Origin of the sequence: Noviherbaspirillum album, from assembly GCF_035916955.1 — a bacterium.
Taxonomy (GTDB): domain Bacteria; phylum Pseudomonadota; class Gammaproteobacteria; order Burkholderiales; family Burkholderiaceae_D; genus Noviherbaspirillum; species Noviherbaspirillum album.
Genome location: NZ_JAWIIV010000020.1, coordinates 57672 through 114569, shown reverse-complemented (window position 1 = coordinate 114569; position 56898 = coordinate 57672). Strand labels below are relative to the sequence as shown.

Annotated in this window: 51 protein-coding genes and 1 pseudogene (2 of these 52 running past the window's edge); 32 read left to right on the top strand and 20 right to left on the bottom strand. The window is 62.0% G+C overall.

Translation table 11 applies throughout. The annotated features are described in order from the left end of the window. Positions 1–324 carry the start of an IclR family transcriptional regulator gene (locus tag RY831_RS21230; RefSeq protein WP_326508371.1) on the bottom strand. 483 nt of this gene lie to the left of the window's left edge, so only the first 324 of its 807 coding nucleotides appear in the window; it begins with the start codon at positions 322–324; the stop codon falls past the left edge of the window. Positions 325–632: 308 nt separating this feature from the next. On the opposite strand from RY831_RS21230, the gene RY831_RS21225 reads away from it, so the two are divergent. Beyond that, positions 633–2558 (top strand): glucokinase, encoded by a 1926-nt coding sequence (locus RY831_RS21225; RefSeq protein ID WP_326508370.1) that lies wholly within the window; start codon positions 633–635, stop codon positions 2556–2558. Between the two features lie 379 nt (positions 2559–2937). On the opposite strand, the pseudogene RY831_RS21220 reads toward RY831_RS21225, so the two are convergent. Continuing rightward, positions 2938–4529, bottom strand: a pseudogene (locus RY831_RS21220) (tripartite tricarboxylate transporter permease). An 11-nt stretch (positions 4530–4540) separates the two neighbouring features. Further along, positions 4541–5002: a tripartite tricarboxylate transporter TctB family protein gene (locus tag RY831_RS21215; protein WP_326508369.1), complete on the bottom strand. Its 462-nt coding sequence runs from the start codon at positions 5000–5002 to the stop codon at positions 4541–4543. 279 nt (positions 5003–5281) lie between these two features. Between RY831_RS21215 and RY831_RS21210 the strand changes: the two genes are divergently transcribed. Together RY831_RS21210 and RY831_RS21205 are read left to right on the top strand one after the other, a co-directional pair. Further along, positions 5282–5950: a response regulator transcription factor gene (locus RY831_RS21210; protein WP_326508368.1), complete on the top strand. Its 669-nt coding sequence runs from the start codon at positions 5282–5284 to the stop codon at positions 5948–5950. Further along, positions 5947–7335 (top strand): sensor histidine kinase, encoded by a 1389-nt coding sequence (locus tag RY831_RS21205; protein ID WP_326508367.1) that lies wholly within the window; start codon positions 5947–5949, stop codon positions 7333–7335. The genes RY831_RS21210 and RY831_RS21205 overlap by 4 nt, the downstream gene beginning before the upstream one ends. Before the next feature lie 148 nt (positions 7336–7483). Here RY831_RS21205 and RY831_RS21200 read toward each other — a convergent pair whose 3' ends face one another. After that, positions 7484–7852 (bottom strand): hypothetical protein, encoded by a 369-nt coding sequence (locus RY831_RS21200; protein ID WP_326508366.1) that lies wholly within the window; start codon positions 7850–7852, stop codon positions 7484–7486. 474 nt (positions 7853–8326) lie between these two features. Between RY831_RS21200 and RY831_RS21195 the strand changes: the two genes are divergently transcribed. The 6 genes from RY831_RS21195 to RY831_RS21170 all read left to right on the top strand — a co-directional run bounded on the left by RY831_RS21195 (position 8327) and on the right by RY831_RS21170 (position 14408). Beyond that, entirely contained in the window at positions 8327–9244 is a 918-nt protein-coding gene (locus tag RY831_RS21195) for a LysR family transcriptional regulator (protein WP_326508365.1), read from the top strand. Between the two features lie 188 nt (positions 9245–9432). Further along, a complete protein-coding gene (locus RY831_RS21190) occupies positions 9433–10449 on the top strand; it encodes a porin (RefSeq protein WP_326508364.1) in 1017 nt (338 codons plus the stop codon). Positions 10450–10646: 197 nt separating this feature from the next. Then, positions 10647–11603 carry a hydroxymethylglutaryl-CoA lyase gene (locus tag RY831_RS21185; RefSeq protein WP_326508363.1) on the top strand — a complete coding sequence of 319 codons (957 nt, stop codon included), beginning with the start codon at positions 10647–10649 and terminating at the stop codon, positions 11601–11603. Beyond that, entirely contained in the window at positions 11600–12820 is a 1221-nt protein-coding gene (locus RY831_RS21180) for a CaiB/BaiF CoA transferase family protein (RefSeq protein ID WP_326508362.1), read from the top strand. Before RY831_RS21185 ends, RY831_RS21180 begins: the two co-directional genes overlap by 4 nt. Positions 12821–12850: 30 nt before the next feature. Next, complete coding sequence (locus RY831_RS21175; RefSeq protein ID WP_326508361.1) at positions 12851–13357, top strand: gamma carbonic anhydrase family protein; 507 nt, start codon at positions 12851–12853, stop codon at positions 13355–13357. 73 nt (positions 13358–13430) lie between these two features. Next, entirely contained in the window at positions 13431–14408 is a 978-nt protein-coding gene (locus RY831_RS21170; RefSeq protein ID WP_326508360.1) for a tripartite tricarboxylate transporter substrate binding protein, read from the top strand. A 36-nt stretch (positions 14409–14444) separates the two neighbouring features. On the opposite strand, the gene RY831_RS21165 is transcribed toward RY831_RS21170, so the two are convergent. Next, on the bottom strand, positions 14445–15668 hold the full coding sequence (locus tag RY831_RS21165) for an MFS transporter (RefSeq protein WP_326508359.1): 1224 nt from the start codon (positions 15666–15668) through the stop codon (positions 14445–14447). Positions 15669–15940: 272 nt separating this feature from the next. On the opposite strand from RY831_RS21165, the gene RY831_RS21160 reads away from it, so the two are divergent. Beyond that, on the top strand, positions 15941–16111 hold the full coding sequence (locus RY831_RS21160; protein ID WP_151637889.1) for a CsbD family protein: 171 nt from the start codon (positions 15941–15943) through the stop codon (positions 16109–16111). A 146-nt stretch (positions 16112–16257) separates the two neighbouring features. Here RY831_RS21160 and RY831_RS21155 read toward each other — a convergent pair whose 3' ends face one another. Then, positions 16258–17655: an NTP/NDP exchange transporter gene (locus RY831_RS21155; RefSeq protein WP_326508358.1), complete on the bottom strand. Its 1398-nt coding sequence runs from the start codon at positions 17653–17655 to the stop codon at positions 16258–16260. A 265-nt stretch (positions 17656–17920) separates the two neighbouring features. Here RY831_RS21155 and RY831_RS21150 point away from each other — a divergent pair, with 265 nt between their 5' ends. Beyond that, the gene (locus RY831_RS21150) at positions 17921–18274 is read left to right on the top strand and encodes a hypothetical protein (protein WP_326508357.1); all 354 of its coding nucleotides are present in this window, start codon (positions 17921–17923) and stop codon (positions 18272–18274) included. Between the two features lie 210 nt (positions 18275–18484). Here the strand turns inward: RY831_RS21150 and RY831_RS21145 are convergent, their stop codons facing one another. Next, the gene (locus RY831_RS21145; RefSeq protein ID WP_326508356.1) at positions 18485–21808 is read right to left on the bottom strand and encodes a hypothetical protein; all 3324 of its coding nucleotides are present in this window, start codon (positions 21806–21808) and stop codon (positions 18485–18487) included. Positions 21809–22469: 661 nt separating this feature from the next. Between RY831_RS21145 and RY831_RS21140 the strand changes: the two genes are divergently transcribed. The 3 genes from RY831_RS21140 (at position 22470) to RY831_RS21130 (ending at position 24150) form a co-directional block, all read left to right on the top strand. Further along, positions 22470–22667 carry a hypothetical protein gene (locus tag RY831_RS21140; RefSeq protein WP_326508355.1) on the top strand — a complete coding sequence of 66 codons (198 nt, stop codon included), beginning with the start codon at positions 22470–22472 and terminating at the stop codon, positions 22665–22667. Beyond that, positions 22664–22843, top strand: coding sequence for a hypothetical protein (locus RY831_RS21135; RefSeq protein ID WP_326508354.1), 180 nt, complete (start codon positions 22664–22666; stop codon positions 22841–22843). The genes RY831_RS21140 and RY831_RS21135 overlap by 4 nt, the downstream gene beginning before the upstream one ends. A gap of 233 nt (positions 22844–23076) precedes the next feature. Further along, complete coding sequence (locus RY831_RS21130; RefSeq protein ID WP_326508353.1) at positions 23077–24150, top strand: tartrate dehydrogenase; 1074 nt, start codon at positions 23077–23079, stop codon at positions 24148–24150. Between the two features lie 63 nt (positions 24151–24213). Here RY831_RS21130 and soxR read toward each other — a convergent pair whose 3' ends face one another. Further along, entirely contained in the window at positions 24214–24768 is a 555-nt protein-coding gene (soxR, locus tag RY831_RS21125) for a redox-sensitive transcriptional activator SoxR (protein ID WP_326508352.1), read from the bottom strand. 105 nt (positions 24769–24873) lie between these two features. Here soxR and RY831_RS21120 point away from each other — a divergent pair, with 105 nt between their 5' ends. Continuing rightward, positions 24874–25302 (top strand): RidA family protein, encoded by a 429-nt coding sequence (locus RY831_RS21120; protein WP_326508351.1) that lies wholly within the window; start codon positions 24874–24876, stop codon positions 25300–25302. A gap of 36 nt (positions 25303–25338) precedes the next feature. Here RY831_RS21120 and RY831_RS21115 read toward each other — a convergent pair whose 3' ends face one another. Then, positions 25339–26790 carry a hypothetical protein gene (locus tag RY831_RS21115; RefSeq protein ID WP_326508350.1) on the bottom strand — a complete coding sequence of 484 codons (1452 nt, stop codon included), beginning with the start codon at positions 26788–26790 and terminating at the stop codon, positions 25339–25341. Positions 26791–27441: 651 nt separating this feature from the next. On the opposite strand from RY831_RS21115, the gene glgX reads away from it, so the two are divergent. Then, positions 27442–29676: a glycogen debranching protein GlgX gene (glgX, locus tag RY831_RS21110; protein ID WP_326508349.1), complete on the top strand. Its 2235-nt coding sequence runs from the start codon at positions 27442–27444 to the stop codon at positions 29674–29676. A 76-nt stretch (positions 29677–29752) separates the two neighbouring features. Here the strand turns inward: glgX and RY831_RS21105 are convergent, their stop codons facing one another. The 4 genes from RY831_RS21105 to RY831_RS21090 all read right to left on the bottom strand — a co-directional run bounded on the left by RY831_RS21105 (position 29753) and on the right by RY831_RS21090 (position 35513). Continuing rightward, positions 29753–30133 (bottom strand): hypothetical protein, encoded by a 381-nt coding sequence (locus RY831_RS21105; RefSeq protein WP_326508348.1) that lies wholly within the window; start codon positions 30131–30133, stop codon positions 29753–29755. 23 nt (positions 30134–30156) lie between these two features. Then, positions 30157–31377: a tetratricopeptide repeat protein gene (locus RY831_RS21100; RefSeq protein WP_326508347.1), complete on the bottom strand. Its 1221-nt coding sequence runs from the start codon at positions 31375–31377 to the stop codon at positions 30157–30159. Between the two features lie 116 nt (positions 31378–31493). Then, complete coding sequence (locus RY831_RS21095) at positions 31494–34343, bottom strand: sensor domain-containing protein (protein WP_326508346.1); 2850 nt, start codon at positions 34341–34343, stop codon at positions 31494–31496. A 231-nt stretch (positions 34344–34574) separates the two neighbouring features. Further along, on the bottom strand, positions 34575–35513 hold the full coding sequence (locus RY831_RS21090) for a 2-hydroxyacid dehydrogenase (RefSeq protein WP_326508345.1): 939 nt from the start codon (positions 35511–35513) through the stop codon (positions 34575–34577). A 272-nt stretch (positions 35514–35785) separates the two neighbouring features. On the opposite strand from RY831_RS21090, the gene RY831_RS21085 reads away from it, so the two are divergent. Both RY831_RS21085 and RY831_RS21080 read left to right on the top strand, forming a co-directional pair. Beyond that, positions 35786–36292 carry an acyl-CoA thioesterase gene (locus RY831_RS21085; RefSeq protein WP_326508344.1) on the top strand — a complete coding sequence of 169 codons (507 nt, stop codon included), beginning with the start codon at positions 35786–35788 and terminating at the stop codon, positions 36290–36292. Positions 36293–36299: 7 nt separating this feature from the next. After that, a complete protein-coding gene (locus RY831_RS21080; protein WP_326508343.1) occupies positions 36300–37766 on the top strand; it encodes a hypothetical protein in 1467 nt (488 codons plus the stop codon). 458 nt (positions 37767–38224) lie between these two features. Here RY831_RS21080 and RY831_RS21075 read toward each other — a convergent pair whose 3' ends face one another. Beyond that, positions 38225–38770, bottom strand: coding sequence for a hypothetical protein (locus RY831_RS21075; RefSeq protein WP_326508342.1), 546 nt, complete (start codon positions 38768–38770; stop codon positions 38225–38227). Positions 38771–38801: 31 nt separating this feature from the next. Here RY831_RS21075 and RY831_RS21070 point away from each other — a divergent pair, with 31 nt between their 5' ends. From RY831_RS21070 to ftsH, 11 genes are all read left to right on the top strand, one after another. Continuing rightward, a complete protein-coding gene (locus RY831_RS21070) occupies positions 38802–39446 on the top strand; it encodes a hypothetical protein (RefSeq protein ID WP_326508341.1) in 645 nt (214 codons plus the stop codon). 95 nt (positions 39447–39541) lie between these two features. Continuing rightward, complete coding sequence (locus RY831_RS21065) at positions 39542–40576, top strand: ATP-binding protein (RefSeq protein ID WP_326508340.1); 1035 nt, start codon at positions 39542–39544, stop codon at positions 40574–40576. Continuing rightward, positions 40573–41079, top strand: coding sequence for a siphovirus Gp157 family protein (locus tag RY831_RS21060; RefSeq protein ID WP_326508339.1), 507 nt, complete (start codon positions 40573–40575; stop codon positions 41077–41079). The genes RY831_RS21065 and RY831_RS21060 overlap by 4 nt, the downstream gene beginning before the upstream one ends. 21 nt (positions 41080–41100) lie before the next feature. Next, on the top strand, positions 41101–41589 hold the full coding sequence (gene ssb / locus RY831_RS21055) for a single-stranded DNA-binding protein (RefSeq protein ID WP_326508338.1): 489 nt from the start codon (positions 41101–41103) through the stop codon (positions 41587–41589). A gap of 118 nt (positions 41590–41707) precedes the next feature. Continuing rightward, positions 41708–43996: an ATP-dependent DNA helicase gene (locus RY831_RS21050; RefSeq protein WP_326508337.1), complete on the top strand. Its 2289-nt coding sequence runs from the start codon at positions 41708–41710 to the stop codon at positions 43994–43996. A gap of 385 nt (positions 43997–44381) precedes the next feature. Further along, entirely contained in the window at positions 44382–45152 is a 771-nt protein-coding gene (locus RY831_RS21045) for a hypothetical protein (RefSeq protein WP_326508336.1), read from the top strand. 33 nt (positions 45153–45185) lie between these two features. Further along, positions 45186–45791 carry a hypothetical protein gene (locus RY831_RS21040; protein ID WP_326508335.1) on the top strand — a complete coding sequence of 202 codons (606 nt, stop codon included), beginning with the start codon at positions 45186–45188 and terminating at the stop codon, positions 45789–45791. An 18-nt stretch (positions 45792–45809) separates the two neighbouring features. Then, positions 45810–46238 carry a hypothetical protein gene (locus RY831_RS21035; protein WP_326508334.1) on the top strand — a complete coding sequence of 143 codons (429 nt, stop codon included), beginning with the start codon at positions 45810–45812 and terminating at the stop codon, positions 46236–46238. Positions 46239–46246: 8 nt separating this feature from the next. Further along, positions 46247–46603, top strand: coding sequence for a hypothetical protein (locus RY831_RS21030; protein WP_326508333.1), 357 nt, complete (start codon positions 46247–46249; stop codon positions 46601–46603). Positions 46604–46664: 61 nt separating this feature from the next. Further along, positions 46665–47231 (top strand): tetratricopeptide repeat protein, encoded by a 567-nt coding sequence (locus tag RY831_RS21025; RefSeq protein WP_326508332.1) that lies wholly within the window; start codon positions 46665–46667, stop codon positions 47229–47231. A 114-nt stretch (positions 47232–47345) separates the two neighbouring features. Next, a complete protein-coding gene (gene ftsH, locus RY831_RS21020; RefSeq protein ID WP_326508331.1) occupies positions 47346–49343 on the top strand; it encodes an ATP-dependent zinc metalloprotease FtsH in 1998 nt (665 codons plus the stop codon). 262 nt (positions 49344–49605) lie between these two features. Here the strand turns inward: ftsH and RY831_RS21015 are convergent, their stop codons facing one another. From RY831_RS21015 to RY831_RS21005, 3 genes are all read right to left on the bottom strand, one after another. After that, positions 49606–49743, bottom strand: a complete 138-nt coding sequence (locus RY831_RS21015; RefSeq protein ID WP_326508330.1) for a hypothetical protein — start codon at positions 49741–49743, stop codon at positions 49606–49608. A 348-nt stretch (positions 49744–50091) separates the two neighbouring features. Next, entirely contained in the window at positions 50092–50382 is a 291-nt protein-coding gene (locus RY831_RS21010; protein ID WP_326508329.1) for a hypothetical protein, read from the bottom strand. 717 nt (positions 50383–51099) lie between these two features. After that, positions 51100–52023, bottom strand: coding sequence for a LysR family transcriptional regulator (locus RY831_RS21005; RefSeq protein WP_326508328.1), 924 nt, complete (start codon positions 52021–52023; stop codon positions 51100–51102). A 113-nt stretch (positions 52024–52136) separates the two neighbouring features. Between RY831_RS21005 and RY831_RS21000 the strand changes: the two genes are divergently transcribed. The 3 genes from RY831_RS21000 to RY831_RS20990 all read left to right on the top strand — a co-directional run bounded on the left by RY831_RS21000 (position 52137) and on the right by RY831_RS20990 (position 55007). Then, positions 52137–52886 carry a 3-oxoacyl-ACP reductase family protein gene (locus tag RY831_RS21000; RefSeq protein ID WP_326508327.1) on the top strand — a complete coding sequence of 250 codons (750 nt, stop codon included), beginning with the start codon at positions 52137–52139 and terminating at the stop codon, positions 52884–52886. After that, a complete protein-coding gene (locus RY831_RS20995) occupies positions 52886–53524 on the top strand; it encodes an NADPH-dependent F420 reductase (RefSeq protein WP_326508378.1) in 639 nt (212 codons plus the stop codon). Before RY831_RS21000 ends, RY831_RS20995 begins: the two co-directional genes overlap by 1 nt. 412 nt (positions 53525–53936) lie before the next feature. Next, positions 53937–55007, top strand: a complete 1071-nt coding sequence (locus RY831_RS20990) for an MFS transporter (protein WP_326508326.1) — start codon at positions 53937–53939, stop codon at positions 55005–55007. A 39-nt stretch (positions 55008–55046) separates the two neighbouring features. Here RY831_RS20990 and RY831_RS20985 read toward each other — a convergent pair whose 3' ends face one another. From RY831_RS20985 to RY831_RS20975, 3 genes are all read right to left on the bottom strand, one after another. Beyond that, a complete protein-coding gene (locus RY831_RS20985) occupies positions 55047–55343 on the bottom strand; it encodes a hypothetical protein (protein ID WP_326508325.1) in 297 nt (98 codons plus the stop codon). A 293-nt stretch (positions 55344–55636) separates the two neighbouring features. Beyond that, positions 55637–56071 carry a bacteriohemerythrin gene (locus RY831_RS20980; protein WP_326508324.1) on the bottom strand — a complete coding sequence of 145 codons (435 nt, stop codon included), beginning with the start codon at positions 56069–56071 and terminating at the stop codon, positions 55637–55639. Positions 56072–56397: 326 nt separating this feature from the next. Next, positions 56398–56898, bottom strand: the 3' portion of a protein-coding gene (locus RY831_RS20975; RefSeq protein ID WP_326508323.1) for an ATP-binding protein. 1227 nt of this gene lie beyond the right edge of the window; 501 of the gene's 1728 nt are visible here — the last part of the coding sequence; the start codon falls outside the window, past its right edge; the stop codon is at positions 56398–56400.

The following is a 56898-nucleotide window of genomic DNA, read 5'->3' as shown; positions in this document are numbered from 1 at the left end:
ATGCAGCGACTTGATGGCCAGCCCCGCCAGCCGCAAGGGCTTGGGACCGAGCACGTAGGCGCCGTTGTCGAGCCGATTGACATAACCGAAGGCATCGAGGGACTGCATCAGGCGCAGGATGGTGCTCTTGTAGAGCCCGGTTATCTGGCTGAGTTGCGCCAGCGTCAATACCGGTGCCTCTTCGGTAAAACTGTCGAGGATGGCAAGCGCCCGATTGACGGCGGCGACGCCGACCTCGTCCGTTCCGGACAGGTCTGGCGCATCGGCTCCGGTGCGTGCCTTTGATGCCAGGGTCTTTGATGCCGGGGTCTTGATCGCGGCCATGAGATTGCCTTGTGGTCCAGGAGGTGAATTCCACTGTGTTCTGGCAAGCGGAACGTATTGCGGAATTTTAGAACGATGCGGCAAAGAGGTCAAACCGGAAGAATTCTTGATTTCTTTGGTCGCATGATGCGGCTTCGCAGGCGGAAAGCCGTTGGAGACGTCTGGGGCGGCCCGCGCCTTCGCGGTTAAATCACGTTAAGATGTGGCATGACAATGCCGTGCCGCATGATCCGACCAAGTAGCACCGCAGCACCGCAGCACCGCAGCACATGACGCGCCATGTTGCCGTACAAACCAAATCAAACTTTATGTCTTCCACAACCATGATGCCTCCGCAGGATGCGCAGCTTGCCTCTTTCCTGGATGGTCCGCGCCTTCTGGGCGATGTGGGCGGCACGAATGCCCGCTTCGCGCTGCAGTTAGCACCGGGGACGATAGACATGATCCGGGTGTACCGCTGCGCGGATTTCCCGGAATTCGCCGATGCCGTCGAAGCCTATCTTGCCGAATGCGGCCGGCCGGCCATCCGGCATGCGGCCATCGACATCGCCAATCCGGTTCAGGGCGACGAAGTGAAAATGACCAATCATTCCTGGTCGTTCTCGATCGAGGCCACGCGCCGGCGGCTCAAGCTCGATACCCTGCTGATCGTCAATGATTTCACGGCGCTTGCGATGGCGCTGCCCCGGCTTGGCCCGTCCCAGATCCGGCAGGTTGGCGGCGGCAAGGCCCGACCCGCCAGCGTGATCGGTCTGGTGGGCGCCGGAACCGGCCTCGGCGTGGGAGGAGTGATTGCCAGCGATGGCCGCTGGATTGCGCTCAACAGCGAGGGCGGACATGTATCCTTTGCGCCGGCCGATGAGCGCGAAGCCGCCATTCTCCAGTATTGCTGGAAAACCTATGCGCATGTTTCCGCCGAGCGGCTGGTGTCCGGTCCCGGCATCGAACTCATCTATCAGGCGCTGGCCGACCGCGACGGCAGACATGATGCGGAGCCGCTGGTCGCACCCGAGATCGTCACCCGTGCGCTTGCCGGAACCGATGCGCTGTGCATGGAAGCGCTCGAATGCTTTTGCGCCATGCTCGGCACGGTGGCAGCCAACATTGCGGTCACGCTTGGTACGCTGGGCGGCATCTATATCGGCGGCGGCATCGTACCCCGGCTCGGCGATTACTTCGCGCGCTCGCCGTTCCGCGCCCGGTTTGAAAGCAAGGGCCGCTTCACCGGTTACGTGTCGCAGATCCCGACCTTCGTCATCACCGCGCCGTACCCCGCGTTCACAGGCGTATCCGTCCTCCTGGCCGAGCATCTGGGCGACGGCGGCAACGCCGTCCCCATCCTCGAGCGCATCCGCAAGCTCAAGCCGCAGCTGTCGCCGGCCGAGCAGAAGGTGGCCGGCCTGATACTTTCGCATCCGCGCAGCGTGATGAACGATCCGATTGCCGATATCGCGCGCAAGGCCGATGTCAGCCAGCCTACCGTCATCCGCTTCTGCCGCACGCTTGGATGCCAGGGCCTGGCCGACTTCAAATTGAAGCTGGCGTCCGGCGTTTCCGGCAACGTGCCGGTCACGCACAGCCAGGTTCATGCGGTCGACTCGCCGGTTGAAGTCGGCGTCAAGGTGGCCGACAACACCATCTCGGCACTGGTCGAGGTGCGCGATACGCTCAATGCCGAGGCGCTGTCGCGTGCGATCGATATGCTGGCGCAGGCGCCTCGGATCGAGTTCTACGGTTTTGGAAGCTGCGGCCTGGTGGCGGCCGATGCGCAGCAAAAATTTGCGCGGCTGGGCATGACGGCATCCGCGTGCAGCGATCCCCAGCTGCAGGAAGTCTCGGCGTCGATGCTGAGATCCGGCGACGTTGTCGTGGTGATCTCAAACTCGGGGAGCCTGCAGCATCTGGCGCCGGCGGTGGAGGCCGCCATCGGCGCAGGCGCGCGCGTGATCGCGCTGGCACCCGGCAACTCCCAATTGGCCAAGCGCGCTCATCTGATTCTCGCTGCGGAGCATGACGAAAGCGGCAGCAATCACATACCGATGGTCTCGCGCATCCTGCTGCTGCTGCTGGTCGACATGCTGGTCGTTGGTGTATCCCTGAAACGCTCAAGTCTTTCTTATACGGACCTGCCGCGCCAGGCCAGGCCGGGTATCCTGGCGCATACGCTCGACAACAAGGGTGCGGCGATACGCGGCGGCGAAGGCGAGAACGCCGCCGAACCGGCTGACGCCTGACGCCTGACGGCCGGCATCCGCTACGGAGGCAAGACGAATCAGGACTCGCAAAACCCGGCCTCCGTGCTGCCGTAGTGAGCGCCCGGTGCGGCGCAACGGGGGATTGCGCGCTTACCGTTCAGAACCCCGGCCGCCTGAGCGGCCTGTTATGACAGCTCGACAGGTTCTTCGGCGATCCGGCGATCCGGCGTTCCGGCACCCGCGGTCTGTATATGGCTTGCTGAACTTGCGTGGGGCGCCGATGCAAGGTCAAAGTCAGAGCGAAAAAGTCAGAGCGAAAAAAGCCTGTGATGAAGCTTGCGCTTCATCACAGGCCGATTCCGGAAACTTCGGTCCTGGACACGCCGCGCCGGTTATCCGGGCGGGGCATGCAGTTTACTTACTCGACAAATGCCTCTTCCCGCTTCTTTCGCAACGCGGGCATCAGCACCACGGCCATGGCCAGCGCCGCCAGGATCAGCATCGTCGCGCTGATCGGGCGCTGCAGGAACACCATCGGATCGCTGCGCGACAACAGCAGTGCGCGGCGCAGATACTCTTCCATCATCGGGCCGATGATGAAGCCCAGCAGCATCGGCGCAGGCTCGGCCCCGATTTTCGAGCAGAAATAGCCGAAGACGCCGAAGCCCGCCATCATGAACACATCGAACTCGGAGTTGTTCAGGCTGAACACACCGATCGCGCAGAACACCAGGATGCCGGGGAACAGGAAGTGGTAAGGCACCATGATCATGCGCACCCACAGGCCGATCATCGGCAGGTTCAGCACCACCAGCATGAAGTTGCCGATCCACATCGAGGCAATCAGNAAGGCACCATGATCATGCGCACCCACAGGCCGATCATCGGCAGGTTCAGCACCACCAGCATGAAGTTGCCGATCCACATCGAGGCAATCAGGCCCCAGAACAGCGCCGGCTGTTCCGTCATCACCGCTGGTCCGGGCTGGATGCCCTGGATGATCATGGCGCCGATCATCAGCGCCATCACCGGGTTCGACGGAATACCCAGCGTGAGCATCGGGATGAAGGAAGTCTGCGCGCCGGCATTGTTGGCCGACTCGGGTGCCGCCACGCCTTCGATGGCGCCCTTGCCGAACTGGGCCGAGTTCTTGGAGACCTTCTTCTCGATCGAGTAAGCCGCGAACGACGACAGCATCGCGCCGCCGCCGGGCAGAATGCCCAGTACGGAGCCCAGCGCCGTGCCGCGCAATACCGGCGCGATCATGCGCTTGAAGTCTTCCTTGTCAGGCATCAGGCGGCCCACTTTCATGGAAAGCACCGACCTGTTTTCCTCATGTTCGAGGTTGGCGATGATTTCGCCCAGGCCGAACATGCCCATGGCCACCACCACGAAGTTGATGCCGTCGGCCATCTGCGGCAGGTCGAAGGTGTAGCGCGGCGTGCCCGAGTTGACGTCGGTACCGATCAGGCCGAGCAGCAGGCCGACGATGATCATGCCGAAGGCGCGCAGCAGCGAACCGTGGGCCAGCACCACTGACGCGACCAGGCCCAGCACCATCAGCGAGAAGTATTCGGCGGGACCGAACTTCAGCGCCAGTTCCGCCAGCGGCGGCGCGAACAGCGCCAGCAGCACGGTGGCGACCGAGCCGGCGAAGAAGGAGCCCAGCGCGGCGGTCGCCAGCGCTTTGCCGGCCTGGCCGTTGCGAGCCATCTGGTAGCCGTCGATGGCGGTCACCACCGAGGAGGATTCGCCGGGAAGATTGACCAGGATGGCCGTGGTGGAACCGCCGTACTGGGCGCCGTAATAGATACCGGCCAGCATGATGAGCGACGAGATCGGGGGCAGCGAGAAGGTCGCCGGCAGCAGCATGGCGATGGTGGCCACCGGACCGAGTCCGGGCAGCACGCCGATGGCGGTGCCGAGGAATACGCCCGCCAGGCAATAGAACAGGTTGGTGAGCGAGAACGCGGTATCAAAACCGAGCGCAAGGGATTGCAAGATTTCCATGTCGGCGTCTCTTAAATGTTGAACCAGGAACCGAAGATCGGCATGGGCAATCCGAGACCGATCACGAAGACCAGGGTGCTGAATGCCGCCAGGCCGGCTGCTACCGTCAGGAAGGGGATCAACCTGAACTTCCGGCTGGCATAGCCGCTGACCATGACCAGCACGATCACGGCAATGAACAAGCCGGCGCCGCGCATCAGGAACGCGAACAGAGCGACTGAGGAAATGACCAGCGCGAGGTTCTTGAGGGATACGCCTTCGATCGGCTCACCACGGCGGAACAACGACCGCCCAAGTGAAATGCCGCCTAGCACCGCAAGCAGAGTGCCGAGCACTGTTGGAAAATAGGCAGGCCCCATTCTTCCGGCGCTGCCCATTGCATAGTCGTTGCCGATGATGACGGCGGCGAGGCCGAGCGCAAGGAAAATGACACCCGACCAGAAATCCTGGGGGTTACGTATGAACGAAGGCAAGTGCGTCTCCTTTTCTCTTTATGATGCCTTGGCCCCAATGTGGTCAAGGGTGGCTTTTTAACGGAGCTTGCACTTTAATTATCACGCCTGTCAGGAAGCTGAACGGAGCCTGACAAAAAGCTGACAATCCGGCGCGGGGTGGCCGACGGCGGGGTGCCCGAAGATTTACGCAGCCATACCCACTGCCAGTCTTTTCCAATACTATGGAGCCCAATGGGCGAGACGCCTGCTCGGTCGCGCCCTCTGTCATACCGGTTCAATCAATCCCTTACTGGAAAAATGCACGTTCTACTGGTGGAAGACGATGTTGTCCTGGCCGACGGCATCTCCCGTATTCTCAAAGGCCATGGCATGGTCGTCGATGTGACATCGAGCGGCACGGAGGCGGATGAACTCCTCAAGCGCAGGGAGGTGGCCGTACTTGTGCTCGATATCGGCCTGCCCGGCATCGACGGCTTCGAGGTGATCCGGCGCCTGCGTGCGCGGGGCAGCAACATGCCCGTGCTGCTGCTGACGGCGCGCGATGCGGTCGAGGATCGGGTGCGGGGCCTGGAAACCGGGGCGGACGATTATCTCGTCAAGCCGTTTGCCGCTCCGGAGCTTGCGGCACGCATCCGGGCGCTGGTGCGGCGCAGCGGAGTGCGCCCGGCCGAACTGACCATGATGGGCCTGTCGCTCGACACCCATGCCAAGCGGGCCCGGGTCAATGGCCAGGTCGTGGAATTGTCGGCTCGGGAATGGGCCGTCCTCGAATACCTGATGCAGCAGTCCGCGCGAGTCGTGTCCAAGGAACAGATACTGGATGCGATCCTGCCGTGGGGAGAAGGCCTGACCTTGAATGCCGTCGAGGTATATGTCTCCCGCATTCGCATGAAGATCGCAGGCGCCGGCATCGTCATCCGGACGATACGCGGTTTCGGTTACATGCTGGAAGCGAGCAAGGAGTGACGGCAAGCATCCGCTCGGATCTGTTGAAATGGTTGATCACGCCGCTGGTCGTCATCAATTTCATCGGTGCGCTGCTGATCTACATGCTGGCCTGGGGACCGGCGCAGAATGCGCTCGATGACAACCTTGCCGAAGCGGCATACGACCTGCAGGCGCATCTCAGGCTCGAAGGCGATCGCATCAAGCTCAGCCTGAGCGACCAGGCCGAACGCATCCTGCGCGTTAACCGGACCGATGAAGTCTTTTACGTGGTCAGGGACATTTCCGGCGATCACATTGCCGGAGATGTCGACTTTCCCGCGTTTGCTCCCTACACCGCCAGCCAGAGGCCGGTGGCGTTCATGTCCAATATCAGACACCTGCATATCCGCGCCGTGGCCTTGCGGACGGAACTCGGCGGACATCTCGTATGGATAGGTGTCGCGGAGACCCTGACCAAGAGGCGGCAGATCCAGTCGCGTATTCTGCTTGCGCTGCTGGGACTGGAAACCCTGCTGGTGGTCGCCTCGCTGGCCATCGTCTGGTTCGCCGTATCGGAGGGGCTGTTTCCCTTGCATCATGTGCGCAATATCCTGGACAAGCGTAGCGCCGACGACGTGTCCGCGCTTGACGAGAAAGACATGCCAGCGGAATTGCGGCCGCTGATGGGCGCCATCAACGGGCTTCTTGGCCGGGTTCATAAATTCGGAGGGGAACGCCAGTCCTTCCTTGCCGATATTGCGCATCAGCTGAGAACCCCGCTGGCGGGATTCAAGACACAGCTTGAGGGTCTGATTGCACGGCATCGTCATGATGCCGACGTGTCGCGGTCCGCCGGGCTCATGATGGCGTCTGCCGATCGCATGATCCGCCAGACCAACCAGCTGCTGTCGCTGGCCCGCGCCGAACCCAGTCAATTCGAACAGCGACGGATGGAGCGGGTGGAACTCCACAAGCTGATGGCGGAATCGATTCAGCATTTCGTGCAGGAAGCGGACAAGAAGGCAATCGATATCGGCTTCGAGTTGCAGCCGGCCCATGTGATGGGCGACCGCTTTCTGCTGCGCGACATGATAGACAATCTGGTCGATAACGCGATCCGCTACAGCGGTCCGTCTGCAGTGATCACGGTGGGATGCGCGCGCGACGGCGATGCCGTACGCGTGGTCGTTGAAGATAACGGGCCGGGCATTCCGGAGGCGGACCGGGAAAACGTGTTCAGCCGTTTCTTCCGACTCAGCGACAAGGAACACGGCAGCGGCTTGGGACTGGCGATCGTCAGGGATATTGCAAAAGACCACCGGGCCGAAATTGCCCTTGAGTCGGGCGCCGGCGGGAAGGGCACGCGTGTCACGGTCAAGTTTCCGGCACTAAAGAATTGCAGTCATGAATCTGTATCCGAATGACTTATCCAGTAACAAGACATTCAAATTGGAACGTCACGAATTGATACAAATTCGCTCATGAACTTCTGAGCCCGGTGTCTTCTAAAGTCACAAGCGGCTGCACAACACGATGATTGATGTTGCAGCTTGTCTGGAATGCTTATGAAGTTCAACGACGGAGGCAGTATATGAAGAAGCTTTTGATTGCATTAGTGGTTTCCGCATTAGGCAGCAGCATGGCGATTGCACAAAGTTCGTCGACTGGCACCGGCTCTGGCTCGACCGGAACTTCCAGCGGCAGCAGCATGACTGGCGCCACCGACTCGTCCGGGACATCCGGCACATCCGGTACTTCCGGTTCGTCCAGCAAGAAGTCCAGCGACAAGGCCAAGGCACAAAAATCCACTTCGGGCACCAGCGGCTCAAGCGGCTCAAGCGGCAGCTCTGGAAACCTCAGCGGCCCCAACTCCGGCAGCAGCGCGGCAGGCACCAGTGCCGGTTCGACCGGCGGCACGAGCGCCGGCTCGATGGGCAGCACCGGTGGTGAAGGCGGCGGAAGCAAGTAAGCTTGCCTCAGTAAAGTTCAGTAAGGAATAGCCGGGCCCAGCGTGCCCGGCTTTTTTCGTCTGCGATTGCTGCGGATAGCATCGCCAGACTGTGCCGGCAAGGCGCAATGCTTACGATCCATCGCAAGCGCAGCATCGTCCTTCCTTCGCAATCAAAGTCCCTGTTCCATCCTCTTGGCTTGCTGAAGCTTGCGCTTGCGAATTGCGCAACCGCGTGCAAGTCATGAGTCACGATTCGCGGCTCCCGATTTACAGCTTACTACCCGTCAAGTGATCAATTCGGCGATCGTTCGGCGAAATCGAGCCGAGACCTTGAAGCCGGAAAAGAGAGCATGTCTTAATTCGCAAAGTAATATACTGCCTGCAACTCTTGCCAGAACTGGAAGAAACAATGAATTCGCAAGGTGGAATGATTGATGTCAGGAAAATGTGAAGGAAGCTTGCCGATGAAAAGCATCAAGAAACGAATGTGGCAAGTCGACTTCGTTTCCCTTCGCTTGTTTGTCGCCGTATGCGAAGAGGCCAACATTGCGCACGCCGCCGAGCGTGAATCCATAGCGGCGTCGGCCATCAGCAAGCGCATCGCCGATCTTGAATATTCCATCGGTACGCCGCTGCTGCTGCGCCATCGCGCGGGCGTGTCGCCGACTCCCGCAGGCGAATCCTTGCTGCAGCATGCGCGTATCGTACTGCGCAATGTCGAAAGAATGCAGGCTGAACTCAGCGAATACGCGATCGGTGTGCGCGGCCATATTCACATCTACGCAAGCGTTTCCGCGGTGGTGGAATTCCTGCCCGACGATATCAGCGCGTTCCTCGCCATGCACGACGGCATCAAGGTCGACATGGAAGAGCGGGTGAGCGGCGAGATCGTAAGGACCATCGAGGAAAATGCAACCGCCATCGGGGTATGCTGGGACTTCGCCGATACGCGCGACCTGCAGGTACTGCCGTACAAGAGCGATCATCTGACCGCCTTGGTGCATCCGGATCATCCGCTGGCCGGGCGCGACTCGGTGTCATTTGAAGAAACACTGGAATTCGATCAGGTCGGGCAGCATCCGGACAGCATGATGAACCTGTTCCTGCGCCGGCTGGCCGCCAAGTCGGGCAAGTCGGTCATCAACCGCATCCACGTCGCCACATTCGAGGCCGCATGCAGGATCGTGCGGGCCAATCTCGGTATGAGCATCATTCCGGCCGAAGCGCTGCAGCCCTATCATGCACAGCTAGGGCTCAAGATCATTCCGCTCACCGATCCGTGGGCGTTTCGCCGCTTCGTGATCTGCATGCGCGACTATGAAGCATTGCCTTTGCCCTCACGCCTGTTCGTCGATTTCCTGCGCACCGACAGCAAGACCTGATCCCTTGAATCGCGTCGCCGTAACTGCCGGCGTCCCCGCGAGCCATCGTCATCGGCGATGGTATCCATGCCCAATTATTGGCTTTTAAGCTATTCCTCCCCGATATGATCGTCGGTGCTTCGACTTGGCACGGGGCCGCCGCAGCAAGGCCCGTGCATTTTCAGTTCAAGACAATCAAGGGAGACGAAATGAAAAAGACCTTTTGCATGTTTGCCGTACTTGGCGCCACTGGAAGTGCACTTGCGCAGACGCAGGTGAGTATCTACGGTATTGCGGATATAGGCATAGCCCAGGCCGATACCAGCGCCGCCTCGGCGACATGGCGGATGGACAGCGGCAACCAGTCGGGCAGCAGGCTCGGGTTCCGCGGCACGGAAGACCTCGGCAACGGCCTGTCCGCCATCTTCACGCTGGAAAATGGATATAGCCTTGATGCCGGTACGCTCGGCCAGGGCGGGCGCCTGTTCGGCAGGCAAGGCTTCGTCGGCCTGAACAGCACTCGTCTCGGCATGCTCAAGCTTGGCCGGCAGTACACGCCCATGCATCTGGCCCAGGACGCCGTTGATCCGTTCAACGTCAACTTGGCAGGCAACATGCAGAACATCTTCACCGCCAACGGTTTGAACCCTGCGGGCTCGACCATCGGCATGCAGGATGTCCGGATGGACAATACGGTCAACTATACGGCGCCTAGGCTTGGCGGTTTCTCGGCGGAGATCGCCTATGGACTTGGAGAGATCGCAGGCACGTCGTCGGCCGGCAGGCAATTCGGTTTCAGCGCGGGTTACCGGGCTGGCCAGCTCAACCTGGTGCTAAGCCACCACGATGCCAACATTGCGGCGACCGGTGCGGATGGAAGGGCAACCATGCTGGGCGGCACCTACGATTTCGGCGTATTCAAGCTGCATGCCGCGTTCGCCGGCAACCGGATCGCAGCAGCGGCCGCCGCGCCGGACCGCAAGAGCCGCGACGCCATGCTGGGCGTCAGCGCGCCGGTTGCGGGCGGGGTATTGCTGGCATCCTATGTCCATCATGACGACCGGCTGGCCGCAGGCGCAATCGACGCCAGGCAAGCGGCGTTGGGCTATACCTATCCTCTTTCCAAGCGCACCAATCTTTACACCTCCTATGCGCGCCTCGACCGCAAGCCGGCGGGAGCCAGCGATACCAGCCTGTTCAACGCGGGCATCCGCCATCGCTTCTGAGTTTCATGGCAGCGCAACGTGAGGTCGCCGCGTCGCTTGCGGTTCGAACATTTCCCGTCGTCAAATTCACTGTAGCCATCGCCATCCGCGATGGGAAACGTTCCGAAATACCGCTTTTTTCCGGACTGGCGAATCGATATTCTGCAATCGGTCCCCAACAGAATATCGTCCGTATTCACTAACCAGGAACTCCGCCGATGGCAACCTCGAAGCCACATGTCACCGTACAGGAAGTCGGGCTGCGCGACGGCCTCCAAAGCATTGCCGGCGTCATGCCGACCGATGAGAAAAAGCGCTGGATCGATGCGGAATATGCCGCCGGCGTGCGGCACATGGAAGTAGCATCCTTCGTGCCGGCCAAGCTGCTGCCGCAGATGGCAGACGCCGTCGAAGTTATTGCCCATGCATTGCGCTATCCCGACCTGATCGTAACGGCCCTGGTGCCGAATCTCAAGGGGGCGGAAAAGGCATTCGAGGCCGGCGTGCATCGCATCGTTGCGCCGATTTCGGTCAGCGCCGCACACAGCATGGCCAATGTGCGAAAGACGCCGCTGGACATGGTCGAGGAATTCGGCCGCATCGCGGATTTGCGCGAAGCCATGGGAAGGCGCGGCCCGACCAGGCTCATCGCCGGCTTGTCGACGGTATTCGGCTGCACGCTGCAAGGCGATGTGCCGCTCGACGATGTGCGCGAGATCGTGCTGCGGGTCCTCGACATCGACTGCGACATCATCGCGCTCGCCGATACCACCGGCCATGCGACGCCCGGCCAGGTCGACCGTTTCTTCGGCGTGCTGCGACCGCTCGCCGAAGACAGGCTGACGGTAGCGCATTTCCATGACACCCGCGGCATGGCGCTGCCCAATACCATGATCGCGCTGCAGCACGGCATTCGCGAATTCGATGCCTCGCTCGCCGGCTTGGGCGGCTGTCCTCATGCGCCCGGTGCGACCGGCAACGTCGCCACCGAAGACCTGGTGTTCATGCTGGAGAGTCTTGGCTATCACACTGGCATCGATGTCGAAAAACTGCTCGCGGCACGCGCGATTGTTCAGCGCGCCCTGCCCGGTGCGGCGCTGTTCGGTTCACTCGCGCGCGCCGGCCTGCCCAAGGGATACTCGAACCCCCAATCCGAAACAAAGGCAGCAGCATGAATACGCAAGCCAAACAGCCCCATCAAACGCAGGAGCGCCTTCCGCTTTCCAGCATTCGCGTGGTTGAGATCACCCACATGGTCATGGGGCCGACCTGCGGCATGATCCTCGGCGACCTCGGCGCCGATGTCATCAAGATCGAGCCGCCCAAGGGCGACAATACTCGGCGCCTGCTCGGCGCCGGCGCCGGCTTCTTCCGCACCTTCAACCGCAACAAGAAGAGCGTTGCGATCGATACCAATACCGAAGACGGCCGCGAGGCCGTGCGCAGGCTGATCGATACCGCCGATGTCTTCATCGAGAATTTCAAGCCCGGCCGCATGAAGGAGATCGGGCTGGATTATGAAACCCTGCGCAAGCGCAATCCGCGTCTTGTCTACGTCTCGCACAAGGGCTTTTTGAGCGGCCCCTACGAGAACCGTCTGGCCCTCGACGAAGTGGTGCAGATGATGGCGGGGCTGGCCTATATGACCGGTCCGGTCGGCCGCCCGCTGCGCGCCGGCAGTTCCGTCAATGACATCATGGGCGGCATGTTCGGCGCTATCGGCGTGCTGGCCGCGCTGAATGAGCGCTGGATCACCGGCGTCGGCAAGGAAGTGCAAAGCGCGCTGTTCGAAAATTGCGTGCTGCTGTCGGCGCAGCACATGCAGCAATATGCGGCGACCGGCGAAGCCGCCGCCCCGATGCCGGAACGCATCAGCGCCTGGGCCGTCTATGACGTGTTCGAGCTGGCCGCCGGCGAGCAGCTGTTCATCGCCGCCACCGGCGACGCTCAGTGGCAGGCGCTATGCCGGCTCATCGGGCGCGACGATCTGCTGGCAGACCCCAGGCTCGCCACCAACAACCAGCGCGTCGTGGTGCGCCCGTGGTTGCTGTCCACGCTGCGTGAAACGCTGCGCGGCTTCGATGCAAGTGCGCTATCCGCGCAGCTGGAAACGAACAATGTTCCATTTGCTTCCATCGTGCGCCCCGAGCAGCTATTCGACGATCCGCACCTGGTCCAGAGCGGCGGGCTGAGCAAGCTGACGCTGGAAGACGGCAGCCAGACCGACATGCCGCTGCTGCCGATCGCGCTCGACGGGAAACGGCTTAAGCCGCGTCGGGCCATTCCCGCGATTGGCGAAGACACCGATGAAGTCTTGCGCGAGCTCGGTTTCTCCGATGAGCAGATCGCGGCGCTGCACAGCGTACCGGCCAAGGCCAGGCAAGCCGCCTGAGAACGAGTCCTGACATAAAGGAGTCCTGATATGGCAACTTACCGTATCGGCGAGCGCGCGCCGCAGATCGACGAGACCGCAAGCGTCATTGGTGACGTGCGGCTGCAAGCGAACACGAGCGTCTGGCCCGGCGCGGCCGTGCGCGGCGACAATGAGCCCATCGATATCGGCGAAAACAGCAATATCCAGGAAGGTGCAGTGCTGCACGCCGATCCCGGGTTTCCGCTGTCGGTCGGGCGCAACGTTACCGTCGGACATCAGGCCATGCTGCATGGCTGCACTATCGGCGAAGGATCGCTGATCGGTATACAGGCAGTCGTGCTCAACGGCGCAGTGATCGGCCGCAACTGCCTCGTCGCGGCGGGCGCCGTGGTCACCGAAGGCAAGCGGTTTCCCGACAATTCGCTGATCCTGGGCTCGCCTGCGAAAGTGCTGCGCGAGCTGGACGAAGCCGCGATCCTAAGCATGCAACGCAACACCGCTGACTATGTCGAGCGCCGCGGGGTTTACAAGGACAAGCTGGTTCGCCTTGACTGAGTCGATTTTATTTCCGGGCCGGATGCCAAAGGCCCATTAACCCATTGACCCATTAACGGATGGAGACACCACCATGAATAGCATTTCACGCAGGCGCCGTGCCGCCGCCGCCGCACTCGCGCTGTCGATCGCATTGCCGGTATCCATGTCGTTCGCGCAGGGCGACAAGACCATTCGCATGATCGTGCCCAATGCGCCGGGCTCCAGCGTCGACTCGCTCGCCCGCACGGTCGGAGACAGGCTTGCCAAGGCGGCAGGCGGCTCAGTCGTGGTCGAAAACTTGCCCGGTGCCGGCGGCGTGCCGGGCACCACGCATCTTACGCGCGCAGCCAAGGATGGGCAGACGCTGGCTATGGTGTCCAATAACCATGTCGTCAACCCGAGCCTGTACAAGAAGATGCCCTACGATGCCATCAAGGACATCACGCCGATCACCGTGGTAGCCGGCTCACCTTTCGTGCTGGTCGCCCATCCTTCGGTGCAGGCAAAGAATCTGAAGGAACTGGTTGCTCTGGCCAAGGCCAATAAAGGCGAGCTGACGATCGGCTCTTCCGGCAATGGCACCATCCTGCATCTGGCCGCCGAAGCGCTCCAGAGCGAAGCAGGCATCAGGCTACGCCACGTACCGTACAAGGGCACCGGCCAATTGACCACCGACCTGCTCGGCGGCCAGATCCAGCTTGCCTTCCTAGGCGTGACCGGCGCTGCCCAGCATGTAAAGTCGGGCAAGCTGCACGCGATCGGCGTATCGACCACCACGCCGTCTGCGCTCCTGCCGAATGTGGCGCCGCTGGCGCAGCAAGGCGTGCCCAGTTACGATCTGCAAGGCTGGATCGCATTGATTGCGCCGGGCGGCCTGCCGGCACCTGTCGCGAACAAGCTGCATGCAGACATCAAGGGATTATTGGATACCAAGGAAATGCAGGAGGCGCTCAAGATACAAGGCTTTACGGCAATGGGTACGGCGCCCGAGGCGACCGCAGCGCTTTTCCAGAACGAGCTGGCACGCTATGCGACGCTCGTCCGGCAGTCCGGCATGACGATAGATTGAATGGCCTGGGCGCCGCCAACGAACCGATCAGCAGGATCACGCGGACCGCCGCGACAGGCGAACCAGCCTGCAGCTCAGCACGAAGCCCAGCGCCAGCACGGCGGAACTCGCGGTGAAGGCGGTCTTGAATCCGCCGGCGTATTCAATCAGCAGTCCGGCCAGCGCCGGGCCGGCGAGCTGGCCGACCGCATAGAACAGGGTGACGTAACTGGTGGCGCGCGGGGCCAGCCTTGGTTCGACCGACTCGGCGGCAATGATCAGGATGGAAGTGAACATGCCGGACACCGTACAGCCGAGAATCAGGTAGTGCAGGGTGAAACCGGTGACGGTCGGAAGCAGAACGGGCAGCAGGGTCGCGACCGCGTTGAGCGCAACCGAGATCAGCAGCGCCGCGGGCCGGCCGAAGCGGTCGGAAAACAAGCCCCAGCATGGGCCGGCGAAGATCGAGAGTATTCCCAGCAGCGCCGAGAGGCGGCCGGCGGTCGACGCCGTCACGCCTGATGCGAGCGCATAGCTGAACATGAACGTGGTCTGCGCGATGTAGGTGGTGCCGACCACGCCGTAGAGCAGGCCAGTGAGGATCAGCTTCTTGTCGCGGTAGACCGAGGCGGAACCGCCCGAGGTGGAGCCGGGCGCCGCGATCCGCGGATTCGGCAGGAACGCCAGGCTGGATATCAGGGCAATGATGCCGGCCGCCGCGAATGCGCCCCAGGCCCAGCGCCATGCGGAGTGGCCGGCCAGGTCGACCAGAGCCGGGATCAGCAGGCTTGCAAGCAGGACGCCGATGCCGATGCCGCTGTTGGTGACGCCGATCACCGTACCCCGCCGATGCGGATAATGGCCGGCAAGCAGCGAAATCACCGGCGTGAATGCGAATGCCGTTCCGCAGCCGAGTATCAGCATCCCCAGCAGCAGCAGGCCGAAATCGGAACTGACGCCGAGAAGAATGAAGCCGGCGGTCACCAGCGCCAGGCCGAGCACGACTGCGGCGCGGCCGCCGCGGCGGGAAGCGAAGACACCGGCCACCATGACCAGAAAAAGATAACCCAGGGACGCAGTCGTCACCAAGGTACCTGCCTGCTGGTAGCTGAGGCCGAGGTCGGTGCGCATCGAGGGCAGGATCAGGCCGAACGCGAGGCGGGCGAATGCCACTGTTACCAGGGTCACCATCATTCCCGTGAGCACAGGCAGGATGATGGGAATAGGCCTGTCTGTCGTGCCGGCGTCCTGTCCGGCTTTTTGTTCTTTTGTTTCTCGCATGAATTGGGGCGTCGCTCCAGGTGCGCCGCCTGTCTCGCTGTCTCGTTATCGGCTATCGTGCCGTGATAGGTGGGTTTTCCAAGTCGCTGATGACCAAAAACCTTAACATCTTTCCGGAAAACGCGTGCGTTGCCGGAATGCAGCCCGGTTGCCATGACAGTGCCTTCGGCCTGATTAACCGCAATATTACAATTGCGAAGCTATTCCTGGCATGAACCAAATCATCCATGCAATGTCATTATTAATACAATCAACTCTTGCTGGAGGATGAAATGAATCAGGACCAAGTCAAGGGCAATATCAAGGATGCGGCTGGCAAGGTGCAGGAAAAGGTCGGCCAGGTATTCGACAATCGCGATCAGCAAGCCAAGGGTGTCGAGAAGCAGGCTGAAGGCACCGTGCAGCGCGTGGTCGGCAATGTGAAGGACACTTTCAAGCGTTAAGCCGGCGAATCTCGCCGCCCGCCCGGTATGACCCCGGGCAAGCATGAAAGAACGACGGCCCTGACGGGCCGTCGCCGGTTTACCGGGCACTAAGCGGGCACTAAGCGGGCGCTAAGCGGGCGCTAAGCGGGTACCGCACGGGCTTCCTATGATGGCGCTTGCGGCTTGCCCTGGGCCGATTCTGGTACGCTGGCCGCGCGTGGCACGTCGGATGCTTCGGGCATGTCAAGGCGGCGATACGACCGTGAAATCGACATGGCCGAAGCGGCCCAGGCCGCCGCGATGCAGGCGCCGAGCAAAGGAACGGCCTGCGGCGCGAGCATCAGGTCAGCCAGCGTCTTGAGCCAGGCGCTGACCGCGTCGGCGCCGCGATACACGACCGTATCGATGAAGTTTTTGGCCTTGTACTTGATATGCGGCGGCAGGACGGTAAACAGCATTTCCCTTCCCGGCCTGACCAGTGCGTATTCTCCCACCCTGCGCACTACAAGAATCATGATGAACAGCGCAAAGAGCGGACTCACGGTCAGCAGCAGGAAGCCCGCGATCATGGCCAGCGGCAGGCCGACCAGCAAGGCGCGCACTCCCAATGAGGTCGCGATGCGCGCCGTCAGGAAAAATTGGACCAGAAGCGAGAGCAGTTGCACGACGGCGTCTATCGTCGCGAAGAACCGGGTCTGCTCGGTGCGGCTGGCGAACCGTTCCGCGACCAGCCTTGCCTGCTCGAGATAAAGAAAGGTGTTGACGCTGGCCAGCAGCACGACGAACAATGCAATGCCCAACAGGAAAGGCGATCGCAGCACATCCGCCGCGCCGGCAAGGGCATTGCCTCCCAGGCGTGAATCGCGGGAGTCGCGCAGATTGCGTGAATCGCGCGGCATCATCGGTGCGTTCTGTTCCTGCCGCGGCATGTCGGGCGGAAGATCGAAGGGAAAGCGGTCGCGCCAGCGTTGCAGGTAGTCCGAGCAGGCAATGGTGACGACCAGGATAGCGGCTGCCAGAAAGAGCAAGCCTTCGTTGCCGATGCGAGTGACCAGCAGGGCACCAGCCAGCGGGCCGGCCAAGCCTCCCAGGCTTGCGCCGGCGGCCATGAGCGCAAACAGGCGGCGCGCCTGTTCGGCAAGGAAAATGTCCGCCAGGACGCTCCATGCGATCGAGATCGCCGCCAGGTTGAACACCGAAAGCCAGATGAAGAAGCTGCGCGCCAGCCACGGCGCATCCCCGGCCATGGCAAAGGCTATGCCGAAGGCCAGCAGATTCAATGCAAAGAAGCCCAGTATCCAGTGGCAGACATGGCGGCGCCTGATTTTCGAGATCGCCCAGCCGATGGCCGGCGTCGCCGCCAGCGTGACGACGAACGTGCCGGTGAACAGCCACTGCAGCTTGTCCACGCCGCCGGCGATTCCCATCGCTTCCCTTACCGGGCGCAGCATGAAATAGCTTGAGAACAGGGAAAACAGCATCAGGAAGCCGGCGAACACCGCAGGCGCTTCATTGCGGCCGATGCCGAGAAGGAGGGACTGAAGCGAGCGAAGCTTTTTCATTATGCCTTTGCAACATGCGATGCCGACTCTTCCAATGAAGACGCCGGATCGGCCTGTTGCGTTCACGGTGCGGGTGAAAAAACAGCGTTCACGGACATGCCATGCTGCGCGCCGATTACCTGCCAGATAATTGATGCGGCGCGCAAAGGCTGGCATCGTTCTTCCGCAGGGCCGTCGCCGCCAGTCGCTCATCCTTCCCCAGCGCAGGCCGATTCTGTCCGGTTCCCGTTTTCCAGTCCCCAGTCCTCATTTACCAATTTCAGCTATGCAAAAGGAAAACCACTTCGATATCAATGCCGCCGGCGAAGACAGGCTCGACGAGGCCGGTCCTGTGGTGCTGGTCAGCACTATCGCACCGCAGGCCGGACGCACCATCGAGTTGCTGTATGGCGAAGTCGCGGCGATGTATCGCTGCGCCGAGCCCGGCAGCGGAATTCTTTCGACACGCCTCTATCATTCACTTTGCGGCGACGGCGTGATGCTGGTACAAACTTTCGACAGCATGCGGCATTACCGTGAATGGAGCGAATCCAGCGACGGCAGGTTCGCCATGGAAAGGCTGCGGGGCATGGCGGAGCGCGTGAATCAATCCTTCTACCGGCTTTTCTACCGCGACTAGAGCGTTTTCGGCTTGACCGGACTAGGCGAGGCCGAGAAGATTTGACCGTAGGACAAGACGTGGTGATGCGACATGGCGGGGCCATGGCAAGGAGACACAACGCAGTACTGCGGGCAAATGTTCCGGCATCGTCAGTACAGTCAAGCCGAAAACGCTCTGGTGGCATGCACCGCCAGGCTGCGGAGCCCAGGTGCAGCCCCGGACCAATGCTCAGCCGAGGCTCTTGAGGCTGCTGCTTGCCACGGCATTCGTTCTGCCGGCATAGATGCCGAATTGCACGGCGGCCGATGTGTCGGCGCGGCTGGTGCGCTGCGTAAACAGCAGGTGAGGCATCCACGCGGCGTCGCTGGCAAGCAAGGCATCCAGCTTTTTCGACAATGCCGCCGCCTGCTCCCTGTTCCCCGCCCGTTCGAACAGCATCATGGCGGAGCGCAAGGCAGTGGCGCTTTCCAGTGCCTCGGCGGTCAGCTCGAAAATCTCGGTGTACCGGGTTTGCGCGTCTCCGTTCCTGCGCGCATCGTCAAGCTGCGCGCGCAGCATCGCATAAGCCCTGTCGTAAGCGTCCTGGCGATGCGTATCGCCGCCATTCACCTTCTCCTTCTGGAATCGGTTTGCAGTGGCGATTGCCCAGCGGTCGAGCTTGGGAGCGACGCTGGCGATAAGGGATTCGGCATCGCGGTGCATGATCGTCGACCGGCTGCCGTTGCCGATGGCCCCGTTTTCAATCACCAGCGTATAACTGCCGGAGCTTCCCCAACTGCCGATTTCCTTCGAGGTCACGCACATCGCGTTCAGCAGGCTGCCTGCCGCCTGCTTCGTGCGAGCCGGCAGGGCCGAAGGAGCCGATGTGCCTGCCAAGGCCCTTGCCATCTCGCCGGCTTGCTGCAACGCATGAATCTGCCCGGTCAGTGCCGCGGTGTGGCTTGTGCCATGGCTGGATTTGATGACGTTCAACGCTGCCCTGGACTCGTCCCGGCTCAGCCTTTGCGCATGGGCCTTTTCGACGCTGATGCCGGCCGACAGGCCGGCGGAGAGCGGGCCGGCGCTGACCGATGCGCCGCCTGCCGCGGAAACGCCTTCGCGCATGATGCGCTCGGTGGTGTCGAGCAGGCCGACGCACAGCGTCGGACAGGCTTGCAGCAGGTTCTTGAGGGTGGACTCGCCATCCCTCCCGGGCGCTCTTGCTGCATGATCCCGCCGCAGCTCAGGAGACCTGCGTTCGATGACATACTTGCGAAAGAGCCGGCCGAGCAGGAGATTGCTGTCCCGGTCCGCGGCCATGCCGCCGGGGCGCGGCAGGCTCAGCTTCACGCCGTGTGTGGCGGGATGTTCCACGCTTGTAAAGACATCGAGCGATGCGCCGGCCTTGAAACCGCCGACTCCCCTGATTTTCACTCCCGGGCCGATACCGACGCCGCCGCCGGCCTGCATCTTCACCGAGCGGCGCGTACCGACGAAAATCTGATTGCCGTCGACCGCCGTTTCCATTTCCAGCACCGCTTCCCGCTTGCGCACCACACTGGCATCGACCCGCGGCCGCACCAGGCCGAAGCTGAGAAAGGTGCCCAGGAGCCGGGTCACTTCCCTTGCTCCTGCGCCGGCGAAGCCGCCGCTTGCGTATGAGAGTTTCGAGCCGAGTTCCATGCGTGCAGCGGCGCCTTCGATCACCTCCCCGATCATGCCGAGCTTGTCCGGAGCTTCATCGAGTTTTTCAAGATGCGGTGCAGGCACCGGATCGCCGGCCCCCGCGTGTAACTGCCTGACAGCGCGGGCATAGGCGGCCCAGTCGGGACGGTCCGTCCCGGGCTCTTGTTCCTGTTTATCTAGATCTCGATGCTCCGGGGATTCGCCGCCAGCCGCCTGCACCGCATCCCGTACATCGCTTCCGGGCAGCGCCGACGCCCATTGCTGCAGGCGATCCAGGGTCAGCGGCCGGGCCGCCGCTGACAAGGCGCGCTCGACGGCATCGCGCGTTGCCTGCGTTTGACCGGCTTCGCCCCCCGCGAGCCATGTGTAGATGCGCTCGCGTGCCCGTTCGACCGTATAGCGATCGGGAGCGGCGCCATGCAGCAGGGTCGGGAAGGGCGCGGTGTTGCTGACGGTTTCCATCAGAAGTGCCAGCCTGGCGAGGTTGCCGGTTGCATTCTCCGAGGGATTCGGGGAGTTGCCGCCGGGCTGCGTACTCAAGGCCCGGCCTTCATCGCCGCCGGACGCCTTGAGCGCCTTGATGATGTTGCCGAGGATTTGATCCCTCAAGGCGCGGCCATCGTGGATGACGCCTTGCGTGGCGTTTTCCATGGCGACGCCGCATTGCCTGAGTCCCCGGCCGGCTTCCAGCGAATTGTAGGCATGCAAGGGCGACTTTCCGTGGCCGGGCAGCAGATACGGCACCGCCTTGCGCCATGCCGTAGATGCCCGGCCGTTGCCGGACGTGGCGCGTTCGCACCAGATGGCGACCTTGTTGAGCCGCCCTTCGATGCGCGCGTAGGCGGTCGGCTTGCCATCGATGATGTGCTCGTCGGTGTACAAGCCGTTGAGGATGAATCCGATTGCCCATTCATGTTCGCCTGGCTGCGCCTGGTAGGCAAATGGCCGCGCCGCCTGGTTCAGGAGATGAGCATGCGAGGCGCCGAGACGCTTGCGGATCTGGCCAATGCCCTTGTCCAGCACGGTCGCGGGCTCGCCGTCGAGGCTTGCCATCGAATACGGCGCTGGAGACGCTGACAGGCCCTGCCTGAGGGCGCTGCGGCATTTCTCGCGGCATGCCTGCAGATAGGCGTGCAGCATCATGTCGTCATGCCGTTCGATGTCCGGGTGCGCGCCGGGAGCAACGGCATCGTGCAGCGTCAGCGCCTTGAGAGCGGCGAATCCGGCCGGCGTGGCCTCGAGTTCCTGTGCAATCTTCCAGGCCAGGGCCAGATCCTGTTCGTTGAAGCGATGGCAGCCATCGCCGTCCCGGGGACCGGCCGCGGGACAGCCGACGCCGGGCTTGGCCACGCTGGCGGGCAGTCGTTCAGGAACGCGGATGCTTGCCAGCAGATCGACGTTGCGCAGGCAGCAAAGCGCCCGGGATGCCGCCGCCGGATCATTCGCGCATGCCTGCAGCGCAGCTTCCATCACGCATAACATGCCGATGCCCTGCATGGCACCAGCCTTCGTACCCGTGATCCCCGGCAGGCCGCAGATGTCTTTCAAGACATTCAGGAAAATTTCGTGCGCTTCAGTGTTCGCCGCAGTAAAAGTAGCGGCCCTCTCATTGATGAAATGAAGATAGGCACGCTTGTCGGCGAACCGCTGCAGCGACGTGTCTTTTTTTAACTTTTCGGTCAACCGTGCCTGCGTCGCGTGGCCATGCCAGTCGGCCAGCGGCCGGGGAGCAATGCGCTTGTCTTCGAGCTGGGTGCGAGGAATGTCGCTGTTGTGCAGTTGCGGCGACGGCTGCTTCTTCGGAGTTGTGGTGCGTGTGGTGAACGGGGTGTAGGAACGCGTCTTGGCGCCGCCCTTGAGATCGCTGCCCGACTTCAGCTTCCGCATGGCGGCGTTCAAGCTGTCCCGTAAGCTGTTCCCTCGCCCTGATCGGCTCTGCACGCCGGTCAATGGCGGCAATGCGGGTCCTGCCGCTGGCAAGGCTGCGGGCGCCGGGGTGTAGCCAGCCCTATCTGAAAGTTTGGGGCCGGCGAAGAATGCTGGCAATGGCATCGAAAATTTCGGCACGGTGTTACCTCCTTCGGTGCGCTCGCGCCGCCGGCTGCAGTTTCCTTCCGGCCCTGTACGCATGGTGCAGTGCCGGAAAGGCAGTAGCGAGGCGGTAGCGACCTGCTTGAACGGCCTGGCGTACAAATGAGTAGCAATAGCCGAAGAAGATATCCATCGAACCGCAATTTTTTTGCGCTGGTCGGCAAATGCCGGAAATGGCAGCGACCGGTAGAGCCCGCGCCAGCAACTATGTACAAGCCACCGCATGTTCCATCAGGGTCAATCACGCATTTCCTGAATAAAACTTTTACGCCATGCTGACAAATCTCAAGAATGTTGCAATCGACTTTCCTCAAGCCTGGTCAGCACGTACTGAACCGCTTGCCGGAGCGCGCAGGTCCGCGGTGAACTTAATCGGAAAGCGCCTGCCTATCGATGAGAGGCCGGCCGCAGGCCAGGCAATATCTTTACAGGATTACAGATTTTAAGGAGCGCATCCATGGACACCGGACAGGATAAAGAGCAAGCCCGAGTTGAGCGCCAGGTGGCGCAACCGGCCGACGGGTCGCTGAAGATGCATGGCGACCAGCTGGAAAAGCCTTTGCATGAAATGCTTGAGGATGACGACAATCATCAAGTCGATCCCGGGGAAGCCGAGACCGAATCCGGAAAACGCAGCCCGCAGCAACGGCAATGAGGATTTCACACCGACATCAACGACGGCCATTCGTCTGCATCGCGTTATTGGCAGGACTGCTGCTGTCCGGCTGCGGCGGCTATGCGCGCAATAACGGCAGCAATGCCGGCGGCGGTTCCAGCATCGAAGTGTACGGCGTCATCGATGCCGGCATTCAGCGTGAACGCACACGCTGAACCTGCAGCGCGCCGGTCCTTCCCCTTTTCATCTGCAGAATGACTTTGCCCCTTGCGCATCACGGCCGCAGCGGCGCGTGACCGCGCATGTGCGCATGCGGCCGGCATGGGCCTGGAAACTCCGGTATGCTTTTTCCGTTGCCGCTTTCCCGCGGGGAAGGCGGTGGCGTGGACATCACCATTCAAACCATTCATCACCATTTCAGGCGGCAATTGATTCAGGGTTTTTTCACATGACAACTCATCGCATCGCGGTCATCGCCGGCGACGGCATCGGCAAGGAAACCGTTCCGGAAGGCTTGCGCGTGCTCGACGCGGCGGCCCGCAAGTTCGGCATTAATCTTCAGTGGGACCATTTCGATTTCGCCTCCTGCGATTATTACGAGAAGCACGGGCAGATGATGCCCGACAACTGGAAGGAGCAGATCGGCGGACATGACGCCATCTACTTCGGTGCGGTAGGCTGGCCCGACACGGTGCCCGACCATGTCTCGCTCTGGGGATCGCTGCTGAAATTCCGCCGCGAATTCGACCAGTACGTGAACCTGCGCCCGGTCAGGCTGATGCCCGGCATTCCCACGCCGCTGGCCAACCGCAAGCCGGGTGACATCGACTTTTACGTGGTGCGCGAAAACACCGAGGGCGAATACTCGTCCGTCGGCGGCAGGATGTACGAAGGTACCGAACGCGAGGTGGTGTTCCAGGAAAGCGTGTTTTCCAGGAAGGGCGTCGACCGCATCCTGAAATTCGCGTTCGAGCTTGCGCAGAAGCGTCCGAAGAAGCACCTGACATCGGCCACCAAGTCCAACGGGATTTCCATCACGATGCCGTACTGGGACGAGCGCGTAGTCGAGATGGCGAAGCAATACCCCGGGATTCGCTGGGACAAGTACCACATCGATATCCTGACTGCCCACTTCGTGCAGAATCCGGATCGCTTCGACGTGGTGGTGGCGTCCAACCTGTTCGGTGACATCCTTTCCGATCTCGGTCCCGCATGCACAGGCACCATCGCCATCGCGCCGTCGGCCAACATCAATCCGGAACGCGCATTTCCCTCGCTGTTCGAACCGGTGCACGGCTCGGCGCCGGACATTGCCGGCAAGGGCGTCGCCAATCCCATCGGCCAGATCTGGTGCGGCGCGATGATGCTCGAGCATCTCGGCCATGCCGAAGCCGGCGCGGCAGTTCTGCGCGCCATCGAGAAGGTGCTCGAAGCCGGTCCGGCCAATGCGCCCTTCACCCGCGACATCGGCGGCAAGGCAGGCACGCAGGATCTCGGGCGGGCAATCGCGGAAGCGCTTTAACGGCGGGGCCAAGCCGGGCCCGTTCGTTGCCGTTGCAGGCCTTGCGGCTGCCGCCGGCCTGGATCAGGAAGCGGCGCGGCCTGCCTTGCGCCGGCCGCGCGCATCAGGCTGAGCGCTTTCCGACGGCGCGGCAGGTGCCGGCGCCGCTCCCGGCTCCAGGAACTGGGGTCCCGCGCCGCATTCGGCGACACTGTCGGCGGGATTGACCAGCGGACAAAGCTTCATCGACAGGCAGCCGCAGCCAATGCAGCCGGTCAACCTCTCGCGCAGCAGGATCATGCGTTGTATGCGGTCATCGAGGTCTTCTTTCCAGCGCTTTGCCAATCGCTCCCAGTCCCGTGCCGTCGGCGTTCTCGATTCCGGCAGGGTCTTGAGCGCCGCCTCGATGTCGGACAGCGGTATGCCCAGGCGCTGCGCCGCCTTGATGACGCCGACCCTGCGCAGCATGTCGCGGGTATAGCGCCGCTGGTTGCCCGGGGTTCGCCTGCTCCTGATCAAACCCTTGGCTTCATAGAAATGCAGCGCCGATACCGCGACGCCGCTGCGCCTCGCCATCTCTCCCACGCTCAGATCCTGCGGCAACGGCGCAGACCCGGCGTTCTCATCATGATTGTTCATTTGCGCTTGACCTCAAGTTGAGTTGAGGTTTTATGCTACCGCACATTGGCAGCCGGCGGCTGTCATGTCATCGCGAATTTTCCTCAACCAATCTAGGAGAACACCTTGGAAAGATCTTTCATGCAGCCTTCCGCTTCACTCGTTCACTTCGTCAATCCGCAAGGTCTGTACGACCCGGTCCCCAACGGCTACTCCCACATGGCGATCGTCGCCGGGCCGGCACGCCTGGTCCTGCTCGCCGGGCAGGGTGGACAGGACGAACGCGGCGAGCTGGCGCCGGACTTCAGGTCGCAAGTGCGACAGGCGCTCGAAAACGTGCAGATTGCGCTCAAGGCGGCCGACACCTCTACCGGAAAAATCCTGCGGCTGATGGCGCTGGTGGTCGATCACACCGAAGACAAGCTGGCCATCTTCGGCGAGGAGCTCGCGCGAGCCTTCGGTACGGGAATGATGCCGGCATGCACGCTGATCCCGGTGCCACGGCTGGCGCTGGACGGCATGCTGTTCGAGGTGGAGGCGACCGCGGTCGCCTAGTCACCTAGTCCTGGTCGTCTGGTTGCCGGACCCGGTTCACATCAGGAGGAATGCGCCCAGCAGCAGGAAGTAGCCCAATGCATAAGGCGCATTCCATGCGCTCAGGCGAAAGGCCGAGACGCCGGAGATGGCTTGGGTCAGGCCCAGCGTGCCGCTGAACGGGCCGAGCATGAAAGTCAGCACCGAACCGCCGATCAGCGCGAGCGCCAGCTGCGCCGACGACAGGCCCAGCAGCTCCGGGCGCAGCGAATCGGCCAGCAGCGCGATGGCGACCAGCGGATGCAGTCCCAAAAAGGAGCCGGCCAGCGTCATCAGCGGAATCAGCAGCACCAGCGCTTGCGCGCCGGCCGCATCGCTCAGCTGCATGAACAGCTGGTTCACCGCCGCGTCCGAGCCAGACAGCCTGATGGCTGCAGCGAAGAAGCCGGCGGCGAGGAACACCGCGAACTGGTCGGCCATGCGCGGGATGCGCGCCAGCGTGGCCTGGCCGCCTTCGCCGATGAAACGCCTGCCCTGGCCGATGGCCAGGCACCAGAGGAAGGCTCCGGGCAGGGCAATCAGCGTAACGACGGTGACCAGGCCGACGCGCAGCCAGGTTTCGATGAGCACGAAGCCGGCCACCAGCAGGCCGATCCCCAGCAGCATGCCTGCAAGGTCGCGCCATGGAGACACGGCAGGCGGATCGGAGCGGGCCGGCGCCGACACGGACACCGACAACGACACTGACACCGATGCGGCGGATGGCTGGCGCGCATTCAACAGGCGGAATATCAGCCAGTTGATCAACAGGCAGCCTGCGCTCAGCGCGAACAGGCGCGGAAAGAGCGCCGCCCAGTCGAGCCGCAAGGTGTGCAGCACCATGCCGACCACGCCCGAGACCGGCGTCCAGAAGAGGGGTAGCACATAGCCCGAAATCGAGGCGCCTGTCATGAAGCGCATCCGGTTGTCGAGCGCATAGCGTTCCACCACGGGTTGCAGGCAGGCCATCATGATGGGAATGGCCGCGAGGCTGACCACCGAGCCGCACAGGTAAGCCATCAGCGTGGTCAGGCAATTGAGTCCGGCCAGTCCATGCACGCGCCGCTGCAGCAAGGCCTGTATCGCCCTGCTATAGCCACCGAGGCGTATCGGTTCGGCCAGCACCGGCAGGGCGGCGAACAGCGCGAGCAGATAGGCCATGTCGCCGAAGGCGCCCAGCCAGCCGCTCCATCCCAGCCCCGCGTGCCACAGCAGCAGGCTGCCGCCGCCGACGAAGCCGAGCGCGATGCAGCGCGCGAGCAGTGCTGCGCGCGGCACGGAGAGGGCGATGGCGACGATGGACAGCAACGAGAGCGGAAGTCGAAAGACGTCGTTGCCGCTGACGTTGAGCAGCAGCACGCAGGCGATGACGCCGAGATAGGCGACGGCATGCGGAACGTCGCCGCTTCGGATGGCGGCATGCGCAGCGACTGGCAGTGCAGACCGCGAGGGAGGAGGCGGAGAAGTCATCGGCAGGGCAGTGCAGGGCACAATCGGTAATTGCGCACAGTATAGGCATGAGCAGGCATTAGCCCGATCCGGCAGGCGAAAAAAAGCCCGCAGATCTGACGATGTGCGGGCTGAATCCAATTCAAGGAGAGTTGGAGGAGACGGGAAACATCTTAACTCCGCCTCCTGACGGCGTCCGCTTTCGATTCATGATACTGAGATATAGACATGCCATATAACAGCGGCGCAGTCAGGACGCGACGTCGTGCTGCGGTTACTGTGGCCGGCCTGGAGCAGCGGACGCGGACCGGTATTAAATCTTCCACGCCTCCAGTTCCATGCGGGCAAGGAAATGGTTGCCATTGGTGTTGACCCCATCAAAATTCCTTCCAGCATGTCTCATTGAAATAGCTGTCTTACGGTGTGCGGTTCTTACCGCAACGATGCCAGCGGTGGAACCTGTTTCGAACAATGGCGGTTAATCACGGGTGACATCTACGATAGCGGCAGTTCCAACCGTCAATGTATGACCCTTTGCAAGTGCTGGAACGATTCAAATATTGCAACCTCTACGCTCTAGTCCGCTTTCAATACATGGCATAGCTCGATGAAAATCTTTCGTTCAAGAACATTTTTTCCCTCTTTCAATGGCATTTGCAATAGGGAGGAACAATGACGTTCAGCAATTCCGGTGGAGGCCCCGACATTCTGAAACCGTCCGTTGTCCGTGAAGGCCGGCCATTCCCGCTTGGCGCGACATGGGACGGGCTGGGCGTCAATTTCGCCATCTTTTCCGCCAATGCGACCAAGGTGGAGTTGTGCCTGTTCGATATCGACGGCCGCCAGGAAATCGAGCGCATCGAATTACCCGAGTACACCGACGAAGTCTGGCACGGCTACCTGCCTAATGCGCGGCCGGGCACGGTCTACGGCTACCGGGTACACGGCCCCTACGAGCCGGATGCCGGCCACCGCTTCAACCCCAACAAGCTGCTGATCGATCCCTATGCCAGGCAACTGGTGGGAGAGCTGCGCTGGGGACCGGAAGTGTTCGGCTACACGCTCGACTCGCCCGACAAGGACCTGTCCTTCGATGACCGCGACAGCGCGCATCTGGTGCCGAAGTGCCGCGTCATCGATCCGGCATTCACCTGGGGGCCGGAGCGCCGTCCGCAGGTGCCTTGGGAAAACACTGTCTTCTACGAAATGCACGTGAAGGGATTCACCGCGCTCAACGAGCGGATTCCGCCGGAAGAGCGCGGCACTTTCGCCGGTCTCGCCAATGCCGAGGTGGCTGCGTATCTGCGGGCACTCGGCATCACCACGGTCGAGCTGCTGCCGGTGCATTCTTTCCTGCACGACAGCTACCTGACTGAGAAGGGACTGAAGAACTACTGGGGCTACAACTCGATCGCCTTCTTCGCGCCGCATGCGGCCTACCTGCAGACGCCGTTCGCCAACGAGTTCAAGGAAATGGTCAACCAGTTCCACGCGGCCGGCATCGAGGTGGTGCTGGACGTGGTCTACAACCATACCGCCGAAGGCAACGAGCTTGGGCCGACGCTCTCGCTCAAGGGCATCGACAATGCCAGCTACTACCGGCTGATGCCGGACGACAAGCGCTTCTACATCAACGACACCGGCACCGGCAATACCGTCAACCTGTCGCACCAGCGCGTGCTGCAGATGGTGACCGACTCGCTGCGCTACTGGGTGCAGGAAATGCGGGTGGACGGTTTCCGCTTCGACCTGGCCACCATTCTCGCGCGCGAGCCCTACGGCTTCGACGAGGGCGGCGGCTTCCTCGACGCCTGCCGCCAGGACCCGGTGCTGTCGGCCGTAAAGCTGATCGCCGAGCCCTGGGACATTGGCCCCGGCGGCTACCAGGTCGGGCAGTTTCCGCCCGGCTGGGCGGAGTGGAACGACAAGTTCCGCGATACCGTGCGCGCTTTCTGGAAAGGCGACGAAGGCCAGCTGTCGGATTTCGCCTCGCGCATCTCCGGTTCCGGCGACCTGTTCAACAAGCGCGGCCGCCGTTCATGGGCCAGCGTCAATTTCATCTGCGCGCACGACGGCTTCACGCTCAACGACCTGGTGTCGTACAACGACAAGCACAACGAAGCCAACGGCGAGGAAAACCGCGACGGCCATTCCAACAACCATTCCTGGAATCATGGCGTGGAAGGCCCGACCGACGATCCTGAAATCTGCGCGCTGCGCGAACGGCAGAAGCGCAACCTGATGGCGACGCTGATCCTGTCGCGCGGCACGCCGATGATTCTTGCCGGCGACGAATTCGGCAACTCCCAGCGCGGCAACAACAATGCCTATGCGCAGGACAACGAGATCACCTGGCTGGAGTGGGCGAAAATCGGACAGGAAGACCGCACCATGCTGTCCTTCACCCGCAAGCTGCTGGAGATCCGCAAGAGCTTCCCCATCCTCAACCGGGGCCGCTTCCTGACCGGCAATTACAACGAAGAGCTCAATGTCAAGGATGTCGCCTGGCTCACGCCCGACGGCAGCGAAATGGCCGAGCAGCACTGGCAGGATACGAATGCCAAATGCTTCGGCATGCTGCTCGACGGGCGTGCGCAGGCCACCGGCATCAAAAAGCAGGGTTCGGATGCGACGCTGCTGATAATTTTCAATGCCCATCATGACGTGGTGAACTTCACGCTGCCCGCCGTACCCGAAGGCAGGGATTGGGTGAACCTGATCGATACCAACGAGCCGGACCGCGCCGAGCATCCGACCTTCGACTTCGGCCATGTGTATGAAGTGACCGGCCGCTCGCTGCTGGTCTTCGCGCTGATCGGCGAGGACAAGCAGTTGTGGCGCTTGCGGAACGCGGGATCGATGCGGGATATCGACAACTGGGTAGGCCCGCCCGCGCAGCAGCAGTAGCGCCGAGAAGCATCAGCCTGAAGATGAAGAGGTGAAGGTGCGCAGGCACGTAGGTCTGCGCACCGCCTGAGTGGAATCATTCCTCCGGCGAGGCAGGTCCGGAATCGGTCAGCTTGCCGAGCAGGTCCGACAATTGCCCGCTCATCGTCGTCAGCACGCCGGTCAGGTAGGCGAGCTGCATCTCCAACTGCTCGACTCTCTGTTCCAGGCTGGGCGGAGTTTGCCGTGTCGCGGGTACACCCGCGGTGTTGGGCGTATCGACAGTATCGTCCGTGCCCTCCGTGCCCGCTTCCGGCGGCTGCACTGCCTGCTTGCGCTGCTCCAGGATGCGCTCAAGGATCTTCAGGGCAGTTTCATAATCGCCCTTGGTCTGGTCCAGCAAATAGCTGCAATGCGCCAGCGGCTCGCCGGTCATCTGGTGCAGCCGCAGCGCCATCTGCGCGTTTCTTTCCTGCATGGCAGTCTCCCGTGAAAAATTGATTAGGCGAGATAGACATACAGCCCGTCGACCGCGCGCCCCTGGTCATGGCGTATCGGCGCCCGCGCGATCTCGTCCACGCGAAAGCCGGATGCCTGCGCCAGCCTGCGTATGTACTGTTCCGAATGCGCATAGCGCAGGCTGGGCAGAAGCTGCAGCTCCTGCTGCGCGGCCTGTGCATCGCCGGGTGCTTCCACGGTGAACAGGAAGCGGCCGGATGGCGCCAGCAGGCGGCGGACATGACGGAATACCTCGCCCAGTTCGCCGACATAGATGAAGACATCGGCGGCCACCACCAGGTCCGCGGTTTCTTCTGCCGCCGCCAGATAGGCGGTGATGTCGGCATGCGTCAGTTCCCGGTAGATGCCGAGCCGGCGGGCCTGGTCCAGCATGGCCCGCGATATGTCGACGCCGTCGACGGCGTCCGCCAGCGGGCGAAGCAGCGGAGCGCACAGGCCGGTGCCGCAGCCCAGGTCGAGCGCCCGCCGGAATGTCTTTCCGGTCCCGGCCTGCGCCTGCAAGGGCCGCAGCAGCCGCTCGTATCCCTCGTAACGCAATTGCCCGACCACGTGCTGCTGGAAATCGGCCGCATAGTCATCGAACAAGCCTTCGACATACCGGCGCGGCGGCGTTGGCGGAACGGCGGAAGCCGCATTCCCGCGCACCGACGCCAGGTAGTAGCCGTTCAGCTCGGCATCGCCGCCGAAGGCAATGGCCTTCTCGAAACAGGCTGCGGCTTCATCGAGCCGGTGCAGTTCGCGCAGCAGGCTGCCGCGCGCGCTCCAGGCCTGCGCAAATTCGGGGGCTGTCGCCAGGCATTGATCGAAAGCGCGCAGCGCATCCGGCACGCGCGCCTGGCGCAAAAGGCATTGGGCCTTGTGCAATTGCAATGCGGCCTGGCCCGGCGAAAGGCGGATCGCCTGCTCCAGCGCATCTACCGCTTCCTGCCATCGGCCCAGGGCTTCGTGCGCCAGTCCGAGGCTGGCCCAGGCGTCCGCGTAGGCCGGGTCGGCCCCGGTCGCCAGCTCCAGCAGCGGAACAGCTTCTGCATGCCGCCCCAGGTGGAACAGCGTGATGCCGAGATTGCCGGCCACGGAGGGGCGTCCCGGCGCGAAGGATAGGGATGCCTCGAAAGCGGTGCGAGCCTGTTCCAGCCGGCCGGCTTCGAAATGTTCGACACCCTGAAAAAACAGGGTGCGTGCCTGTTCCAGTGCGGAATCCATGGAAATTGTTCTCCTGCCGGACGGGCATGCCTCCGGTCTGGTGTTGCATTGATGATGGTGCTGCAAGGTCTCCCGGCATTGTAGCGCGGCGCCGCGGCCTGCCCGGACCGGCGGCGCTATCCTGCATGCCTTTGCGCGGCGGGCAGGCGCGACAGGTAGGCTTCGAACGCTTCCAGCGTCAACGGCCTCGCCAGGAAGTAGCCTTGCGCTTCGTCGCAGGACGCGTTGCGCAGGAACTGCAGCGTCTCGGCGGTTTCGACGCCTTCGGCCACGACCGCCATCTTCAGCGCATGCGCCATGTCGACGAAGGCCTTGATGAATTCGGAACTGTTTTCATCCTCGTCCTGGTGCATCACGAAGGAGCGGTCGAGCTTGAGCACGTCCAGCGGAAAGCGGCGCAGGTAGGCCAGGCCGGAATAGCCGGTGCCGAAGTCGTCGACGGCAAGCTGGATGCCCAAACACTTGAGTTGCTTGAGCACGCCGGCCGAATGCGCGATGTCGTCGATCAGCGCGCTTTCCGTCAGTTCCAGTTCCAGCAGCTGCGGCGGGATGCCCGTCCGGTCCAGGACGCCGCGCACCTGCTCGACGATGCTGCGGGACTTGAGCTGGCGCGCCGACAGGTTGACCGAGATGCGCAGCTGCCGGCCGAATTTCCCCAGCAGCCGCTGCGCCTGGGTGCAGGCCTCTTCCAGCACCCAATGTCCTATCGTTTCGATCAGGCCGTTTTCCTCGGCGATGGGAATGAACTGCATCGGCGGCACATCGCCCAGCTCCGGATGATGCCAGCGCGCCAATGCCTCCATGCCGACGATGGACATGGTCTTGAGGTCGATGCGCGGCTGGTAATGCAGCGACAGTTCTCTCCGCTCCAGCGCATGGCGCAGGGACAGCTCCAGTTTCATCCGGGTCTTGGCCTCGACGCTCATCTCCGGCGCGAAGAAGCGGTAACCGTTGCGCCCGGCCGCCTTGGCGCGGTACATCGCGGTATCTGCGCACTGGAACAGCAGCTCCTTGGTTTGTCCGTGGTCGGGGAACATGCTGATGCCGATCGATGCGCCGACGAACACTTCCTGGCCGGCGACCTGGACCGGCGCGCCGAGCGTTGCCAGCAGCTTGCGTGCGATCGCCTCGGCCGACTCGCGGCCGGCGGAGCAGGGCGCGGCAACCACGAATTCGTCGCCGCCGAGGCGGGCAATGAAGTCGCCCGGCCGCAGACGATGCTGCAGCCGCCGGCCCACTTCGCACAGCAGCATGTCGCCTGGTTCATGGCCGAAGGAATCGTTGACCTCCTTGAAGCGGTCGAGGTCGATGAAAAAGATGGCCACGCCCTGGCTGTGCGGGGTGCTTTCCAGCATCTGCTGCACATGCGTATTGAGAAAGGCCCGGTTCGGCAAGCCGGTCAGCGTGTCATGCGTGGCCAGGTGCTCCAGGCGCCGTTCGGCCTGCTTGCGGGCGGTCACATCGCGCGCGGTTACGTACAGGGCAGCCTTGTCTTCCGCCCAGCGGGCCGACAGCGACAGATAGGCTATGCTGCCGTCCTTGCGGATCCAGCGGGTCTCGTAGTCGTGGATGGTGTTCTTGCCGGTGCGCAGGCCTGCATCGACCGCGCGGGTGTCCTGCAGTTCGTCGGCATGCAGAAAGTCGGCATAAGGCCGCCCCAGCCACTCGTCCGGCTGATAGCCCAGGATTTCGGTAAGCGCGCCATTGATGCGCAGGAAATGCCCATCGGCATCCAGCAGCGCGATGATGTCGAGAGAATTTTCGACCAGCGCCTTGTTCTCGTTGGCGAGCTGCACCAGGCGTTCGGCGACCTCGATTTCCCGTGTCACGTTGCGGCCGATGCCGCGGTAGCCGCGGAAGATGCCGCCGTCGAAGACCGGCTCGCCGGAAATGCTGACGTAGCGCACCCTGCCGTCGCCCGGAGCGAAACCGCCATAGCGGAGATCGCGGAACGGCTGCCGGCTCGCCAGTTTTTCGAGATACAGCCGCAGGCCCGGTTCCGAAGCATCGCGCGCAAGATCGGCGCGCGTCTTCTGGAGGAAGTAGTCGACCGGCGCGCCGAAGATCTTTTCCGCGCCTTCGGAAATGAAGGTGAAGCGGCCTGCTTCGTCGGTCTCCCAGTACCAGTCGGAGGAAAGCGTGGTCAGGCTGCGGAAGCGCTCCTCGCGTTTCTTCAGTTCCTCCCTGGCCTGGCGTTCGAAGCTGACGTCGCGGCATACCGAGATCACGCCGGTGCATTCCCTGGTGACCGGATCGGTCAGCGTGCGCATCTTCGTCGCCATCCATACGTAATGGCCCTGCCTGTGCAGCTTGCGCAACTCCACCATCCGGCCTTCGTCGCCGGTGGCGAGCTGGCGCTGCACCTCATCGATGACGAGTGCCGTGTCTTCGGGATGAATATGATCGTAGGCCGACTTTCCGATCAGTTCGGCCGGCTCGAATCCGAGAATGGGGCCAACCGAGGCCGAGATGTGCATCACGATGCCGGCGGCATCGTGATGGGTGATTACGTCGGAGCTGTTTTCCGTCAGCAGACGGTGCGTGGCCTCGCTCTTGCTGATGTCTTCCAGGGCCGCATGATGGTCGCTGACATCGATCTCGCTGCCGTTGTATCCGAGGAATTCGCCGCCGCATCCGAAACGCGGCGTGCCGGTTCCCATCATCCAGCGCACCGAGCCGTCGCTGCGGAGGATCCGGTACCGAATCTGGTATTCGCGCCTGTCCTCCATGGCTGCACGCAGCGCAGGAAGAACGCGCGGCATGTCGTCCGGGTGCATGAACTCCAGCCAGGCCGAGATATCGATCTTCTCGTCCTTGCGGAACAGGGCGGCGGTGCTCGGATTGATGTAGGTGCAGAAATTCTTCGCGTCCAGCATCCACATCACCATGGGTGCGGAATCGGCGACGCGCCGTATGGTCGACTTGGTGCCGGGCAGGCTTTGGCTGGGAGGGAAATGCGGACTCATTTGGCTGCTCGCGATGGCGGCCCGTCTTCTCGGCGAAGCAGGGGTACATGGATCGGTATGCTGCACCCCGAATGATGCCATAAGGAAACATTTCAGGCGCGCTGAAATTGGCGAAACCCTGCCCAGACAGGGCTGGATCGAGTGCAATTTCAGCGCTTGACGTCGTACCGGTGCAACTTATGCATGCGAGGATTGCCTGTTTGACATGCTAAAAGCCTGGTTCGGGCGTGGTCAGATTGCGGATGCCTTCGGCGCGCCATGCTCAAAGAAGTGCGTGAGGTTCTCAAGCACCAGCGCAGCCATCGCTTCTCGCGTTTCATGCGTGGCGCTGGCGATATGGGGCAGGAGCACCACGTTGTCGAGCGCGAACAGCGCCTGCGGCACATGCGGTTCGTTCTCGAACACGTCGAGTCCCGCGCCGGCGATGCGCCGCTGCGCGAGCGCATCCACCAGCGCCGCCTCGTCGACCACCGTGCCGCGGGAGATGTTGATCAGGAAGCCGGCCGGTCCGAGCGCGTCGATGATCTTCGCCGATACCAGATGGCGGGCTTCCGCTCCTCCGGCACTGGCAATGACCAGGAAGTCGGCCCAGCGGGCCAGCTCTTCCAGCGAGGATTCATACGCATAAGGCGCATCGGCAAGCTCGCGGCGGTTGTGATACCGCACCTCCATGTCGAAGCCCGAGGCGCGCCGGGCAATGACTCGGCCGATGCGGCCCAAGCCAAGGATGCCGAGCCGCTTGCCGCTTACCTGCACCGACAAGGGAAAATTCCTGTTTGGCCATTCGCCGCTGCGCACGAACCGGTCCGCCGCCGACAACCCGCGCGCGACATCGAGCAGCAGGCCGAATGCGGTATCGGCCACCGCATCGTTGAGCACGTCGGGGGTATAGCCGACCGCGACACCGCGGCGCTTCGCCGCATCGAGATCGATCTTGTCGAGGCCGACGCCAAAGCTGGAAATGATGCGCAGCGAAGGCAGACCGTCGATGAGGGCCGCGTCGGCGCCGCTGGCCGCACGGGTCACAAGCGCCACGAATTCATGGCCGTGCCGGGAAAGAAAGGTTTTCTGATCGGATTCGGTCCAGAGCGGGTGCACATCGTAGCGTTCGGCGAGCGCGGCTTCAAGCGAGGGTTGCAGGCGGTCAAACTGGAGAATTCGATGTTTCATTGCGGGTTCCCGTTGGATGGCGAAATGAAGCGTCCTGTTGCTCCGGAACGCTTGTTGCAACTGATTTTCCCACAATCGCCGCAAGTCGATTGGACAGCTGGCCAGAGAGTCTGGCAGTCAGGCGCGCTTTCGAATTGCCGGCGCCTATTCCAGCAAGAGCGGATAGCCATTACACTGCAACACTTGGAAGCATCCGCAAGCAGCGGCAAGCAGCCGCACCGGGGGCCATCCTGCAGCGCATGCGGGCCAGTCATGAAAACAGGGAGAACAAAATGAGCACGACCGCAGCAGAAACCAGCCGTCCGCGCGAAATAACCTTGCGCTTTCTCGCCGAACCGGGCGATGTCAATTTCGGCGGCAAGGTCCACGGCGGCGCCGTGATGAAATGGATCGACCAGGCCGGCTATGCCTGCGCGGTGGGTTGGAGCGGCTATTACTGCGTCACCGTCTATGTCGGCGGCATCCGTTTCTACAAGCCCATCTTCATCGGCCAGGTGGTCGACGTGAAGGCCAGCGTGGTGCATACCGGCAGTTCCAGCATGCATATCGCGGTGGAAGTGTCGGCCACCGATCCGCGTACCGGCGCCCGCAAGCTGACCACACGCTGCCTGATCGTCTTCGTCGCCGTCGACGGCGGCGGCGACAGCGTCGGCGTTCCTGCCTGGGTGCCGCAGACCGATGAAGACAAGCGGCTGGAACAGTACGCGATGCACATGGCGCAGCTGCGCAAGGAAGAAGACAACGAGCTGCTGTCCCTGCCGACGCCGGCGAACCGGTAGGGGAAGCATGCCGTCCGATCGACACGAAACCGAAACACGGAACAAACCGGAGAACACTGACGATATCGGCGCAAGGCTCGGCATCGCTGCTGTCATGGCGCTTGCGGCAAGCTCGCTGGCGCGCGCCTTCGGCGGGCCCGCCTGGCTCTACCTGCCCATGCTCGGCGCGATGCTGCTGCTGATTGCCGCCGGCTTCGGGCGCATCAACAACAAGTTGCGCACCACATCCCTTATCCTGTTCTCGGTTGGCCTGCTGGCGGTGCCTTTCGCAAAGGATGCGGTCGCGGCGGTGCAGCGCGGGGTGTTCGTATCCGGCATGCTGGTCTCGCTGACGGCCAGCGTGCTGCTGATCGCGCGCTGTGCCGTGCAAAGTCCCCGCATCCAGATGATCGGCGCCGCGCTGCGCGAACGCCAGGGCACGCCGCGCTATGCCGCCTTCACGCTGGCCAGCCAGTTCTTCTCCGGCATTCTCGGACTCGCCGGCGCCAACCTGATGTTCGTGATGGCCGCGCCGCCGACGGAAAAGCAGAGTGAAACGCGCACGGCAACCGTGGTCTCGGTCAGCCGCGGTTTTACCGCCGCAAGCTGCTGGAGCCCGGTATTCGGCAACATGGCCATTCTGCTGGCGCTCTACCCCAGCCTGCACTGGGCGGAGGTGTTCCCGGTCGGCCTGGCCCTCGGCCAGCTGACCGTGGCAGTCAGCGTGTTCATGCAGCACGCCGCCGCCAGGCGCGCCGCAGCTGCCGATGCGGTAGCGGACGATAGTGCAGCGGGGGTCGCAACCACGTCGGCCGCAGCGCCGCCCACTCCGTTGTCGACCCTGCTATGGATCGCCGCGCCGGTCGTGCTCGTCCTGCTCGGTTTCCTGTTGGTGATCATGAGCCTGAGCAGGATGCTCCACATCATGATTTCCGCCGCCATCATCATGATGGGGCCACTGGTGTCGCTCGCGTTCAACGCCGGCATGGGAGAGCCTGGCCGGAGGCTGGCTAGCGGCGTGCGCGGATTACTGGGCAGCATGCGCCTGTTTCCCGCCCTCGGCAGTGAAGCCATGCTTTTCCTGTCGGCCGGCTGTGCCGGCAGCATCATGGCCGACGCCTTCCCCGAGGCATGGGTTTCCTTCATCGGCGCCCACTTGGGCGGCCATCCGTTCCTGGCGGTGGGATTTCTCGTGCTCGGTATCATGGCGGCCGCTCTAGCGGGCATTCATCCGGTACTGTCCGCAGTCTTTCTCGCCTCGACGCTGACGCCCGCGGTGCTGGCCATCCCTCCGATCGCGCATATGGCCGCCATTCTCGCCGGCTGGGGTCTTTCCGCCAGCGTCACGCCGTTCTCCGTGCTGTCGCTCACCGCAAGCCGCTATGCCGGCGTCAGCCTTTACCGGATCAGCCTTGGCATCAACTGGAAATATGCAGTGGCCAATGCGGTCATCGTCTGCGGCCTGCTCACCGCTTACATTCTCGTTCTTGCCTGAAGCCCATGCCGGTTTTGCCGGCATGGCAGAAATACTCAAGTTTAATTTACAACATGCAATGTTTTAATTTGATTAACGAGCATGTGGCAAATTAATTAAGATTGCATGCCATTAAGAAAACACTGCTCGGAATTTCATTAATTTAATTAAATATATGCAATTTCTATAGTCGTAATTTTGCTGAAAAAATGTGCAGAAAGCGGCTTGAAAAAAAGCGAAGAAAACGCATATGAAAGAAGCGGTACTCTATTGTTCCCCTGCCTTTCCTCGAAGGAAAACATGTGTAAATTCAACGTGTTGCGTGAATGTGTGCATGGCGGCGGAAAGCCATTGCTTTCGCAGGAAATATCGAAATTCTTGTTGTACTAATTCCCCTGTTTGATTAAAATACTGTATATGCATACAGTGCTAGAAAAGACTGTATGAACAGTGCCTGGCGTATGCTTCAGGCAAGCTTTTTACCGGCGTGCCTGCCGGGTTTCTGGCTTGGAGGATGAAGCCTCAAGACGTTGGCGCAACATGGTGATCATGAATTCGCGTGCCTCCGCCTGCTGCGTTCGAAACAGCGTCAATGCCATTTCGATAAACAGCTTTTCGTTCTCGTCGACCGGTGGATTTAACCGGTCATGTTCCCGATCCATCCAGCCGCGGGGCAGCTTGAGTCGCTCTTCGATATTGCGGGCGACATTGCTTCCGATGTTCTTGCGGTTGCATTTGATGTGGCTGAGGTATCGGTCTGACAAACCTAGCTGCTCGGCGAACAGCTTGAGCATGCCGCGATGCGGCAAGTGGGGGCGCTGGTCAATGAAGTCGGTGTAGAGCTTGTGAAAGTTCCTATGCCGGATTTGTGCACTATCCATCGCCATTGATTTCTTCCTTTTGACAGCGTCATGAGCGGCCTGCTCGCGGTGCTCCGCGGTTGGCAGTGTAACCCGGGAATGTGATGCTGGGTTAGTTTGTGCGACCAAATCAGTTGTGTAAGAGAGATGGCCGCGCCATGACATGGGCAAATTTCGAGAACGGTAAACAGGGTTTATGAGCAAGACGAAAATTCATTATCCGCAGTGGAAGGAACGCAGTGCCGCCAGCAATCCGCGCCGCGACATCGGCTATCGCGAACTGATCGAGGCCATCACGCTGACGGCCGAGGTGTGCGGACAGGCATTGTCGCGCGCAGCCGCCGAAATGCTGGCGAACGACCTCGCGGATTTCAGCGAGGACGACGTGATGACCGCGTTGGCGCGCTGCAGGCTGGAACTGCACGGGCCGCTGCGCGTCAAGGAGATCCTCCTGCGCCTCGAGGATGGCCGGCCCGGCGTGGACGAGGCCTGGGCGCTTCTGCCGCGAGACGAACGCAGCTCCGTGGTATGGACCGAAGAGATGGCCCATGCATGGGGCGCGGTGCTGCCCATGCTTGAAAGCGGCGACATTGGCGCCGCGCAGGCAATGTTTCGCGAACTGTATTTGAAATGCGTGCTTGAAGCGCGGCTGCGCCGCGAACCGGCGCGCTGGACGCCTTCGTTGGGCAGTGACGTAGCCGCACGCGAGCCGGTGCTGCGCGAAGCGGTCGAAATGGGTCGCATGGCGGCTGCGCACGCCGAGCAGCTGCTGCAGGGCAGCAGCAAGGACGCCGATGAAGTGGCGCTGCTGGAGCAGGCCGATATCAAGAACCTGCATTGATGCAGGCAAGACAGCAAGACAGCAGCAGGGAGAAACGAATAAAAACGCTACCGAAGCGGTAGTGATGAACGGATCTCAATGATTGGAATCGCTTGATGGATTGCCAAGCTGATATGGATGATGGCGGCATGCAGTGGTACGAGCAGATCGGCCGTCAGGAGCAGTTCGAGAAATTTGACGAGAAACCCGAAAGGACACGACTTACCATGGCTACATTTGAAATTCACCGTGCAACCAAGCGCCGCGCGAAACTCCGTCTCGGCATGTCGGGTCCGGCCGGCAGCGGCAAGACCTACTCGGCCCTGCAGATCGCCAGCGGCCTGGGCGGACGCATCGGCATGATCGATACCGAACACGGCAGCGGCGACCTCTATGCCGATCTGCTGCCCGAAGGCTACGACGTGCTGTCGCTGTCTCCGCCGTACACACCGGCGCGCTACATCGAGGCCATCCATGCGCTGGAAGACATCGGCGTGTCGACCATCATCATCGACAGTCTGACCCATGCCTGGAGCGGCGAGGGCGGTTCGCTCGATCGCCAGGGCAAGATCGCCGACAAGTCCGGCAACAGCTGGCAGGCATGGCGGCAGGTGACGCCCGAGCACAATGCGCTGGTGGAAGCGCTGCTGCAGAGCCGCTGCCACATCATCGCGACCATGCGCGCCAAGACCGAGTACGTGCAGGAAAAGGACGAGCGCACCGGCAAGCAGGTGGTGCGCAAGATCGGCCTGGCGCCTATCATGCGCGACGGCATCGAATACGAGTTCACCACCTTCTTCGAACTCGACGTGCAGCACATGGCCTATGCCGGCAAGGACCGCACCCGCCTGTTCGACGCCGAGATCTTCCGGCCCGACGTCGAAACCGGCCGCAAGCTGCTGAGCTGGCTCAACAGCGGCGTCGACAGCGCGCAGCCCGCCAACGTGATGTCGCCAGACCAGAAGACCGCGATGATGGATGCGATCAACCGCGCCGGCAACCTCGACGATCTGTACCGCGCGTTCTCGGTGGCCTACCGGGTCGCCAATTCGCTGCCGGACGCCAACGCGCTGGCCGAGCTGACGGCGCTGAAGGACCAGCGCAAGGCCCTCTTGGAAGTGCATGACGAAGCCTACGGGTTGGCTGCATGAATCCGATCTTCGAGGCGTTCGAAGTCGCCGCGCAATACCGCCGGCTGGCCGAGCTGCTGGCGGAGCGGCACGATGACGAACAGGTCGTCGCCGATACGCTGGAAAGCATGTCCGAGCCGCTCGACGCGCGGCTGGAGAACCTGGCAAAAATGGTCAGGAACATCGAGTCCGCCCAGCGCGGCGTGGAGCAGACCATTGCCCATCTCGAAGCCCGTCACGAGGGCCTGCAGCGTGCCGCCCAGCGCGGCCGCCAGCTGATCCTCGACCTGATGCGCACGGCCGGGCGGGACAAGGTGAATACGGCGCTGTTCTCGATGGCGGTCAGGAAGAATCCGCTGACCGTGGTCATCGACGACGAGCGGCAGCTGCAGCCGGAGTTCTTCACGCATCATGAAGCGCCGGCGCCGACACCGAACAAGCGCGCCATCGCCGCGGCGCTGAAATCCGGGATACCGGTGGCGGGAGTGCATACCGAACAAGGCGTACGCCTTGAAATCCAGTAGTTCCAATCAGAGGAGATTGCAATGGCTACACTGAATAAAGTCACACTGATCGGCCATCTCGGCCGCGACCCCGAGCGCCGCGTTACCGCGGGCGGTGATGCCGTCACGCAGTTCACGCTGGCCACCACCGAAACCTGGAAGGACAAGTCCAGCGGCGAACGCAAGCAGACCACCGAGTGGCATCGCGTGGTGCTGTACCGCAAGCTGGCCGAGATCGCCGGCGAATACCTGAAGAAAGGTTCGCTGGTCTATGTCGAAGGCCGCCTGCAGACACGCAAGTGGACGGGCAAGGATGATGTCGAGCGCATCGCGGTCGAAATCATCGCCGACGACATGCGCATGCTTGGCGGACGTACGCACGAGCATGATCACGGCGCCGATGCCGATCATGCAGAGACGGAGCAGCATGCCGACTCGGACCAGGGGCAGGCACACAACCGCGAATCGGGCGCAGCCGCCCGTTCGAGCGCCTCGCGCTACGATTTCGTGGACGATGCGATTCCGTTCTAAGCAACAGCAATGCGTAACGAGCGAAGCAGGCTCATTCAGGCAACGCGATGAATGAGCTTTTCCAAAGCCGGCAACTCCAGCGCACTGGATTGCCGGCTTCTTTTTGACAATGGCGGGCATGGCAGCGGAGACTCAGCAGATAACCGGCACGCTAACGTCCTGCCAGGTGTACAACGAACGCTGGGGCCGGGGCATCGTGCGGCTGGAGGACGGCGACTACCTGGTGGTGACCGGCGAGTCCCTGGTCGGCCTGACGGAAGGAAACCGCTACAGGATGGACGGGCGCGTCGTCGTGCACCCGCGCTTCGGCAGGCAGTTCGAATGTGAAATAGCGGCTATCGACATTCCGCTCGACGACGAGGCGCTGGTGCAGCACCTGCGCAAGAACTTCAAGGGTTGTGGCGCGGTCACCGCCAGGAAGATCGTCGACCTCTATCGCGGCGACCTGACGAAATTGCGCGACCAGCTGGTGAGCAATCCGTACGCCCTCGACTTCACCAGGGTGACGAAGCGCAAGGTGTCGGTGGCCGGCGCGGAAGACCTGAAAGGGCTGGTTTATCGCGACCTGTCGACCCGGGTCGGCATCATCGGCGTCAAGGACAGCATCCTGCGCAAGCTGGCGGAATGGCTGGCCGGACGCGTCGAGGAAAAGCGCGAGCCCATTGCCGCCGCCTGGGCACTGTATTCAAAAGATCCGTATGCGCCGATACAGGATATCGACGGCTACGGCTTCGCCGCCGCCGATCTGATCGCGCTGCGCGGCATCGGCTTCCCCCGCTTCCACGAATTCCGCCTTGCAGCGCTCGTCACCCATGCCTTGCGCGACGGCTGCGAGCGCAATGGCCATGTTCACCTCAACCTGGAAAACCTGTCGGAACGCATCGGCGCCATCGATCCCGACGTCAGCCCGGAACGGGCGATGGCGGCCGCCAAGGTGCGCAAGGAACCGATCGTCATCGACGGCGACCGCCATTATCCGCGTCACCTGTGGAATGCCGAACGGGCGCTGGCCCGCAACCTCGCCGTGCGCGCGCTGCAGATGGCCGCGCCCATCATCGATGCTTCCGCCGAGGAACTCGACGGAGAGATTGCCGCCGCGGAGGCGATGCTGTCGACCGGCGCACAGGCATTTCGCCTCGATGCTTCGCAGCGCAAGGCAATCATCGGCATTCTCACATCGACCCACCTTGTGCACACGCTGACGGCAGGGCCCGGCTGCGGCAAGACCGCGTTGATGGAAATCCTGGTACATGTGGCCAGGGAAAGAAAGATCCTGTTCTGCGCGCCGACGGGCAAGGCCGCCAAGGTATTGTCTTCCCGCGTGCAGCGCTTCGGATTGTCCGCCACCACCATCCACGCCATGCTTGGCGTGACGGCGGAAGGCTTCGAATTCAACGAGCACAATCCGCTGGATGCCGACATCGTCATCGCCGACGAAACCTCGATGGATGACCTGATGCTGACGCGCTCGCTGATGGATGCGGTCGGTCCCGACACGCATGTGGTGTTCCTGGGCGACGTCGACCAGCTGCAGTCGGTCGGTCCTGGCCAAGTGCTCAAGGACCTGCTGCAGATGCCCTTCGACCATCACCGGCTGGTACATACCTATCGCAATGACGGCGGCATCCTTGACGTAGTGCGCCAGGCCGGCAGCGGCGTTGTCGACTGCGAAAACCGGGAAGATGTCAGCTTTTCGCACCGCCTGCCGGAGCCGGACGATGTCGGCGTCACACGGGTCACCCATGCTTACCTGGCAGCCATCGAGCGCTACGGCATCGTGCGCGTCGGGCTGCTGATGCCGCGCCGCAAGGGCGACATTCACCTGCCCGGCTGGAACATCACCTATCTCAACGAATTGCTGAGGCAGAGGCTCAACCCTGACGGCCGACGCGTCGTCGGTACCACGCTGCATGCGGGCGACCGCATCATCATCCGCAAGAACATCCTGATCGAACACGGCATCGATGCCGCCGGCAACAAGCTGGCCGAACAGGTGGTCAACGGCGACACCGGCTTCATCCGCGACTTCAGCGTCGATGAAACCGGGCGCAACGTGACCGAGCTGCATCTCGAACTGGATGACGGCCGCGCCATCCGCTTCCCGGGCAAGGAGGTCGAGTCCGTCGGGCTGGCGTATGCGATGACGGTGCATGCGGCGCAGGGTTCCGAATATGAAGTCGTGATTTTCGTGTGCACCAACGGCTCTCCCAACTTCGTGCATCGCGGCATCCTCTACACCGCGTTCTCGCGCGCTCGCAGCAAGCTCTGGGTACTGGGCGACGACCGCACCATTCGCGCCATCGCCGAGCGCGCCATCCCGGCACGCAATTCGCGCCTCGCCGAACGCATGCGCACCAGCATGCGGCACCTGCAGAAAATCGGCGGGACCGATCGAAGCGGGCGGTAAGCGCGGCAAGCCCGACAAGGCCTTTCGCTTGTTGAAGTAACTGCAGCCGGCCATGCCTTTGCTGCAGCAGTGCGCGCCGCGACCGCGCATGCAGCGCCGATCGGTCTTTTCCTTCCTTCTTGATAATTATTGAGATTCACTCCTGCCCCGCGCCGCCTGCGCGGTCCGCATGCTTGCGAGCGTGCGGCAAAGCCTTGCCACACAAGGCAATGACAGACATTTCCTCGCGTCATGACGCCGACCGCGCCGAGCGCATTGCCCTGCATGCATGCCGTCCGCCTGCATGCAGCCCGCTGCCGGCGCTGGAACCCCGGCCGTTGCCGCGCACACCTACTGGCTGAGCGGGTCGATGCCCGTTCTTCACAACACACTTCAAGGAAACCACATGAAAACAACACATTTCATCGCAAGCTTCGGTGCGGGCATGGCCGTTCTGCTGGCGCAGTCCGCGGCGCACGCCACGCACCCCGCGCCCGCGAACGCCGTCGCGACGGGCAATGTCTCCGTTGGCACGGCGGTCAATGGCAAATTCGCTATCGGCCAGAACGGCACCTCCTCGTCTTATGCTCACAACAGCCAGTCGGCCAGCGCAACAGTCAATGCATCCCGCGCCTATACGCCCAGCCAGAACGCCATCACCGCCGCCGTCTCCGGCGAAACGAGGTCGGAAAGCCTCGGCAAGGCGTACAACACTAGCACCGGTTCCGGCAGAGGCTCGGCCCTGTCTTCCGGTTTCGCCGATACCGCAGTGCGCGGCAAGCTCAACATCCCCGGCGTCACGCAGGGCTACAACGGCGGCGGCTCCGGCACCCATACCGACAGCCTGATCAAGGCCGGCACCAACCAGGGCAGCTATGTCACCGGCCAGACTGTTTCGGGCTTCGAGGCCGAGGTCAAGTACGGCAAGACATACAGCGTGGCGCCGATCGCCGCGCCGGCACCGTCCACCACGCCCGCACCGGCACCGTCCATCGGCACCACCGCCACCAAGTCGGTCAACGTCGCGGGAAGCAATGAAGGCTATGCCAGCGGCGCCAATACCACAGCAGCACTGCAGCAAATGAACGCCGCCGGCATCGCCAACATCAATTCGACCGGCTACTTCTTCGGCAACACCAAGCTGTCGGGCTCGACCGGTTACGCCAGCGCCCCGTAAGCAAAATCCCCCATAACACAGGCGAGAAAAATCATGAAGCTCATACCACTTGTTTTGCTGGCCGCGATGGCGGCCGCGGGTTCGGTGTCGGCACAGGGACTGGCGCTGCGCGCTAGTCCGGTGCTGCCACGCGGAGCCGGCGTGAACGCCGGTCCTGCCACTGCAACAACACATTCTCATTCCACTTCTTCCGCGACTTCCACGAGCCGCGGCGGCGCGGCACAAGGCGTCGGCAGCCAGGGCCAATCCCTGTCGATCGACAGCCATGCCGTGTACCACGCGCAGTCGCGCAATCCGGTGTCAACCGCGGTGGCGACGCCGCTGACCAGCAGCAACGACACCTGCATGGGATCGACCTCCATCGGCGGCAGCGCGGTCTCATTCGGATTCAGCGCCGGCACCACCTGGACGGATGAGAATTGCGTGATGCTGAAGAACGCGCGCGAAATATGGAACATGGGCTTCAAGGGTGCGGCACTCGCTCGCCTGTGCATGGACAAGCGCAATCGCGAAGCCTTCGAGCTGACCGGCATCAATTGCCCGGTCAGCTCGCAGGAAGCGCGGACAGCCGACGGCAGCAGGCTTGCCGACAGCGGCTCGCGCACCGGGAGCAGGGCCGAAGATATGTATCGTTACTGACAAGCGCCGGGAGACAACGTGAAAGCAATATTCCACGCCCTCGTGCTTGCCGCTGCCGCCGGCTCCCATGCCGCGGCGGCCGACCTAAACTTCGAGGTAGAGCGCCTTCCCTTCGGTTCGGGCACGCCGGCCAACGGCGCTGCTGTCGGCACGGAACCGGCGCTGCATGTGATGGACGGCTTGTACCATGTGCCCAATCATCTTCCCGGGCATCCGACCGCAGCCGTCATCTGGCCGCGCGAGGTGCCGGTCGAGTGCGGCCCCGCGAGCGTGCTGGCGGACGCGGTATGCAGCGGCTATCGGGTGCATCCGGCGGTGGGCAGGGGAGAGTACCTGTTCGTGCGGCCGGTGGCGAAGGTGCTGCCACCGCCACCGCAGGAAGTGGTGCCGGAGCCTGCGCAGCCGCAAGAGCCGCCCCCGGTCACGCGCAAGAAACCACTGGGCTGAAGGCCGCCATGGTGATCGTCGATCTTCTTGCCGCATCCATCTGCTTTGCCGGCGCCTGCTATCCCGCGCTAGTGGGGCAGGACACGCCGACGGGAACCTATTCCCTGTCGCTCCGGCGCATCGAGGATGCCGGCTATGACGGCAGCGTGCTGGTCTACCGGGAAAACGAGAAATACCTCTGGGCCATCCACCGCGTCTATACCCTCAACCCGGGTGAGCGGCGCATGGAGCGCCTGCAGGACGGACGGCCCGAACTGCGGCGCAACGTCACCAAGGGCTGCATCAACGTCGCGCCGGAGGTGTACCGGCGGCTCATGGACTGCTGCGCGAGAGACATTCTCGTGATTAACAAGCATCGAACCTGAAGCAAAAAATGAAAACATTGAACACAATCAGAGGGGAAAAGCCATGAGGCCATTCGGTAGTTTGAATCAACGCATTCCGTCCCGCATCGCGTCCGCGTGCCTTACCGCAAAGGCGGTCGCGATAGCGATTGCGACGGCGCTGACGCTATCGGTGCAGGCAACCGCAGCCGAAGCCGAAGATATCGGCATGCTGCTGCAGTCGGGCAGCTACCAGGAAGCGCTGGACCGAATCGATGCGCTGCCCCAGGAAAGTCGTGCGCAGCCGCAGATGCGGCTCTACCATGGCATGGCGCTGATGGCGCTGGACCGGAGGTCTGATGCGATGCGTTCCTTCGAAGCGCTCGCGGCCGAGCATCCCGAAATGCCCGAGCCGTTCAACAACATGGCCGTGCTCCAGGCGGCGAGCGGCCGCTACGGCGACGCGCGCGTGCTGCTGGAACAAGCGCTGCGCGCCGACGCCCGTTACTCGGTCGCCCTGGAAAACATCGGGGATGTCTACATCAAGCTGGCGAACCAGACCTATGCGCGCCTGCGTACCCTGCAGCCGGCGCGCAAGTCGGCGAGGAAGCGGCATGAGGCCGTGCAGTTGATCAGCCGGGTGATCGACCGTCCCGGTTCGACAAAGTGAGGCATTGCGGCGAAGGCCGCAATAGTCACGAATAGTCACGAAGCTTGAGATAAAACAACTACCCGACCGGACGAACGAGAAACTAACGTCGCGTTGTCCATGACGAATCGTCATATGAAACGCGACGACAATTCCCCTCTCTTCCGGAAGCCGGTTCCGCCTGCCAATCAGCGCCCGGGCGCACCGAACGCACCAAGCGCCACCGGGACGCCCAAGATGCCACCGCGCAAGGCATGGCTGATTTTTCTGGTGATATTGTTCACCAACTATTTTCTGATGCGCACCTTCTTTCCGGACGGTGATGCGCCGGTAACCGTGCCCTACACCGTGTTCAAGCAGGAAGTCGCCAGGGGCAACGTCAAGTCGATCTACAGTCAGGGCGCGAGCATCGAGGGCCGCTTCAATGCGCCGGTCACTTGGCCGCCGGAAGACAAGGCCGGGGAGGAGCGTCCGGGCCCGCTGCGGGAAACGCCCAGTCGCACCGCGCCCACCTTTACCACCACCTTGCCGGCCTTCGTCGATTCCGGGCTGGAACAATTCCTGATCGCCAACAAGGTCGAGATCAGCGCGGTGCCGATCAAGACCGGCAGCGCGCTCGCCACGCTGCTCTATGGCTTCGGGCCGGCGCTGTTACTGATCGGTTTTTATGTCTGGCTCTACCGCCGTGCCGCCCAGCAGGGCGGCGGCATGGGCGCATCGATGTTTGGCATCGGCAAGAGCAAGGCGCGCCGCTATGACCAGGAACAGGATTCGCGGGTGACCTTCAATGACGTGGCCGGCATCGACGAGGCGGAAAACGAACTGGTCGAAGTCGTGGATTTCCTGAAAGATCCCGGCAAGTACACGCGCCTGGGCGGCGCTGCGCCGAAGGGCGTATTGCTGGTGGGTTCGCCGGGCACCGGCAAGACCCTGCTGGCGCGCGCGGTGGCCGGCGAAGCCGGCGTGCCCTTCTTCTCGATGAGCGCGGCCGAGTTCGTGGAAATGATCGTCGGCGTCGGCGCCGCGCGCGTGCGCGACCTCTTCAAGCAGGCACGCGAACATGCTCCCGCGATCATTTTCATCGACGAGCTCGACTCGATCGGCCGCGCGCGCGGACAAACGGCCATCGGCGGCTCCAGCGAACAGGAACAGACGCTGAACCAGATTCTGACCGAGATGGACGGTTTTTCCAGCCGCGAAGGCATCATCGTGCTGGCGGCCACCAACCAGCCCGATGTACTCGACAAGGCCCTGCTCAGGCCGGGCCGCTTCGACCGTCGCGTCGTCGTCAACCTGCCCGACAAGACAGGGCGCGAAGCAATCCTCGGCGTGCATACCCGCAAGGTGCCGCTGGCAAAGGATGTCAACCTGTCGGAACTAGCTGCCGCCACGCCCGGGCTTTCGGGCGCCGACCTGAAGAACCTGGTCAACGAGGCGGCCCTGCTCGCAGCCCGGCGCGAGCAGACCGATGTGCGCCACAAGGATTTCCTCGATGCGCTGGAGAAGATCGTGCTCGGACCCGAGCGCCCCATCCTGCTGAGCGAGGCCGACCGCGAGCGCATCGCCTATCACGAAAGCGGCCATGCGGTCCTCGGCCTGCTGGTGCCGGGCGCGGACCCGGTGCATCGCGTTACCATCGTGCCGCGCGGGCAGGCGCTGGGCGTGACCTACCAGCGGCCGCAGACCGACCGCTACAATTATCCCGAAGCGTATCTGCGCGCCAGGATCATCGGCATGCTGGGCGGACGCGTGGCCGAGGAAGTCGTCTACGGTACCCGCACCACCGGCGCGGAGAACGACATCGAGCAGGCCACCAATCTTGCCCGCAACATGGTGACGCGCTGGGGCATGAGCGACAAGCTGGGAATGGTGCAGCTTGCGCCGCGCCAGAATGCATTCCTCGGCAGCGCAGCTAGCTTCGGCGGCGACAAGCCCTTCAGCGAGGAAACCGCGCGGCTCATCGATGTCGAGGTGCATCGCATCATCGACGAAAGCCACCGGGAGGCCACGCGCCTGCTGCATCAGCATCGCGCCGAACTCGATGCGCTGGTGCGCGCATTGCTGGAAAGGGAAACCCTGGACGAGCAGGAAATCCTGGAAGTCACAGGCTTGCCGCCTGCGCCCTCTTTATAGCGACCTACCTTTTTCGGAGACGGTATCAAACCCGTCTTTTCCACCAGGGCTCATGCTGGCGATGGCTGTATTAGCCGTATCAGCCGGCTCATTCCGTTCACCGCAGGTCCATCATTTGCTTCCGCGCGAAGGATTGGACATCGGCCCGACTGTGCGGCATAAGCAGGTAAAACCCAATCAAGTCATGCAACGGTGCCGGCTTGAATTCAACACCGTTGCATATCGCATGCCCAAGGTGACAGGCACATTGCCATCTCGCTTCTCAGGATGCATCGCCTTCGGTATCTATCGGCAGAGTCTTTTGCATGTCCGAACGATTTACGCGATGAGGGCGATGCGGATCTTCCGCAGGCTCATCAATCGGCAGGATATGCTGGTCGCCCGATTGCTTTTGCTGCATTTCAAATCTGTCGCCGGCCTGGGTCCGGTCCCGATTCGGTTTGGTCACTCGCATTTTGGGTACCTCTTTCATTCAATTCAAAATGACTGGGTTACCTACGATCGAATACGAGATGGTAAAGTTTCATGGACATCGCAGCGAAGCCGATCATTTGCGCGATTTTGGCGGAGGCGGGCTAGCGGTCGTTCGTCGCGTGCAATATGCGCCGAAAACCGACTGGCTCGGATGCACGCACTGATCCGCTCCTGAAAAATCTGATATTGAACAGGCATGGGGCGCGACCGCGACATGCAGGCGCCAAGTCCGCAATTGAGTGTGCTAATGAGGATGCTGCCCGGCCCATTTTAACTATGTCGCCAGAGCCTTCCCGCAATAAGCCGAAGTGATGTTTTCCGGAGTCAGCCGGATCGGCAACTCTTTCGCTTTTTCAGCAAGAAGAGACTGCGCCACAGGACGGATGAATGACTCAAGCGCCTGGAACAGATCAAGAGCATTCGCGTCCGAACCGTCGATGTTTTTGAGTTGCGAGAGCGTATTGAGAGCTTCCCGCGAAATAAAGCATTCTTCCATGCATACGCCAGCCTTGATGATGAAGGCGACGCCGTCCGAAGTAGGACGTACTGCCATAGTGCGGCCCATTTTTTCTCCCGGCTGTTAGATGTCATTGTGCATTCGCGGCACCCCTGGCTTGCTACCAAGCCATGCCAATCAAGGCGCGCCCGTGTCTTTCCATTTCTCTTGCCGATGCCTGACTTCCGCTAAGCGAAGGTCGTTTGATGACTGCAGGTCGGACTCGACTATGGCCCGCAGGATTTCACGGTTCGCTCCCGTTTCGGAGTCTGTGCAGCGCCGCGGAAACAGCCCGCCCTCAGTGGCTTTTCGTAACGCCGCTTCAATCATCATGTGAGTTACGTGCATATTGCGTATATCGCAATGGTGGCAACCCGGTAAGCACTTTTCATTTATCGACTATTGAACAAGGCGTGCTTCATTGCAGAAAAAAGGCAGCCACGATTCCAACCAGAAGTGTTCTGTCGAGCAAGCCATGGTTCGAAGGAAATGGAAGCTGCATACCATAGGCATGTACGTTCAATACGCGCATTGTGTGCTCAACCTCACGCCAGTACAGTTCGATAGCGGACAGATGGCTACGGAAAGAGCACCGCGCAATGCGATCTCTTGAGTTTCAGTTGAACCGGGGGAAAAGTTTATTGAAGGCGGCATGAATACCAATACCTCGCTTCATTCCCGTTGCGATAGCGATGTTTAGCCGGCGCGGACGTCCCTTTTGAACGCGCCGAAACTTCCCCTATTGCAGCGTGGACTCCAGCGCTGACTCGCTGGAAGTATTGCGCTTCAGGCAGCGAGAAATCGCTGTGCCAGCCGTTGCTCCCGGAATTGCTCGATAAGGAAATCGACAAAGGCACGCGTCTTTGCCGGCAGCAGCTTCTGGCTCGTGAAATAAAGGGATATCGCGCCGGCGTCGTCATGCCAGCCCGGCAGTACGCGCACAAGTTCGCCGCTTTCCAGGTAGTGCATGACATGCGGCATAGCCATCAGGCCGATGCCCATGTGCATGAGCACGCCGCGCACCAGCGCATCGGGATCGTTGACCGTGATGACAGGCCTCTGTTCGCATAACTGCGCCTCACCGTGCGGGCTTCGCAGCGTTCTCCGGGCAATCCGGCCGCTGAACACTGATCGCAGCACCACGCCCTCATGGTCGGCAAGATCAGCCGGTTTAACCGGCGCCTTGCGCCCCCGCATGAATTGCGGCGTGGCGACGGCCACGATATGGACTCGCGCCAGCTCGCGTGCCACCACGCCAGGCGGCAGCTCAAAACCACCGCCGACCGCGGCGTCGAAACCATCCCGGATCAGGTCGACCTGGCGATTGTCGAAATGCCAGTCCGGCAGCACGGCCGGATAGCGCTGCAGGAAAGCCGGCATCATCGGCAGCAGGAAGTCACATCCGAAACGATGGGCAGCATTCAGTTTCAGCACGCCGGCCGGCTGCCCAGCCGTTGCCGCGACCTCCGCAATGGCGCCTTGAATGGTGTCCAGCCCGCCCGCCACGGCATTCAGGAAGCGCTCTCCCGCCTCGGTAAGTGTCAGGCCGCGTGTGCTGCGCTGGAACAGCCTGACGCCGAGGTTGCGTTCAAGCTGGGCCACATTCCGGCTCACCGCCGCCGGCGTCAGTGCAAGCCGGCGTGCCGCGGCCGAAAAGCTGGCCGCCTCGGCACTTCGTACAAACGACTCGAGATTGGATAGGGTTTCCACGATCTTTCTTTCAACATTTGCTTGAAACTGATTATAGACCGCTGATAGTACCGCTTGAGACTTGCAGCTTCCATACTTCCTTCCACCAACCACCCACATCGAAAGGAAACACCATGGACACCATCCGTAACCTGCAGGACAAAGTCGCCATCGTCACCGGAGGCAGCCGCTCGATCGGCGCCGCCATCGCCCGACGTCTTGCCGCACAAGGCGCCAAGGTTGCCATTACCTACAATGCCTCGCCGGACAAGGCTGATGCGGTCGTCAGGGAGATCGAAGCTGCTGGCGGCCATGCAATTGCGCTGCGGGCTGACGCCGGGAATCCGGAAGCTGTGCGTTCCGCCGTCTCCGCAGTAGCCGAACGCCTGGGCCGCATCGATATTCTGGTCAACAATGCCGGCATCAGCGTGCTTGGCGAACCAACCGAAATCGCGTTCGAGGACTTCCAGCGCATCCTTGCCGTCAACGTGACCGGACTCTTCGTCGCCACCCAGGAAGCCCTCCGCCACATGGGCAGCGGGGGACGCATTATCCACATCGGCAGCTCAATGGTGCGCTATGCCGCCTTCCCAACCGCGTCTGCTTACACCCTTACCAAAGGGGCGGTCACCGGATTCACCCGCGGGCTGGTGCGCGACCTCGGCCCGAAAGGCATTACGGTAAATACCGTCCATCCCGGACCTACCGATAGCGATATGAATCCCGCCGATGGCGCCGTTGCCGACTTCGTCAAGCCAGGCATCGCCATGGGCCGCTACGGCCAGGGCAGCGATATTGCTGCAGCCGTTGCCTTCCTTGCTTCCGACGAAGCCGCCTTCGTCAGCGGCGCCGAACTGCTCGTCGATGGCGGCTTCACGGCCTGATCTTCCGACCTACTTACGACATGCAACAGGAGCACATCATGAAAATCGGCATTATTGGAGCAGGTGCGATCGGCAGTGCCATCGCACGCGCGCTTGGAAGCGCAAACATCGACGCTGTCATTGCCAACAGCCGCGGTCCCGCGTCACTTGCCAGTCTCGAGGCTGAGCTTGGCGCGCATATCAAGGCGGTGACAGTGGAGGAAGCAGCACGGTCCGATATCGTTTTCCTCGCCGTGAACTGGTCGAAGATCCCCGCTGCCGTGCAGGATCTTCCCTCGTGGCAGGGCAGGATTGTCATCGATGCCAACAATCCGATCGAAGCGCCGGCATTCCGCCCGTTCGACCTTGGAGGGCGGACGTCGAGCGAGATCGTGGCCGACCTGCTGCCAGGCGCACGCGTGGTCAAGGCCTTCAACCACCTCCGACCTGCCTTGCTGTCAAGCGATCCGGGTGCCGAAGGCGGTCAACGCGTGCTGTTTGTCGCCGGTGACGATGCGGCGGCAAAAAAGGAAGTGGTGCAACTGATTGGCCGGCTCGGATTCTTTGCGCTGGATATCGGAAGGCTTGCCGAAGGGGGAAAAATGTTCCAGTTTCCCGCAGGGCCGTTGCCATCGTTGAACTTGGTAAAGTTCGACTAGAAGATAACCCTGCAAGCCTGGCGCCAGTCCCGCTGGATTGGCGCTGCTGTTGGCGGCACTGCGGGTTTTCTTGCGATTTTGGCAGCGAGGGTTCCGCAGGCGTCACGGCATGCCGGAACACCAAGGAAATGCTTCGCACGGAATCAGTCCGCGCAAGATAACGCGCAATTCAATCGCCCGAAATTGAAGGCTGGCGCAAGCCATTGTTTACAATCTTTCCTCATTCCAATCATGAATGACTGATATAAGCTTCATTTGAGAAACTATTTCTGAAGGGAATGCATCACAGGCGTATTGCTGATATTCAATAATACGATCAATGATGCACTCCAGCGCCACACTACAACGACTTCCTTCCGCTTCCTTTCAAGCTTTCGCGCTTCCCGCGTTCTTTACCCTGTTCGGACTCATCATGGGTTCTTGGGCGGGCCGCATTCCAGCCCTGCGCGAAGGCCTCGGCATTTCGCATTCCGCCTTGTCCATGGTCCTGCTGTGCGGCGGGCTTGGCGCCTTGCTGTCTCATCCCGTGTCTTCGCGCCTGATGTCCATGTTCGGCGCGCGCAAGACGGCGCTCATCGCCGGCCAGTCGCTGCTGGCCGTCCTGCTGGGCATCGGCGCCGCTCCCAATGTTCTGGCGCTGATGTTCGCGGTGCTGCTGCTGGGTGTCATGGCAAGCTGCATGAATGTCGCCGTTCAATCCATTGCGACCAAGCTGGAGAAGTCCACCGGCCGTTCTGAAATGTCAAAACTGCATGCATGGGGATGCGCCGGCGGTCTGTTGGGCGCCGTGCTCGGCAGCGCGATGGCCGGCATGCAAGTCAAGCCATTCATGCATTACCTGCTGCTTGCCATGCCTGTCTCCTTGCTGCTCAAGCTGGCATGCGATTCACTCGATTCATTCGACGGCGACGACAAGGCGGAGATCGTCGAAGCGAAGGTGTTCTGCCTGCCGCGCGGTCCTCTGGTCTGGCTCGGAGCGCTCGGCTTTCTGGGTTCCATGTCGGAAGGCAGTATCGCCGACTGGAGCGGCGTTTATCTGAAGGACCATTTCCAGGTCACCGATGGTTTTGCGCCGCTGGCACTGACGGCGTTCTCGGTAATGATGCTGGCCGCCCGCCTGTGCGGCGACCGCATGAAGGCACGTTTCGGCGCGCGCAGCCTGGTGGGTTGCGGGGCTTTGCTTTCCGCCTGCGGCCTGTTCTTCGCGGTGTTCGCGCCCAATTCCTATTGCGCGCTTGCCGGCTTTGCCGCTGCCGGCCTGGGACTGTCGCTGCTGTTCCCCTTCGTCTACAGCGCCGCCGGCAAGGAAGGTCCGCTGGCCTTCGCCGGTGTCGCGACCATGTCCTACAGCGGCAGCCTCATCGGGCCCCCGGTGGTCGGCACGCTGGCCGAGTTCGTAGGCATGCAGTCGGCGATCGGCTTCATCGGCTCGCTGAGCCTGGTGATGGCACTCATCGCCAGCCGCGCATCGCTGCTGAAGTAAACGGGCAGTGCCTGTTTGTCATTGCCCTGGCACCGCAGCTCAATCCTGAAAGCTGCGCGCAGACCACAGGTAATAGGGCAGCAGCGCATGCGAATCGCCTCGGGCGGCAATGTCTCGGGCAGAGCGTCTCTGCTGCGCCGCTTCGCCGGACACGGCCTGCGCCGCAAGCACATCCGCATAAGCCTGGTGCAGTGAGGCGCCGCCGGACCGGCGGCGCTTTTTCTTTGGTGCCGAGAGTTTCCGGTCCAGTGCAAGCAATGCGACGATGAGATCATGAACGGCAGCATGGACGTTCCGGATATAGGAACGCGAAGAACCGATCGTTATGGCAGTCATGGTAATTTCTCCTAACGAAGTTGATTGATGTGAGGCCAGTGTAGCGGCGGCAGCCGCCTCCACCTATCAGCGCAACTTCATAAATGCCATGCGCCAGGCTTATATGCCCGCGCAACGACAGACGGGCTCCGTCGTTGCCCTTGCAATATAGTCAAAGCTCGGATTCGCCCATGACATGCGATCGGGTGCATGTGCCATGTACCATGTACTGGAAGACCACATGCGACGCTGCGCATGAGGAACCGCCGCCGACCGCCTGGCAGCAGGCAAGTCGCCGACAACTCAAGTGACCCCTAGGAAGCGACGCAGGTCGGTTCCAGAGCTTCGGCGTGCTGCATCGCCGACGCCAGCATTCTGTCCATGGTCGCGATATGGAAGCCCAGCCATCGTGAGAAAAGCACGGCGATTTCCCTTCCCTCCGTAACCGCACCGTCTTTGATGCGCAGGCGGGCATGCTCGAGCGCGTTCAGCGCCTGGGCATGCTGATCGCGGTGACATGAAATCCCGGGAAAGCCAATCTCGTTCATGGCCTGTTCCTCTTCCTTGAAATGATCATGGACTTGACAAATCAATGACTCGAACCCCGCGGTGAATTCAGCATCGGAAGCCAGGGAAAGACGATCGAGCTTTGCGTGCAGCAGTTGATGGGATTCATCCATGAAAGCAATACCCGTTGCGAAAGGCTCGGAGGCAGTCGAGGATATGGAGGAAGAAGGGTTGATGCACATGCGCGCTTCCTAGCGGAGTCGAATAAACCAAAAAATCGAATGGCAGCGGATGCCATGTCGGCCAAGCCAAGATACGGAGCGGTTCCAGGAATGGTCGTGTCGTCCGGTGACGCAATCACGCCACGACCGTGCACTATCCCTGCATGAGCAGCACATCGCGTTTCATCGGCAGTAAATCCACAGGCAGCGATGGTAAAAGCGGCAATGGAAAATTTAATTGATCCAGGTCAACTTGTTCCGAGGCCATGAATGGACCTGTCAATCAAGGCGGGAAGGCCAGGGAGGAGAAGCTTTTTAGCACTGAACTACCGGAGCCATCGAAATTATTAAAAGGATCGGCTCGAATATTTAGCGAGAATCTTGGGGAGCTCGACAGGATTCACGGGCTTCACCAGGTGAAGATCGAAGCCCGCAGCGACGGCTTTTCTTTCCGTGTCCGTTCCGCTGTAGCCGCTCAGAGCGACCAGCTTGACCCCGCTTCCCTCAGGCGCCATGCGCGTGCGCCGGGCAACTTCGAAGCCATCCAGCCCGGGCAGGCCGATGTCCACAATGGCGATATCCGGCCGGTGCTTCAACAGCTGTCGCAGCCCTTCTTCACCGGTCTCGGCCACTTCAACGGCATATCCGTATGCCTGAAGGAGGGTTTTCAGCGTCTCCCGCGCATCGACGTTGTCTTCGATCAGAAGTATTCGCGCACCCGCGGCCTGCTCCATGTCCAGGGGCAGCGTTCCCCGTCGGGTACGTTGTGCGGGAAGGGGGACGCCGACGTCAAGGGGCAGGCGTACTGTGAATGTGCTTCCGCATCCGATTCCCTCGCTGTATGCATC

What these genes read in the sequence shown, in the direction of transcription:
- RY831_RS21135 (WP_326508354.1), top strand. Translation starts at nt 22,664, where the DNA reads ATGAGGATTTCACACCGACATCAACGACGGCCATTCGTCTGCATCGCG.
- RY831_RS20985 (WP_326508325.1), bottom strand. Translation starts at nt 55,343, where the DNA reads ATGACTGCCATAACGATCGGTTCTTCGCGTTCCTATATCCGGAACGTC.
- RY831_RS21075 (WP_326508342.1), bottom strand. Translation starts at nt 38,770, where the DNA reads ATGTCATGGCGCGGCCATCTCTCTTACACAACTGATTTGGTCGCACAA.
- RY831_RS21000 (WP_326508327.1), top strand. Translation starts at nt 52,137, where the DNA reads ATGGACACCATCCGTAACCTGCAGGACAAAGTCGCCATCGTCACCGGA.
- RY831_RS21185 (WP_326508363.1), top strand. Translation starts at nt 10,647, where the DNA reads ATGGCAACCTCGAAGCCACATGTCACCGTACAGGAAGTCGGGCTGCGC.
- RY831_RS21190 (WP_326508364.1), top strand. Translation starts at nt 9,433, where the DNA reads ATGAAAAAGACCTTTTGCATGTTTGCCGTACTTGGCGCCACTGGAAGT.
- soxR (WP_326508352.1), bottom strand. Translation starts at nt 24,768, where the DNA reads ATGAACAATCATGATGAGAACGCCGGGTCTGCGCCGTTGCCGCAGGAT.
- RY831_RS21195 (WP_326508365.1), top strand. Translation starts at nt 8,327, where the DNA reads ATGAAAAGCATCAAGAAACGAATGTGGCAAGTCGACTTCGTTTCCCTT.
- RY831_RS21165 (WP_326508359.1), bottom strand. Translation starts at nt 15,668, where the DNA reads ATGCGAGAAACAAAAGAACAAAAAGCCGGACAGGACGCCGGCACGACA.
- RY831_RS21130 (WP_326508353.1), top strand. Translation starts at nt 23,077, where the DNA reads ATGACAACTCATCGCATCGCGGTCATCGCCGGCGACGGCATCGGCAAG.
- RY831_RS20990 (WP_326508326.1), top strand. Translation starts at nt 53,937, where the DNA reads ATGGGTTCTTGGGCGGGCCGCATTCCAGCCCTGCGCGAAGGCCTCGGC.
- RY831_RS21180 (WP_326508362.1), top strand. Translation starts at nt 11,600, where the DNA reads ATGAATACGCAAGCCAAACAGCCCCATCAAACGCAGGAGCGCCTTCCG.
- RY831_RS21100 (WP_326508347.1), bottom strand. Translation starts at nt 31,377, where the DNA reads ATGGATTCCGCACTGGAACAGGCACGCACCCTGTTTTTTCAGGGTGTC.
- RY831_RS21040 (WP_326508335.1), top strand. Translation starts at nt 45,186, where the DNA reads ATGAAGCTCATACCACTTGTTTTGCTGGCCGCGATGGCGGCCGCGGGT.
- RY831_RS21160 (WP_151637889.1), top strand. Translation starts at nt 15,941, where the DNA reads ATGAATCAGGACCAAGTCAAGGGCAATATCAAGGATGCGGCTGGCAAG.
- RY831_RS21140 (WP_326508355.1), top strand. Translation starts at nt 22,470, where the DNA reads ATGGACACCGGACAGGATAAAGAGCAAGCCCGAGTTGAGCGCCAGGTG.
- RY831_RS21050 (WP_326508337.1), top strand. Translation starts at nt 41,708, where the DNA reads ATGGCAGCGGAGACTCAGCAGATAACCGGCACGCTAACGTCCTGCCAG.
- RY831_RS21150 (WP_326508357.1), top strand. Translation starts at nt 17,921, where the DNA reads ATGCAAAAGGAAAACCACTTCGATATCAATGCCGCCGGCGAAGACAGG.
- RY831_RS21045 (WP_326508336.1), top strand. Translation starts at nt 44,382, where the DNA reads ATGAAAACAACACATTTCATCGCAAGCTTCGGTGCGGGCATGGCCGTT.
- glgX (WP_326508349.1), top strand. Translation starts at nt 27,442, where the DNA reads ATGACGTTCAGCAATTCCGGTGGAGGCCCCGACATTCTGAAACCGTCC.
- RY831_RS21015 (WP_326508330.1), bottom strand. Translation starts at nt 49,743, where the DNA reads ATGCAGCAAAAGCAATCGGGCGACCAGCATATCCTGCCGATTGATGAG.
- RY831_RS21225 (WP_326508370.1), top strand. Translation starts at nt 633, where the DNA reads ATGTCTTCCACAACCATGATGCCTCCGCAGGATGCGCAGCTTGCCTCT.
- RY831_RS21095 (WP_326508346.1), bottom strand. Translation starts at nt 34,343, where the DNA reads ATGAGTCCGCATTTCCCTCCCAGCCAAAGCCTGCCCGGCACCAAGTCG.
- RY831_RS21065 (WP_326508340.1), top strand. Translation starts at nt 39,542, where the DNA reads ATGGATTGCCAAGCTGATATGGATGATGGCGGCATGCAGTGGTACGAG.
- RY831_RS21105 (WP_326508348.1), bottom strand. Translation starts at nt 30,133, where the DNA reads ATGCAGGAAAGAAACGCGCAGATGGCGCTGCGGCTGCACCAGATGACC.
- ssb (WP_326508338.1), top strand. Translation starts at nt 41,101, where the DNA reads ATGGCTACACTGAATAAAGTCACACTGATCGGCCATCTCGGCCGCGAC.
- RY831_RS21155 (WP_326508358.1), bottom strand. Translation starts at nt 17,655, where the DNA reads ATGAAAAAGCTTCGCTCGCTTCAGTCCCTCCTTCTCGGCATCGGCCGC.
- RY831_RS21085 (WP_326508344.1), top strand. Translation starts at nt 35,786, where the DNA reads ATGAGCACGACCGCAGCAGAAACCAGCCGTCCGCGCGAAATAACCTTG.
- RY831_RS21060 (WP_326508339.1), top strand. Translation starts at nt 40,573, where the DNA reads ATGAATCCGATCTTCGAGGCGTTCGAAGTCGCCGCGCAATACCGCCGG.
- RY831_RS21175 (WP_326508361.1), top strand. Translation starts at nt 12,851, where the DNA reads ATGGCAACTTACCGTATCGGCGAGCGCGCGCCGCAGATCGACGAGACC.
- ftsH (WP_326508331.1), top strand. Translation starts at nt 47,346, where the DNA reads ATGAAACGCGACGACAATTCCCCTCTCTTCCGGAAGCCGGTTCCGCCT.
- RY831_RS21210 (WP_326508368.1), top strand. Translation starts at nt 5,282, where the DNA reads ATGCACGTTCTACTGGTGGAAGACGATGTTGTCCTGGCCGACGGCATC.
- RY831_RS21115 (WP_326508350.1), bottom strand. Translation starts at nt 26,790, where the DNA reads ATGACTTCTCCGCCTCCTCCCTCGCGGTCTGCACTGCCAGTCGCTGCG.
- RY831_RS21145 (WP_326508356.1), bottom strand. Translation starts at nt 21,808, where the DNA reads ATGCGGAAGCTGAAGTCGGGCAGCGATCTCAAGGGCGGCGCCAAGACG.
- RY831_RS21070 (WP_326508341.1), top strand. Translation starts at nt 38,802, where the DNA reads ATGAGCAAGACGAAAATTCATTATCCGCAGTGGAAGGAACGCAGTGCC.
- RY831_RS21030 (WP_326508333.1), top strand. Translation starts at nt 46,247, where the DNA reads ATGGTGATCGTCGATCTTCTTGCCGCATCCATCTGCTTTGCCGGCGCC.
- RY831_RS21080 (WP_326508343.1), top strand. Translation starts at nt 36,300, where the DNA reads ATGCCGTCCGATCGACACGAAACCGAAACACGGAACAAACCGGAGAAC.
- RY831_RS21010 (WP_326508329.1), bottom strand. Translation starts at nt 50,382, where the DNA reads ATGGGCCGCACTATGGCAGTACGTCCTACTTCGGACGGCGTCGCCTTC.
- RY831_RS20980 (WP_326508324.1), bottom strand. Translation starts at nt 56,071, where the DNA reads ATGTGCATCAACCCTTCTTCCTCCATATCCTCGACTGCCTCCGAGCCT.
- RY831_RS21170 (WP_326508360.1), top strand. Translation starts at nt 13,431, where the DNA reads ATGAATAGCATTTCACGCAGGCGCCGTGCCGCCGCCGCCGCACTCGCG.
- RY831_RS21090 (WP_326508345.1), bottom strand. Translation starts at nt 35,513, where the DNA reads ATGAAACATCGAATTCTCCAGTTTGACCGCCTGCAACCCTCGCTTGAA.